Source organism: Sorangium sp. So ce385, assembly GCF_051474135.1.
Classification (GTDB): Bacteria; Myxococcota_A; Polyangia; order Polyangiales; family Polyangiaceae; genus Sorangium; species Sorangium cellulosum_D.
On record NZ_CP150337.1, the window covers coordinates 173,014 to 230,684 of the forward strand.

Here is a 57,671-nt window from a genome sequence, read left to right on the forward strand (position 1 = left end):
CGCCTTCGGCGTGATCGCCGGATCCTCCTCCGCGTAGTGCACCTGCAGCGGAAAGCGCACGCTCGTTACCTGGTCCAGCGGCGGCGCCTGCCCGTAGAAGACCGCGCCCGCCGCGAGCTCCACGCCCGCAACCGCGAGCTGTCCCACCAGCCCTCCGCCCAGCGAGAAGCCGACCGCGGCTATGCCCCCCGGACGCACGTCGAACCGCCCAGCCAGGTGCGCCGCCGCCGCCCTGGCGTCAGGCAGGTACGTCGACGTATCGCGGTCGCTGAACCAGGCGAACACCGCCTTCAGCCGCTCCTGCTCGTCCGCCGGCAGCCGCGCGACCACCTCGTCGCGGTCCGGAGCGCGCAACAGCCCGACGCCTCGGGCCACCTCCGCCTCGGTGAAGGTCCGGTGAACCGCGTCGTGCGAGTACAGGTTCGGCGCGAACGCGAGGTAACCCTCCTGCGCGAAGCGCCTCGCCAGCTCGACCGTGTGGGCGGTGAGCCCCAGCCCCTCGTGGAGGATCAGCACCGCCGGCGCCGGCGAGCGCCCGGCGGACGGCGGGCGGACCTGCACCGCCTCGACCGGCCCATGGGGACCCCGGAACGACGTCCTCTCCACGCCTGCGCTCGCGGCGGTCACGCCTGCACCTCCGCCTCGGGCGCCTTCTCCTTGCGGACGGCCTTCAGCTTGCTCGGGGGCCGCGTGCCGAACGGCTCGCCGGCCACGATCTCGGAGCGCACCCCGTCGACCCCGACCGGGATGTCCCCGGTCAGCGTCACGCGGTAGAGCACGCGCTCGACGTCGAGGTGCCCGAGGTCCTGCGGGCCGAGGTGCGCGGTGGCCCGGTTGTCCCAGAACGCGACGCTGCCGGGCTCCCACCGGAACCGCACGGTGTACGCCGGGCGGCTGATCTGCTCGAAGAGCAGGTCGAGGATCGCGCTGCTCTCGCGCGGCGACAGGCCGACGATATGGCTGGTGAACCCGGGGCTGACGAACAGCGCGCGCTCGCCCGTCTCGGGGTGGACGCGCACCACGGGGTGGATCGAGATGAGCGGGTTCTCCCGCACCTTGCGCAGGTACGGGCTGTCCTGGTCCTGCGGGGCGAACCTCAGCCCGAAGCGGTGCTCGGCGCGCAGGCCGTCGACGAGCGCGCGCAGCGGCGCGGACAGCCCCTCGTAGGCCGCCACGAGGTTGGTCCAGGTCGTGTCGCCGCCGTAGGGCGGCAGGATGTGCGCCCGCAGGATCGACGCCGCCGGCGGGTTCACGGCCGCGGTGACGTCGGTGTGCCAGCGGTTCTCGTAGCTGAAGCGCTTGCCGTAGCGGCGATCGTAGCGGCGGCTGTCGATGGCGAGGATCTCCGGGTGCTCGTCGAACGGCTCGTCCTCGTGCGGGTGCGCGTACGTCACCTCGCCGAATCGAGCGGCGAAGGCGATCTGCTCGGCGTGGCCGAGCGGCTGGTCCCGGAAGAAGACGACCTTCCACTTCAGCAGCGCCGCGCGGATGGCCGCCACGGACTCGTCAGGCAGCGGCCTGGAGATGTCGACGCCGTGGATCTCGGCGCCGATGTGCCCTGCGAGCGGCTTCACCTGGATGGATGAATCGGATGGTCTCTGGCTCATGGGTCTCCTCCGCGTGGTCCCCCCCGTCGCGGTTACGGGGGGCAGGTATGCGGGCGCCGTGCCAGGGAGCGATCCGCGGCGTGCGCGCCTGGAGACGGCGAGGCGAGGGCACACACCGAGCGCGCAGCGTGAACGTGTGGACGCGCGACGCGGATGGCGGCTCCGCGCAGGCCACGGCGCCTCCCGCTCGCGTCCTCACGCTGCGGAGACCGCCTCGCCCTCACCGTGCGCTGCGGCCCAACCTGGCGCGAAGACGATTCAAGTGAGCCTCATGATGCTGCAGGGCCGTGTGGCCAATCGATCGGAGATACTCCACGTAACTTCGCATTGCACCGGCGGATCGAGGGAGGTTGTCCAGCGCCTCATACACGATCCACCACCTCGCGCGGCGCCCCTTCCGAGCCTCATCCCTCCTCGCGGCGGCTATTGACACCGCGGCTCGTTCCGCGACCATCGCCGCATGGCGTGCACGGCTCCGGTCCCTAACATCCCCGCCATTCCGGGAATGAACCCCGGTGTCTTCATCATGGGCGGCGGCGCCTCCGGGAAAGGACGGGGACCCCGCCCATGAGCATCGCGATGCGCGACGATCTGCCCGGTTCACCCGTACGATGGAGCCTGGTTCGTCGGCTGGATCGAGAACACGTCTGTGCGCACGGGCATCTACGTGGACGAGACGGGCGGGGCGTGGGCCTCGTGGCAGGAGCCAGACGACGACGACGAGGTGCAAGTGCGCCTGGTGCGCACGAGCGTGGAGCGCTGGTTCGAACGTCAGACATCCCTTCTCGAGAACGGCTATGCGTTGGAGTCCACGTGCCGATCGGAGGAGGCGCTGCCGCCCGGGCTCAGCCTCCTCGAAGACCTCTCCGACGCCACTGCGCAGGTCTTCGCGGACGGGGATGCCGTGTGGCTCGTGGAGGAGTGCGGCCTTCAGCGAATGTCCCGCCGCGTGTCCAGCGTTTCGGACGTGCTCGGGATCGCAGGGGGCTTCGGGTCATGACATCGAAGCTCCCGTATTGTCGTGACGTCGCCCCGGCCCTTCTGCGAGGGCGTCCGTCGCCACACGGTCGGCCTGGTCCTCCGGCGGCAGCTTCGAGAAGACGCCCGACCGATGGTCGTGGTGCACCTGGAGCGCGTCCGCTCCGGCCTTCGTGAGCACGCCGCCTCGCTCCAAGCCTAGCGGACCCCCCGGACCGCCGGCGCCCACGACGCCCCCCTCGCACCTGGGTGCACGCGCCGCCACGAGCCGCGCCGAACCAGCCCGCCGCCGCGCCCCGCCGCCGCGGACCCGCCGCCACGCCCCCCGCCCGCGCCGCGCCCCCGCCGCCGCGGACCCGCCGCCACGCCCCCGCCCGCCCCGCCCCGGCGCACCCACCGCCCGCGGCGCGATCTCGACGCGCACCGCGATCGCGGCACGCCGCGCGACGGTGTCCGTCGAGTAAGCTGCGCCGCATGAAGGTACCCCGACTCACGGGCCGCGCGCTCACCGCAGCGCGCCTCGCGGCCGAGGCGCCCGGATCGTCCGCCGCGCTCCGGAAGGTGCTGAAGCGCACCCTGGGCATCGACCGCCTCGCGTCGCTCCCGGAAGCATGGCGCGACGAGATCCCCGCGCAGGCCCGGCCGATCCAGGCCGCGGCGCCGCGGCGCTGGGACGACGCCGCGCTCGGCGCGCTCCCGCGCCGCGACTGGCCCAGGACCTCGCTCGCCTACGCGGCGGCCTACCGCGCGGGCGCCGCCGACCCGCGCCGCGTCGTCGAGCGCGCCCTGTCCGAGATCGACGCGCTCGCCGCGCAGCGCCCGTGCATGAACATCGCCGTCGCCGCCGCGCGCGAGGCGACGCTCCGCGACGCCGACGCGGCGACCGCGCGCCACGCCGCCGGCCGGGCGCGCGGCCCGCTCGACGGCGTGCCCTTCCTCGTCAAGGACGAGTTCGACGTCGAGGGCCTCCCGACCACGCTCGGCTCGCGCTGCGGCCCGCTCGCGCCCGCGCCGGGCGACGCCGCCGTCGTCGCCCGGCTCCGCCAGGCGGGCGCCGTGCTCCTCTGCAAGACGGTGCTGACCGAGTGGGGGATGTCGCCGCTCGGCAACAACGTCCACCAGCGCATGCCCCACAACCCGCACCACAGCGAGCGCGCCGCCGGCGGCTCCTCCACCGGCTCCGCCGTGGGCGTCGCGCTCGGGCTCGCGCCGCTCGCCGCCGGCGGCGACGGCGGCGGCTCGATCCGGACGCCCGCTGCGCTGAACGGCGTCTTCGGCCTCAAGCCCACCTTCGGCCGCGTGAGCCGCGCCGGCGACGGCTTCAAGGGCTCCGTCGCCCACGCCGGCCCGATCGCCTGCAGCGCGGCCGACCTCGCCCTCTTCCTCGACGCCGTCGCGAGCGAGCCCGACCCCGACGACGACCTCACCGCGTGGGCGCCCCCGCCGCCCCCCGGCGGCTTCGGCGCGCTCCTCGGCGCCGGCGTGCGCGGCCTGCGCATCGGCGTGGACGAGGCGGAGTGGCGCGACGCCAGCGTCCCGATCGCGAGCGCGTGCCGGGGCGCGCTGCGCGCGCTCGAGCGCGAGGGCGCCGTCCTCGTGGACGTGAAGATCCCGATCGCCCGGTACGCGGCGCAGATCGGCTACCTCGTCATCGGCCCCGAGTCGCTCGAGGCCCACCAGCGCGCCTTTCGGGAGCAGCGCGACCTCATCAGCGAGGACCTGCGCGTCACCTTCAGCGTGCTCTCGGGCGTCACCGAGCGCGAGCGGCGCGACGCCGCGCGGCTGCGCGCGGGGATGCGGCGCGAGGTGGCGCGGGCCCTCGCCGGCGTCGACGTGCTCGCGCTCCCGACGACCGCGATCACCGCGCCCCGCTACCAGCAGGCCGAGGAGGGGCGCGCCTTCCTCGATCCCGCGGCCCTCGACGGGGTGTGCCGCTTCGCCTTCCTCGCCAACCTCACCGGCCTCCCCGCCGGCACCGCGCCCGTCGGCATCGACGCCGAGCGCCTGCCCATCGGCCTGCAGATCATCGGCGACGCCTGGGACGAGGCGGCGGTCCTCGCCGTCCTCGCCCACCTCGAGCGGTCCGAGCTCGCGGTCGCCCCGCGGCCCCCGGGAGGCATCGACCTGCTCGGGTAGCGGGACCGCTGACGCTGCTCGACCGTGATAGAGTGCCGCCTCGTTCTATCGAGTCCACGGAGATCTGGAATGGGTCAGAGCGCCGGAAGTCATCCCCCTGACGTCAAGAGTGCTCCGGCGCCGTGGACGCTGACCGGCGACGCCTACATCGCGATGCTCGAGCTCCCGGAGCGCCTGCTCCGGGAGCGGTGCTTCATCCCGGAGGCGCTCCGCCCGCGCTTCGACGGGCGTTATAGCCTGCTCATGGCGCTCGACTACACGTCCTCGAACGTGGGGCCTTATCGCGAGCTCCTGTTCATCCCCGGGCGCTACCGCACGCGCCGCGGCCTGCGCTGGTCCATCAGCAAGATCTACGTCAGCTCGTGGGAGAGCGTGGTGAGCGGCCAGGTCAACTGGGGTATCCCGAAGGAGCGCGCCGATCTCGATCTCGCGCGCGAGGCCGACGGCGCCGAGCGGCTCCGGGCGTCGCAGGGGGGCGACGTCTTCGCCGACGTGCGCTTCGCGGCCGCGGGCCCGAGCCTGCCCGCCTCGAGCGCGCTCGTGCCCGCGCGCCTCCGCGGGCTCGTGCACCACCGCGACGGGCGCGATTACTTCTGCACGCCGACCGCGCGCGGGCGCGTCCGCCGCGCGCGCCTGCTCGACGCGCGCGTCGATCCGGCGCGCATGCCGCCCATCGACGCCGGGCGGGTCGTGTTCGCCGTCCGGCTCTCCGGCTTCCGGGCCGAGTTCCCGGCGGCCGACGTCGAGCTCCCCGACGCTGCCTGAGCCCGAGGGCGCCGGTAGTGGTCAACTTCGAACATGAAGGCGGGAAGGCGGGAAGGAAACCTTGATGATCTTCCCGCCTTCCCGCCTTCATGTGGACTCTCTCTGTGGGCAACGTTGACCGCTACCAGGGCGCGCGGCGCGGCGCGCTCAGCGCCCCGGCGCGGCGCCCACCTCGGCGGGGCCGCCGGCGCTCGCGGCCGCGCTGCGCAGGAACTGCATGGCGAGGCGCGCGGCGTCGCGCTCGTAGAAGAGGGCGAAATGGCCGTCCTCCCCGCGCGTCGCGGCCACCTGCACGAAGGCCGCGGTGGCCTGTCCGCCCGCGATGTTGCCGCGGAGCGGGCCCCTCGTCTGCGCGGCGCGGAGGAACGGGAGCGCCCCCGCGTCCGCGCGGACCGGGCGGAGCGGCGTCGCGCCCAGCGCGATCGCCAGCGCCACGGCCGTCTCCGGCGGCGTGTACGTGTCGGGGAGCCCGCCGACATGGAGCACGTTCTGGGGCCTCCGGCCGGGCAGGGGCTCGCGGTACAGACGCGCGTAGCTCTGCGGATCGACGGGATCGACGAGGGTCTGCACGAGCGTCATGAACGGGTGAAGCTCGGTCAGCTCGCCCTTGCGGAGCTCCAGCGCGGCCTCGAGGAACGGCATGAACGGCAGATCGCCGCGCCGGAGGATGCCGAGGCGCGCGTCGCCGCCGCACCCCGAGAGGAGGACACCGCGAAACAGGGGATCCAGCGCCGCCTGCGCCGCCGCGGACTGGCTCCCTTGCGAGTGGCCGGCGAGGAGGACACGGCCCTTGTCGAAGCGGGGCACCGGCCGGCCGGGCAGCGCGGGCAGGAGGGGGCCGCCGCCCGGCCGCGTCGCCCTGGAGAAGTCCGTCTCGGCGATCACCCGCGCGAGCAGGCTCGCGTCGATGCCGGCCTGGCGCAGGTTGTCGCGGGTCGCCGCCGGGTTCACGGGGTTGTAGAAGGCGAGCGCCGCCCCGAGCTTCTGGCCGCGGAAGAGGCCCGCGGGGATGCCCGCCAGGGCGAGGACCCCGGCGTCGCGGCTGCCCGGGCGCGCGCCCAGCGCGTCGGCGCCGCCGTGCAGCGGCTGATCGGTGGCGACGGCGGCGATGCCCTGGCGGGCCGCCCATCCCGCGAAGTTGTCCTCGCCGAGGAAGGTCGTCGCGTCGCCGCCGGTGCCGTGGGCCGTGACCAGCAGCGGAAAGCCGCCGGCCGGCGGCCGCGTCCTCGGCACGGTCAGCACATAGCGGGCGCGGATGAGGCCGCCGCACGCGTCCGTGCGATAGCGCGATCCCGGCGGGATCTCGACCACGCGCGGCGCTCCCCCGCCGCCCCGCGCGAGGGCGCCGCCCCCCGAGAGGAAGGGGGCATTCGCGATCTGCGATTGAAAGTTCGGCGTGCAGTAGGTCCCGGTGATCGTCCCATAGGAGCGGTGTCCCGGCGAACCCCGCCGATCGGTCTGCCATGCTGCGCTCACGATCCTGGGGGCGAGCTGGGGCGGGAGGCGCGTCGCCGCGTCGAAGAGCCGCTCGGAGAGGGCGTGCGGCGCGCCCGTGCGGAAGAGCGCCACCGCGGCGATCTCGCCCCGCGCGACGCCGCGCGAAGCGAGGTCGTCGAGGGGCGCGGCGTGCAGGGCGCGGGCGCGCTCCTCGCTCGCGTCGCGGAGCGGGCCTGTCCATTTCGTCCGCTCGAGATCGAGCGTGGTGCCGAGCGGCTGCCCGCTCGGATCGCCGAGATCGCGCCGGACCACGGCCAGATAGAGCGTGTCCGGCCGGAGCACGAGCCCGGGCGCCGGCTTCGCGGCGAGCGTCCCCGCCGGGATGAAGCGGAGCGGCGCGCGGTGATACCGCAGCTCGAGCGGGACGAGCGCGCCGCGCTCGGGGCTCCGCGGGTCCACGTCGATGAGGAACACGGGGGATCGGAGCGACATCGTGTCGACCGGCCGATCCGGCAGACGGCGAGTGTCCGGCTCGGACGAGAAGTGGAAGTAGATCGACGGCGCCACCGAGAAGCCGCTTCCCTCGGCCTCGACCGCCGCGATGTACGTGGCGATGAGCGCCTTGTCGGCGCCGGGGAAGCTGCTCCACGACAGAGAGCCGTCCTCCCGCCGCAGGAGCTCGCTCGGCCACGGGAGGCTGTAGAAGTCCGGTAGACCGCGGCGCGGCAGCTGAAAGTCGACGCGGGAGGCGCCCGGGAGCGCGCTCACCGGCGCCTCTGTCGCCGCAGGCTCGCGCGTCGACATGAGGGCGGCGCCGCCGCCCGCCGGCGCGGGAGAGCAGGAGAGGAGCGAGGCAGCGAGCGCGATCGCGGCGAGGAGCGGAGACCCCGGGCCGGGGCGGGTGCGAAGGCGCATCGTACGGCGCCCGCACCGTAGCATCGCGCCGGGCCCCGCGCTGATGTGCCCGCCGGCCCCGGCAGCGAGACAGCCAACTCAAAACAGGATCTTGGAAGCAAGGAGGGGAATGTCCGCCTCGCCTCGCCTCTCCGTCACTCCGCGGCCGCCGTCACGACCCACACGGCGCTCCCCATGCGCACGCCCTCGGGGCCCGCGTGGGGCGCGATGGCCTCGCGCAGGTCGGCGCGCACGCGCTCGACGAGCTCCGGCGCGGCGTTCGCCTCGCGCAGCGCGGCGGACGCCGGACCCATCTTCAGGAGGAAGTCGACGGTCTCGTCGAGCGATCTCCCGCCTGCGACCGAGAGCTCCTGGTCGATCGGCTCGCAATGCACCCGGACGAACCCCGCGCGCGAGAGGACGTCGCCGACGCGCGCCGCGTCGGCGAGCGCGAACGGGCCGGGCGCGTGCGGGTCGGCCTGCGGCAGCGGGACGTGCCTGCCCGCGGTCTGGGTCGGCACCAGCAGCCAGGGGTTCTCCTGGAGCGAGCGCCAGCAGACGAACGCGAGCCGCGCGCCGCGCCGCAGCGCCTTCCGGAGGTTCGCGAAGGCCGCCGCGGGGTCGGCGAAGAACATCACCCCGAAGCGCGAGTAGAGGACATCGAACGGACCGGGCAGCGCCGCGGTCTGCGCGTCCGCGTCCTCGAACGCCACGTTCGCGGCGCCCGCAGCCTGCGCCGCCGCGCGCGCCCGGTCCAGCATCGGCGCCGAGACGTCCACGCCGACCACGGCGCCCGAAGGGCCGACGCGGCGGCCGAGCTCGATCGTCGTGTCGCCGATGCCGCAGCCGACGTCGAGGACGCGCTCTCCCGCGGCGATCCCGGCGCGATCCATGGCGAGGGCGCCGAGCGGCCGGAGCTGCGCCGAGATGACGTCGTGGAGGGACACCCACTTCGGTCCGCCGACCTCGTTCCAGTACTGGATCTGGTCGGCGTTCGGCCCGGAGATCGTGATCATCGCTCGAGCTCCTTTCGATGCGCGCGGCGGGCTCTGCCGGCGGCCCCCGAGAGGTACCCCCGATCTCGATCAGGTTCCACACCGCCGTCGTCGCGGCCTCCGTCGATGAGCGGCCGCGCTCCGGGCCAGGTGTGGCTGCATGAATGCAGGGATCAGCGCCGCGTACTTCGGCCCTGCGCGCCGATCAGCTGAGCGCGATCATCGCGGCCGTCGCCGCGTAATCGACGCGCTGCGCGCGGTACGGGTAGGTCGGCGGGAAGCGCTCGAGCGCCGTGCGCAGGCGCCGGCTCGACGCGCTGTCGAGCGGGTCGAAGCGCAGGCCCACCGCGCGGCCCGGGTCGCCCTCGCGCCGGCCGTGCAGGGTGCGCGCGATCGTCGCGGTCGCGTCGATCCAGACGTCCGTGTCCGGGAGCCGGAACGAGACGATCACCGGCTCGCCCGTGAGCGCGCGGGCGCTTGTCAGCACGAGCATGCCGTCGACGGACAGGTCGATCGCCCGGGTCCCGAGCAGCCGGAAGCCCCGCTCGCGCACGGCATGGCACTCCACGATCGCAGCGCGGCGCGTGACGCGGCGCTCGCTGGCGAGCAGCATTTCCATGGTCGTTCTCCTCGGCGCGGTACGCTACGGAGGAGCGCTACAGGTGGGCAAGAAAACTACATGAGAGGGCCCCGCGCCGCGGCGGGGCCCTCTCGCGGTCGCTAGCGGCCCGTGCGGCGCCGGCGCAGGGCGAGGCCGGCGAGGGCGGCGAGCATGGGCAGGAGCGCTCCCGCGCTCCGGGCGTTGCCCGCGGGCCCGGGGCGCGCGGTGCAGAGGCCGTTGCCCTCGGCGAAGATGCCGGTCGGATCGTTCGCCTCGGCGGGCCCGCAGGTGCCCGGCGCGCTGTCGGTCGAGCTGCACACCTCACCGGACGGGCAGCTGTTGCCGTCGGCGCCGCGGCAGCCGTCCACGCAGGCGTGATCCACGCAGATCGACCCGCTCGTCGGACCGCCGCAGTCGCTGTCCTGCCTGCACGCGTCGGACCGATCGTCGTCCCCGTCGTTGGGATCGGTCTCGCCCTCGTCGATGGCGCCGTTGTGGTTCGCGTCCTCGTCGCCGTCCGACACGCCGCCGTCGTCCGTGTCCGGATCGAGCGGGTTCGTGGTCGTCGTCGGATCGGCGTCCGGGATGCAGGTCTCCGCGGCCGGGTCGGTCGCCGCGTCGGCGCAGTCACGACCGAGCTCGGTCCCGTCGAACAGCCCGTCGCCGTCGCTGTCGGGGTCGAGCGCGTTGATCCGCCCGTCGCCGTCGTGGTCGTCGCTGAAGTTCGGCTCGTCGCCGTCGAGCACGCCGTCGTCGTCGCTGTCCGCGTCGTTCGGATCGGTGCCGATCTCCTCCTCGAGCGCGTCGCCCAGCCCGTCGCCGTCGGTGTCCGCCGGCATCCCGTCGTCGTCGCCGTTGTTGGGATCGGTCTCGCCCTCGTCGATGGCGCCGTTGAGGTTGACGTCCTCCTGGCCGTCGGGCACGCCGCCGTCGTCCGTGTCCGCGTCGAGCGGGTCGGTCTTGGTCGCGCCGTTGTCCGCGTCAGGGCGGCAGTGGCCCGCGTCCGCGTTCGTGTCCTCGCGGTCGCAGGGCAGGCCGAGCTCGGTCCCGTCGAACAGCCCGTCGTTGTCGCTGTCCACGTCGCGCGCGTTGATGAGCCCGTCGCCGTCGGTGTCCTCACCGGGGCTCGGCTCCTCACCGTCGAGCGCGCCGTCGTCGTCGCTGTCGGCGTCGTCCGGATCGCTCCCGATCATCTCCTCCACCGCGTCGGGCAGCCCGTCGCCGTCGCGATCGTCCGCCACGGCGTCGTCGTCGCCGTTGTTCGGATCGGTCTCGCCCTCGTCGATGGCGCCGTTGTGGTTCGCGTCCTCCACGCCGTCGGCCACGCCGCCGTCGTCCGTGTCCCGATCGAGCGGGTGCGTCCTCGTCGCCGGGTCGGCGTCCGCGATGCAGTTCTCCGCCTCGGCGTCCGTGGCCTCGAGGTCGCAGGGCAGGCCGAGCTCGGTGCCGTCGAAGAGCCCGTCGTCGTCGCTGTCCGGGTCGAGCGCGTTGATGAGGCCGTCGCCGTCGTGATCGTCGCGGAAGTTCGGCTCGTCGCCGTCGATCACGCCGTCGTCGTCGCTGTCTGCGTCGTTCGGGTCGGTGCCGATCTCGGTCTCGATCGCGTCGATCAGCCCGTCCCCGTCGGTGTCCTCCGGGGCCGAGTCGTCGCTGCCGTCGTTCGGATCGGTCTCGTCCCCGCCGATCGCGCCGTCGCGGTCGAGGTCCTCCTGGCCGTCGGGCACGCCGCCGTCGTCGGTGTCCGCGTCGATGGGCGAGGTCTTCGTCGCGCCCTCGTCCGCGTCGGCGATGCAGTGGCCCGCCTCCTCGTCGGTGGCCGGGTTGTCGCAGCCCAGCCCGAGCTCGGTGCCGTCGAAGAGCCCGTCGTCGTCGCTGTCGACGTCGAGCACGTTGATCAGCCCGTCGCCGTCGGTGTCGTCGGCGGGGTTCGGCTCCTGCCCGTCGAGCGCGCCGTCGTCGTCGCTGTCGGCGTCGTTCGGATCGCTCCCGATCGTCTCCTCCAGCTCGTCGCTCAGCCCGTCGCCGTCGGAGTCCACCGGCGGGGTCGCGTCGTCCTCGCCGTTGTTCGGATCGGTCTCGCCCTCGTCGATGACGCCGTCGAGGTCGACGTCCTCGTTCCCATCGGACACGCCGCCGTCGTCGCTGTCGGCGTCGAGCGGGTCGGTCTTCGTCGCCCCCTCGTCCCCGTCGGCGCGGCAGTGGCCAGCCGCCGCGTTGGTGGCCGGGTTGTCGCAGGGCAGGCCGAGCTCGGTGCCGTCGTAGAGCCCGTCGTTGTCGCTGTCCGGGTCGAGCGCGTTGATGAGGCCGTCGCCGTCGGTGTCCTCGCCGCGATCCGGCTCCTGCCCGTCGGGTACGCCGTCATCGTCGGTGTCGGCGTCGTTCGGGTCGGTGCCGCCCTCGAGCTCGTCGGGATCCTCGATCCCGTCGTTGTCCGAGTCGCAGCCGTTGTTGAACACGCCGTCGCAGTCGTTGTCGATCGCGTCGCCGCAGACCTCGGCGCCCGTGGGCTCGCAGATGCAGACGTTGCCCTCATCGCACGTCGGGGTGAGCGGCCCGCAGTGGGCGTCGGTGAGGCACTCGACGCACGTGTTGGGCGTCCCCGCCGTCTCGCAGTACGGCGTCGGCGCGGCGCACTGCGCGTTCGTCTCGCACTCGTCGACGACGCTCTCGGTCGGCGGCACGCCGTCGGTCGGCCCGTTGCCGTCGGTCGGCGTGTCCTCGGCCGGCGCGCCCAGCTGCCCGCCAGCGTTGACGATCGCCTGGTTGCGGATGAGGCCCGAGGCGCCGGCGTCGACCCTCACCTGGAAGGTGACCGTCGACGACGCGTTGGCGGACCCGCGGGCGCCGAGCGAGCCCCCCGTCGCGCCGTTCGCGCCGGCGCCGAGCCGCACGCGGACCGTGCGCGCCGCGGCGTCGTACTCGCCCTGGTCGTCGCCGGCCGCGTCCGTCTTCACGCCCATGTTGGCGCCCGCCGTGACCGAGAGCGTGCCCGGCTCGTACGTCACGCCCGCGGGCAGCAGATCGGTCAGCACGGTGTTGGCCGACGCGTCGTTGCCGGTGTTGACGACCTGGATCGTGTACTCGATCAGGTCGCCCGGGAGCAGCAGCCCGCCGTTCACGTCACGGGCCGACTTCGTGGAGGACGTGAAGTCCGGCTTGAAGGTCGAGATCGACGTGATGAAGCCGGCCAGGAAGTACAGGTCCCGGGTGCTCGACGCCCGGATGGGCGCCGAGGTCTGCCTCGGGGCCACCCTGGAGGTGATGTCGAAGACGTCGATGTCCATGCCGGCCATGGTCCCCGCGGTCCCGGCGAGCTGCGGCAGGTCCCCGTCGTTCGACACCGGCATGTTGAAGTACGACCGCGTGCCGTTGAAGAAGTTGTTGGCCGGATTCAGGTCGTCGCCGAGCGGGTTGGTCCCCGTCGGGTCGTTGAAGAAGAACTGGTCTCCATCGAAGGCCACGTCCCCTTCGAACGCGACCATGCCGATCTTCGCGTCGTAGCCCGCGTTGGGCACCAGGAACCCGTCCAGGGTGGCTTCCTGGGCGGTCCCGGTGGTCACCGTGTCGAAGCCGTCGAAGAGCGCGAGGTTGCGCGGCGGCTCGGAGGCGAGCTCGTAGAACACGACAAGCCACCACCCGGCGAAGTGGTTGTCGAAGTCGTTGTTCACGAAGCTCGCGCTGTTGACGCCGCTCACCCGGTACGCGCCGGACCCTTGCGCCTGGACGATCCCGGTGATGTCCGCGACCGACTGGTAATAGAGGCGATTCGAGCTGACCCTCTCGACGCTGTCATCGGCCGTCACCTCCTGGGAGAAGCCGCTCGCGCCGGGCCGCTCCAGGGTGATGGCGTTGTCCGCGGTCCCGGCGCCCGCGACGGGCCCGAGGTGCGCGGCCCAGTACAGGTACGCGTGGGTCACCGACGCGCCGGCCGGCAGCTGGAGCACCGCGGTGGTGCGCGCCTGGGCGGCGGTGATGGTGGAGTTCGCCTCCGCCTGCCCCTCCGCGGGCGAGTCGGCGCGCCAGTAGGTGTCGGGCGCGGTGTCGCCGGTGGAGCTCCCGCAGGGGCCTCGGTCGCCCACCACGGGCGGATCGATGCCGTCGATGCCGCACTCGTTGCCCAGCGTGTTCCCGATCAGGGCGAAGTCGCCCCGCTGATCGACCTGCACGCGCAGCTCGGGCGCGGCGTGCGCTGCGCCGTCCTGCCCGCCGACCACGGCGAGCCCGACAAGACCACCTATGACGTAACGTCTCTTCACGGCGCCTCCTGCTGCTGCTTCGGCTTCTTCTCGAGGATCTTGAACTGCACGCGGCGGTTCTTCTGGCGTCCCTCGTCGGTGTCGTTCTCCGCGATCGGGACGTCAGGCCCGTAGCCCTTCGACGCGAGCCGCTCGGCCTCGATGCCGCGCTGGACCAGCGCCTTCGTGACCGACTCGGCCCTCGCCTGGCTGAGCTTGATATTGTACGCGCGTCCGCCGCGCGGGTCTGTGTGCCCCTGCACCTCGATCTTGGTGATCTCCGGGTGCTCCTTCAGCACACCCGCGACCTCATCGAGGAGCTCGTCGCTCGCCTTCTTGATCGTCGCCTTGCCGGTGTCGAACTGCACCTGCTGCAGGATGACGATCTCCTGCTCGGTGACGCGCACCGCCACGGGGCAGCCGTTCTTCGCCGGATCCGGGTCGGGCTTGCCCTTCTCGTCGGGGCAGGCGTCCTTGTCGTCGCGCACCGTGTCGCCGTCGCGATCGCCGGGGCAGCCGTTCGTCGCCGGATCCGAGGTGCGGAGCCCGGGGATATCGGGGCAGGCGTCCTCCGCGTCGATCACGCCGTCGCCGTCCTTGTCGGGCGGCGGCGGGCAGCCGTGCTTCTTCGGGTCCTCGTTGCTCGGGCCGGCCTGGTCCGGGCACGCGTCGACGTCGTCGGTGATGCCGTCCTTGTCGCGGTCCCCGGGCGGCGGGCAGCCGTGCTTCTTCGGGTCGTCGTTCGCGATGCCGGCCGTGTCCGGGCACGCGTCGACGCGGTCGAGGATGCCGTCCTCGTCGCGATCCGACGGCGGGCAGCCGTTCTTCTTGGGATCGGGGTCGCCGACGCCGGGCACGTCCGGGCAGGCGTCCTTCTCGTTGGCGATGCCGTCCTTGTCGCGGTCGGGGTCCTCGCGCCGGACCTCGGGCGAGTACGCGAGCATCGCGACCGCGCGGAAGTCCGGGGTGCCGATGCCCGACGTGAAGCCCGGGCCGGCCGCGACGCCGATCTCGAAGTCGCGGACCGCCGGCGCGAAGCGGTAGCGCAGGCCGAGCAGCGCCTCGACGTTCGTGTTGCGCGCCTCCGGCTCCTCCAGCACGGTCGACACCGTCACCTCGGGCCCGATCTGGAGCTGCTCCTCGGGCAGCAGCAGCAGGCCGACGCCCGCGCCGCCGTTGAACATCAGGCCCTGCCGCACCTGCGCGAACGTCTGCGCCGGGCGCAGATCGACGCCGGCCGCGGCCGACCAGACGAAGCCCGGGATCCGGCCGCCGGCGATGAGCTGCGGCATGCCGCGCACCGAGTCCTCGCCCACGAACGAGCCTTCGCCGCCGCCGGTCGGGAACCAGACGAAGCCGCCGACGGCGAGCTGGAACGGGTCGAAGTAGTCGCCGAGCAGGCGGAGGCGCAGCCCGACCCGGAGGTCGCCGAGCTGCGCGCCGCTCGGCGAGGCGAACGAGAGCCCCTCGGCCGCCGGGCTATCGCCCTCCTGCAGCACGGCGAGCGGCACGTCGACGTTGATGTGCAGCCGGTCCCAGAGCGAGAGCGAGCCGTTCAGGTGCAGGAACAGCTGGTGCCCCACGATGGCGCCGAGGTGGTCCTCGGTGCCCACGCGCGTGAGCACGAGCGGGTTGTGGGCGTAGTCGCCGAGCAGGGCGAGGTGGAGCGTGGGGCTGCCGTCCTGGTGCGGCGAGGCCGCGTACGGCGACGACACGCTGAACATCCGGTCGCCGGCGGGCGCTGGGTTGAAGCGGTCGAGCGCGAGGCCGCGCGCCGGTCCCGCCTCCTGAGCGGACGCTGGCGCGGCCCACGCCGCCGCCGCTAGGGCGGCGGCGCCGCAGATCCATCGAGGGGGGAAATGGACTCTCATGCGCAGGATCACCTATGAGTGCATGGGGCGAGCGGCCGTCGACTGCACCGGCGCGCAGGCACGTTGGGGGAAACACCGCGTCCTCGCCGTGGAGGCAGCGGTCCGCTGCCGCGAATCCCGGGCCGTCTTATATTCTCCGCCGGACGCCGTCGGTGGACTTTTCGAGGGGCGGCCGGCCGAATTCGGTTCGGCCTCAACAGGTCGGCTCCTGCTGCGACCCGGGCTTCGCAGCGACGTCGCTGCCGGGCTTATGCAAGCGTTGTGCACGCCTCTCCGCGCGCGGCGCCGGCGAGCTCTGGCGACTTCGGGCCTCATGGCGGCTCCGCGGCAGGGCGATAGAGGTCTACAGACATCAGCGCTGCGGCCCACGCGCATCGGGGGGCGCCGTCTCGCGAGGCAGGCGTCGCCCGGCTCGCGTCCGCCGCAGCGCGCCGTGGACGCGGCGAGGCCGCCGTGGTGCCTTTGACGCCCCTGTCTGCATACGGGAATCGAGGCGGGCGCCTCGGGGCACATCGCGTGTCCCGGCTTCGAACACCATCGAGCGCTCGTCGTGCCGGCGCTGGCGCGCTTCTCTCACGGTCGCGGCCGCCCCCGTGCTACGCCGCTTTCGTGGAGCCGCACCCATTTCGCCGGCCGGCGGAGCGCCCCACGGCGCCTCCCGACGAGCCACGCCTCGGCAAGCTCCGCTCCCTGCACGCCGTGCACCGGCGCTATGCGCTGTTCCACGCGGGGCGCGGCGCGCTGCTCCTCTCGTTCACGAGCATCTTCGGCGCATTCGTCGCCGGCTGGCAAGGCTTTTTGCTGTCGCTCCCGTTCGGGCTGGCGGGCTCTTCCGTGCTCGCGGCCTCGGCGCTGCGCCACCGGGGCCTGCGGATCGCGCTTCACGACCACGGCATCGTGGTGGATCGCCGGCAGGGCCGTGAGGTCACGGTGTTTGACGGCGTGGACGAGGTGTGGCTCGACCTCGACCGGACCTCGACGCCGCTCGGGGCCGTCGTGTTCCTCCGGGGCATCCGGCTCGTGACCCATTCCGGAGAGCAGCGCTTCGTGCCCGTCGAGGTCACCGATGGCGAGGAGGTGGCGCGCTGGATCCTCCTGTGCTGCTCGCACCCCCTGATGGACGAGGCGCGGCGCGCGGTCCGCGACGGCGAGGTCCTGACCTTCGGACCCGTGCAGCTGGACCGGCAGGGCCTCGCGATCCGCGGCGCCCGCGTCGCGTGGGGCGAGCTCTCGCTCGTGCGCCTGCAATCGGGCCGCATCGCCTTGTTTCGAGGCCAGACCGTGTTCCCCTGGCGGACGGTGCGCCTCGACCGCGTCCCGCACCCGACCGTGTTTGCCAAGCTCGTGGTCGAGCGCGCCCCGCGCGTGGAGCGCGACGACGTCTGGGCGGCGTGGACCGGGTGAGGGGGCGACAGGCGGAAGGGATCGGCGTCGCGCGGGGGGGCTCGTTCGAAGTCGACGCTCGCGAGGATCGTCCAGTCCACTCACGTCGGCGTGACGTCTCGCATCGAGGCATAGGCGAGTATGCCTATGCCTCGCGCCAGAGCGCTCGGGTACGACGTCGTTGCGGTCACCCGCACCGGGTGATGCGGCGACGGACGGTGATCTCGGGACAGGGAGGCGAGGGCGAATGGAAACGCTTCGAAATTGGAGCGCGATCGCTCCAGGGATCGTCGCGCTCGCGGCGTTCGCGGCGCTGGCCTGCTCCAGCCAGGGAGAGGGCTCGACCGAGGCCGGCGGCAGCGCCGGAGGGCCCGCTGGGCCTGGCGCCAGCGGCTCCGGCGCCAGCGGCCCCGGCGCCACGAGTGGCTCGTCAGCGACGGGCGGCTCGCCGGCGACGGGTGGCTCGTCGGGGGTGACCGGTGGCGTCGGCGGCAGCGGCGGGCGCCCGGACTCGGGGGAGGCTGGCGCGGGCGGCATGGGCGCCGGCTCTGGCTCGGTCGGTTCCGGGGGCGAGACGCAGAGCGCGGGCTGCGGCAGCGCGACGGCGCCGATGAGCGGCCGCTTCAGCATCGATGTCGGGGGCACGACGCGCGAGTACATCCTCGCCGTACCGGACGGCTACGATTCGAGCCGTGCTTACCGGCTGATCTTCGCCTGGCACCCCCGCGGCGGCTCGGCCGAGCAGGTCGCGACGGGGTTCGGCGGCGGCTACTACGGCCTCCAGAGCCGCGCCGCCGGCTCGGCGATCTTCGTCTCGCCCGAGGGCATCGACCAGGGCTGGGCGAACACGGGGGGCCGCGACATCGCGTTCCTCCGTGCCATGCTCGACCGCCTCCGCGGCGAGCTCTGCATCGACGAGAGCAGGATCTTTTCGACGGGGTTCAGCTACGGCGGCATGATGTCCTACGCGATCGGCTGCGCGATGGGCGACGTCTTCCGTGCCATCGCCCCCATGTCCGGCGCGCTCTACAGCGGCTGCGACGACGGCGATCACCCTGTGGCGATGTGGGGCGCCCACGGCGACGCCGACAACGTGGTTCCGCTCGACAATGGTCGGACCGCTCGCGATGTCTTCCTCGAGCGAAACGGCTGCGGTTCGCAGACCACGCCGGTCGACCCGAGCCCCTGCGTCAGCTACGAGGGCTGCGACGCGGGCTATCCCGTCGTCTGGTGTGAGTTCAGCGGCGGCCACACCATGCCGAACAATTCCGGTGAGTCGATCTGGAAGTTCTTTTCGCAGTTCTGAATCAGAGCTCGCCCGAGCGACATGCCCTTGCCTGGACAGGTGGATCCGATGATGAAGATCGGGAATGATTCGATGAAGCTCTTGTTGATTGGAATCCTTGGCATCTGCTCTGGCGGGTGTGGTTCGTCCAGCGAGGATGGCAGCGCCGGAACGGCGAGCAGCGGCTCTGGCGGCGCGGCGCCGGGCGGTTCTGGTGGAACGACGGGCACCGGTGACGGCGCCGGCGCGGGCGGCGCGGGCGGCGGAGTCGCCGGGACCGGTGGGGCCATGGAGACCGCTGGCAGCGGCGGCACCGGCGGGACGGTCGGCGACGGCGGCGGCGGCAGCGGCGGCAACGGTGGAAGCGGCGGCGTCGGCGAGGCGACGATCGTCCCCGATCCCTCGTGGACCTGCGGAATGCCCGGCGGAATTCCGCTCCCCACGCGCGGCGAGCTCGTCTTTCGGGCGACGCTCCAGCTCGGCGAGACTCACGATGTCGGGACCACCCAGTTCGGGCGCCGCCGCCTCCTCGACGTGAAGGGGGGCACGCTCGAGGGCGACAAGATCCAGGCCACGTTCCTGACGGGCGGCATGGACCTCGAGCTCACGCTGTCGAACGGCTCCGTCGAGCTCGAGGAGATCAACATCCTGAAGGCGAGCGACGGCTCCCTCATCTATCTGCGGAGCTGCGGCGTCGCCGCGGCCGGCGATTCGGTCGTCCGGATCGTCCCGGATTTCGAGGTAGCGCAGTCGAGCTCGCTGGCCTGGCTCAACACCGGCAAGTTCGCGGGCACGCGCGTCGTCGACGCCGAGGCGGGCACGATCCAGCTCGACGTCTATGACATCGCCGACGTTGCCGCCGCGGAGCCGAAGGTCCAGCTCAAGGATCCCGAGGGCGTCCCCCACCAATCGTGGGAGTGCTCGACGGCGACCGGCGCGAAGGGCTCGAGCGTGTTCACCGAGACCGTCACGCTCGGCTCTTCCATCTCCGTCGGCGCGAGCAAGCGCGGCACGCGCAACATCATTCCGATCACCGGGGGCACCGTCACCGGTGGAATGCTGCTCAGCGGCCTCTCGGGCTCGGTGCTCCCCGGAGGCGCGGACTACCAGCTCATCGGATCGAGCACGGTCCTGGACGCCCGGTACGCGCTGTCGTCGAAGGAGGGCGAGGTCATCGTGGTGAGGAACTGTGGACCGTTCGGCGCGCTCGTGCCGGTCTTCGAGACGCGCGCGGACGGCCCTTACGCGATCCTCAACACGGGGTCGTATGTGAGCTCCGACCCGGGCGGGGCGGCGGGTGGGGTGAGCCTCACCTTCTACGAACGCCGATAGAACGGCAGGCCGGCAGCAACACAGGCGGCAGACCAACGTCGCGGACGGACAGCGCCCGCAGGTGCGCCGGCGACGCCCTCTCCGGCGCGGCGGGGCGCGGGTCGGCGGCCGGGTCGCGAAGGGCCTCGAGGACGCGGGCGACGCGTCTTCGAGCGCGCCATCCCCTCGCAACATCCCCTAGCATCGTCTCTCCGCGGGCGGCAGCTCCCGGCGGCTCTACACGACGGAGGTCCTGGCGATGAACTTGTTTCCGGACGAGATGCGGCGAGATCCCTACCCCCTGTACGAGCAGATGCGGGGCAGCTCTCCCTTGCTCTACATCGCCCCGTTCGATCTCTGGATGATCTTCGATTACGAGGGTGTGAAGCGGGCGCTGACCGACCACGACGCGTTCAGCTCCGCGGTGACGCCCCCGACCGGCAAGGCCCCGGAGTGGATCGTCTTCTCCGACCCGCCGCGCCACACGAAGCTCCGCGGGATCGTGCAGCGGGCCTTCACGCCGCGATCCGTGGCGGGCCTCGAGCCGCGCATCCGGGAGCTGTCGCGCGAGCTCCTGGATCAGCGGATCGAGCACGGGACGATGGACCTCGCGGCGGACTATGCGGGCCCGCTGCCCACGATCGTGATCGCCGAGATGATCGGCATTCCCGCCGAGGACCGGGCGCGCTTCATGCGCTGGAGCGAGGCGATCGTGAACCTCAGCCACACGCTTTCGGGGGGCGAGGAGGCGGCCAGGGTCGTGAGCGAGCACGCCGCGGTGAAGGAGGAGATGAAGGCCTATGTTGCGGACCTGCTCGAGGCGCGCCGGAGGGCGCCGGAGGACGACCTCTTGACCCGCCTCGTCGAGGCCGAGGTGGACGGCGAGCGGCTGAACGAGGACGAGCTCCTGAACTTCTTCCAGTTCCTCCTCGCGGCGGGCACCGAGACGACCACGAACCTGATCGACAACGCGATCCTGTGCTTGCTCGAGAGCCCGGCGGAGCTGGCCCGCGTCCGGGCTGCCCCCGATCTCGTGCCCTCGGCGATCGAGGAGGTCCTGCGCTATCGCTCGCCGCTCCAGATGGTCTTCCGCGAGACGAGGCGGGCGGTCGAGGTGCATGGCCAAACGATCCCGGCCGGGAAGCTGGTGCTGCCCGTGATCGGCTCCGCGAACCGGGATCCTCAGCAGTTCCACGACCCTGGCCGGTTCGACGTCGCGCGCGATCCCAACCCGCACGTCGGGTTCGGGCACGGCATCCACTTCTGCATCGGGGCGTCGCTGGCGCGCCTGGAGGCCCGGATCGCGCTGCCGGATCTCCTCACGCGGCTGAGGGGCCTAGAGCTGGCGAGCAAGGAGCCGTGGGAGCCGCGCAAGGCGCTCATCGTGCACGGCCCGGCGCGCCTGCCGGTCCGCTTCGAGCCGGGGAGGCGCGCAGGGGGGCGCGCGGCGGGGGCGCACGCGGCCAGTCCATGAGGGGGCCACGTCGACATGCGGGGAGGCGCTTCGGCGCGGCCGCGACGGCGTAGGCCGGCAGGGCTCAGCTCAGCCCGTCGAGCACCTCGGCGAGCGACGCGGCGACGATGGCCCGTTCATGCCACCGTTCCAGCGTCTCCGGATCCTTCTCGGCCAGGATGCGCTCCCGCGCGACGTCCGGCACAGCGATGCCGCGAACCCGGAGCGCGGTCAGAACGGCACGCGCCGCCTCCTCGGCACGCCCTTCGTTGCGCCCTTCCTTGCGGCCTTCGTTGAGGCCTTCCGTTCGCGCCTCGGCCCGAAGCTTCTGCTCGTACTCTTTGACCCACGCTCGGATCTCTGCGCTCACCTCGTCCTCCTCGTCGATCGCCGGCTCCTGGGTGCGCCGGCCGAGCTCAATGGCGGCGAGCAGCCGCAGCAGCGTCGTTCAGCTCAACCCGTCGACCACCTCGGCGAGCGACGCGGCGACGATGGCTCGTTCAAGCCACCGTTCCAGCGTCTCCGGATCCTTCTCGGCCAGGATGCGCTCCCGCACGACGTCCGGCACGGCGATGCCGCGAACCCGGAGCGCGGTCAGAACGGCACGCGCCGCCTCCTCGGCGCGCCCTTCGTTAAGGCCTTCCCTGTGGCCCTCCCTGTGGCCTTCCCTGTGGCCTTCCGTTCGCGCCTCGGCCCGAAGCTTCTGCTCGTACTCTTTGACCCACGCCCGGATTTCTGCGCTCACCTCGTCCTCCTCGTCGATCGCCGGCTCCTCGGTTCCGAGCCGGAAGTGTATCAGCAGCGGCGTGGCGATGCTCTTCTCCCAGGCATCGTCCGGCAGCGCCGCGAGATCGGCCAGCGCGTCGCGCAGAACGCGGCCTGAGCCGAGCAGGCGCAGCATCAGCGTCGCGCGCGTCCGGGGCAGCTCCGCGAGCACCACCACCCGCGTCACGAGGCCGGGCACGGCGTGGTAGACGCCTGGTTGCGCCGGCTCGCAGCGGTAGGCGTCAAGCACCGTCTCCGGACGGCCCGGGCTGATGACGACCAGCGCGGGGAACGCCACCGGCGGCTGCGTCGGCGCGTCGGCGTCCTCGTCCGGCACGACGGCGCCGGCAGCGGCGCGGGCGCGGCGTTCGAGCTCGTGATGCCACGTGAGCTGCTTGCGCAGACACCGCCGGACCTGACGGAGGCTCGGCGTGCCGCGGAACGGCTCGAACAGGCTCGGCTCCGCGGCGAGCTCTCCGAGCAGGCCCATCCTGGCGCGCTCGGCGTCGCGCGCTGGATCAGGCACGCTGTAGACATCGATCTTCTGGGTCGCCGCCAGGACCTCGACCTCGGTCTCCGCCGCCGAGACGAGGCTGAGCCCGTCGCGCAGCAAGCTCTTCGCGAACTGGTCAGAGCGGTTGTGCATCGGGGGACGACACTAATTCATCGTCGCGTCATGTGCCATCTCGAATCGACGAGAAGAGGCGGTTTGAGGCATCTTTGCGCCGTGTGCATCGAACGAAGAACGCTTCCCGGCATGGGGAGCCAGTCGTGTGGAAATCGTTGTCGGTCGCTTTTATAGCTGCGTGGTAAACGAGCGAGTCGCCAGATTGGGGGCAAGGCAGCGAGACTGCGGGGGTATGTGCGCCCGACCGCTGCCATGGACATCAACTACCGTGATGGGGTGGCGTTGCCATCGGTAAGAAGGTATCCGCAACGGCGGCGGCCGACCTTGGTCGGCGTCGCGCACGACCGGCGGCAGCGCCGGAGCGGTGTCAGCGGCGGAGCACGGAGGAGAAGCGCCCGGCGGGCGTGACGATGACGTGATCGACGAGGGGCACGCCGATGAGGTGCGCGGCGTGCTCGACGGCGTTGGTCAGCTCGACGTCCTCGTCGGTGGGCCTGGGGTCGCCGCTCGGATGGTTGTGGCAGAGGACGAACGAGGTGGCGGCCATCTCGAGGGCGGCGCGCAGCACGTCGGTCTGCTGGACGACGGTGGCGGTGAGGCCGCCGCGCGAGAGCATGCGGACGCCGCGCACGCCGCGGTGGACGTCGAGGGCGGCCATCCAGAGCTCCTCGTGGACGAGCGGTGCGAGCGTGGGCTCGAAGAAGCGGGCGATGTCGCGCGGCGAGCGCAGGCGCCTCGGGCGGCGGGAGCGCGCGGCGTGGACGCGCCGGCCGAGCTCGAGGGCGGCGAGCAGGCGCTGGGCGTCGTGGAGGCCGAGCTCGGTGCGCTGCGCGAGCGCGTGGGGCGCGAGGCGCCCGAGCTCGAGCAGGCCGTGCAGGCCGAGCAGGCGCGAGGCCGCGCCGGGGATGCCGAGCACCAGGTCGACGAGCGTGGCCTCCGGGGCGGTGTGCACGTCGACGAGCGGGGTGGCGGTGGGGAGGCTGTCGACCGCGTCGCTCATGGCGCCCCCGTGGCGGTGTCGATGGGCGGCGGCGCGAGCGCCGCGGGGATGTCGGCGAGCGCGGTCGTGGAGGCGCGCTGCGCGGCGCGGTTCATCGCGGCCACCTCCGGGAGCGGGTGAGGGCGCGGGCGAAGAGGCGGCGCGCGAGGCGGAGGCGGGTGGCGACCGTGGGGCGGGGGAGCGAGAGGGAGGCCGCGATCTCGTGCGACGTAGCGCCGGTGGCGGCGAGCGCCAGGATCTCGCGCAGCTCGGGGCGGAGACGGTGGAAGGCGCGCAGGAGGCCGCGCGCGACGAGGCGGGCCTCGGGAGAGGGGGCGGCGAGCGTGGAGAGGCGGTGAGGATCGAGCGGGGGCGCCTCGTGCCGGCGGTAGGCCTTGTCGCGGTAGTGCGATGCCTGTCGCGCGGCGACCCCGGCGAGCCAGGCGCGGAGGGCGTCGGCGGGAGCCGCGGAAGGGGAGGGGCGGAAGCGGCCGGCGCGCATGCTGCGCCAGGCGCCGAGGACCGTGTCCTGGGTGAGGTCGTCGAGATCGGCGGGGAGAACGCCGCGGGCGCGGAGGGTGCGGCGGATGAGCGGGCGCTGTTCGAGGAGCGCGGAGGGGTCGAGGTAGACGGCGGGGGAAGAGGGCTGGTGAGGGGACTTGGGCGGGCGGGCGAGGCGGCTGCGAGCAGCGGGGCGGGGGCGGCGAGAGGGCGGATCGATCTTTTGGCCTCGGTCGGGGCGTCGACGTGCGGTTTCCATGTCGGACCTCATACCCCTGAGCTCCGTTCAGAATAATGATCCGGCGGATCGGGTTTCCTTGAACTGCCAGTTCGTAGCGTCGCGAGATCACAAAAGCGCAGCCCGCGGGTGCTGGTAATACCCCGGGTGGCGTGACCGAACCCCGCGTCCAACCCCGACCAGTACGGCTGCTGATCGGCCGGTCCGTTGCAGGGCCACAACTCTCGCCAGGGTCGGCATCGAGGGCCCGCTCGCGCCCTCGTCCGGCGTGGAGCCCGCACGCTCCTCCGCTGACCGCCTTGACAGGACGGGGTAGCCATCACATACGCTAATTTTTCACAATGGGTGGGGGCGGCACGAGGGGCTGGGGTCGGTGTCTGCCTCGACCAGGTGGGTCGAGAAGCTGTGAGGAGGGTGTGGAACACAGTTCGCGGCCTGCTCGGGGAGCTGCGTAGACATGTGGTGCATGCTCGGCATTGCGACGTTCGAACGACCAGCACTCACGGTGACATGATGGACCAACTCCGAGTAGCATTGACGCAAACAGCGACGCGGTGTGCATCCTTGCTCCATGAGCGGAGGCGGAGGGGCGAATTTAAGTGCTTCGATCCCGCGAACCCAGAATCTATTCGTATCGCCAGTACGTGGACGGCTGGATTCTGTGCTTCCATTGGAGCCCTGGGCGGCGGTGGGGAGGCGACTATATTTCTTGATCATTTTTCCGGGCACCCTGAGCCGCACTTCTGGTTCGGCTTTGAGTGCCCTACGCGTGACCGTCTGCGTGAGTTGGCCTCACTTGCCCCGAAGGCTGGTTTTGTGGAACCCCCGTTGGTGCGGACTCAGCGCGACCTCGTAAGGAGCAGAGCCTTCCTTCGCTATCGTGACCCTCTGCGATACGAACATTTTGACCGGCTCGTCGAGGATCGGCCGAGTTCAGAATTTTTCCTCGGCGTGCACTATCCCCGGCCATGGCCTCTGTCTACCGATGCGCTTGATGACCTCACCTATCAGATCGTCAACTTTGTTACACGGTTCTCGTGTGCGCTTGACGACCAGTCCCAACGTGTAGCGGTTTCGCGCTGGGGACGCGCAAGCCCCGAGATCGAAAGAGCAGCGGTCGACTACGTCACCTCGTGGTTGAGCGCGAAGCGCTATCGTGTGCACACCCGTGAGCCCGAGCTTTGCGGATACGACCTGCTTGCAGTAAGCGATCTGCGAGAGCTTCATGTCGAAGTCAAGGGAAGTGCGGGTGAGCAGCGCTTCTTTTTGACGCGTAATGAGTGGGCGACGGCGCACTGTGATCCGCTCTGGCGACTATACCTGGTGATGAATGCCGTGACAATGCCTGAGATTAGAAGATACACATGTGAAGGCATGAAACGTCGCTTTATTATGGAGCCGACGCAGTGGTATGCGAGGCCGAGAGCCGATGGGCTATGATAGGGTTGCGGTCTCCGCTGGGCCGCGTTCGCTACTCGCTCAGCGGCGGCTTGCGCAGTCGCCATCGCGAGGATGAGCGGCATCATTCCTCCCCGTGGTGGCGGCCCATCCAGACGGTAAGCGCGCGCCGGGCCGGCACCGACGTCCCTATGCGCGGCGACCTGGAAGAGGAGACCCGGCTGCGGATCTCTCGCCCGGCAATATCGTCCGCTCCCGCCCCGGAGTTTTGGAGAGCGGGTGCCGAGGGACGGCGCGGCCGTCTCCCACGCCTCCGCGGTCGTCGCATCGAAGCTCCCCTGCGTAGCTCGACGTGCAAACGCCCGTGATGCGCCGACGGAAGCATTGCGCAACGGCGCAACCCGTTGCGGTGCATGGCAGAGCGTTGCGCTTCCCTCCTTGCCATCCTCATTCGTTGCACCGAGGCATGGGCGCATCTCACATCGGCACATCTGTTGCCGTCCCGCCACGCCGCAACGAAACCACGGCATGTCGCCACTGCGGCAGCCCAGATCCATATGCCATCACAGGAGGTTTTCCCCGTGAGTGAATCCCCGATGTTTTCAACCATGGTCCTCCCCCCGGATCTCGTCGCGGACGACGTGATCGGTCTCCGCGATCAGATAAGCGCGCGCATCGCGGCGGTGCTTCGGCCCAGGGGCGGCAAGCGCAAGGAGGCCGACGCGCCGCTGCCCAAGGGGCTCGAGCCCCTCGCGGCGCTGCCGCCGCACATCGACAGGCCGTGGAAGCGCTTCGACGCGGCCGCGACAGAGCTGCAGGGCTTCCGCGGCATGCGGGCGAGCGCGCAGGCCGATCAGCGCCATTCGGCGGCGAGCGAGGAGGAGCGGAGCGCGGCGAACTCCGACGTCGACGATCGGTGGCGCGCGTTCGAGCAGTGGAACGCGGGCGCCGCCGGGCTCTCCGACGATGGGCAGACGCCGGCGCCGTCCGAGGCGCGCTGGCTCTACGCGCAGCTCTTCCCGGCGCCCGAGGGGCTTCGCTTCATCACGCGCCGGCCCCGGGTCCAGTGGGCCGCGATGGTGCAGCGGATGAAGACGCTGGAGGAGGAGCGCGCGCAGGCGGTGATCGAGGGGTTCGGCGGGACCAGGCATCACCGGCAGCTCATCGCCGCCCACGCGCGCTTCGGCGAGGCGTACGGCTTCACGAACGTGGTCCTCGCCAAGGAGGGAACGCCGACCGATGGCCGGCCGCAGTGGAGCGCCGCCCGAGATGCGTTGCGGAGCCTGATCCAGAAGATCGAGAGCCACGCCGATCCGGAGATCCCGGGGAGCGAGGCGCTGGCCGCGTTCCTGCTGGCGCCCTACGTCGAGATGGTCGACGATCTCGCGAGGAACCGTCGAAGAGCCCCCGCCAGGAAGCCCGAAGCCGTCCCGGCGCCCCCGCCCGAGGCGGGCGGGACGCCGTGAACCCATCCGGGTGACCTGGCTCGTCCACGCGGGAGATGGGTGGCACCCGTCTCCCGGTGGACGTGCGTCCAACAAAAGACGGGTGGCACGCATCTCCGCGGTGGACGTGCCTCCAACAAAAGATGGGTGGCACCCGTCTCCCAGTGGACGTGCCTCTAGCAAAAGATGGGCGGCACCCGTCTCTGCGCTGGAGAGGCCTTCCTCCGACCCAGCGATCCCTGGTCAGCCGTCCTCGTGTCGGCGCCAGGGTGTCGTATCTGGACGAGATCCTGCCAGACCCTCGGGTCAGTCACCGTCGACCGGCCATGCGCCGGGCGGCCTGCATTGCTCGAACGCCGTGGCGATTCCACGGACGAGCCCGCTTTCGCCACGGAGTGCGTCAGGGCCTTACACTTGATCTGATCCTCCCAAGCCAATGACCCGCGAGACGCTCGCCTTCCGCCGCCGCGCCGCGGCGCGGAGCCTCTTCCCATGGCTGGACGCCCGGGTAATCTCGGACGCTCGGGAGGTGGGTCACGAACACGAACAGCGCATCGAGCCCGCGCGCGCGGGCGACGACCACGAAGTCCACGGCAGCCAGGAAGAGCAGCGCCGAGAAGCCGAAGAAGGCTGCCGCGCCCCGAAAGGCCGCCGCGACGAAGGAGAAGGCTCCTGCGAAGCCGAAGAGCACGGGGCGCAAGAAGGATGCGCCGCCCTCGCCGGTGCCGATGCTCCTCGGCGTCCTCGAGTCGCAGCGGCAGCTCGGCGGCGCGTCGTACCCGCCGACGCTCGAGCGGCTCGCGGAGCTGACCGGTGACACGCCCGCGGTGACGAGCAAGGCACTGAGCTCCAAGGAAGCGAAGGGGCGCGTGCTGCTGTCCCGCGCCGCGGGAGGCAAGAAGAAGCCAGCGCCCGGTACCGTGCTCGTGCTGCTCAAGGAGGACCTCCAGGCGGTCGCGCAGTCCGACCGGCTCCTGGAGCTGCAGCTCCAGTCGGCGCGCAAGCCCGACGCGCCCGCGGTCGATCTCGCGCAGCTTCCCAAGGGCCTCCTGCCTGACCTGGGCCGCGCGTTCAAGGCGGCGCTCGTGCAGCGCCTCGCCGAGCGCCGGCTTCCCCGGACCATCGGCGCCCTGACCGGCAAGAAGCCGCTCTTCTTCTTCCTCGCCGACGCCGTCCTCCCGGCCGCCGGCGCGCCGGCGCGCCCCACCATGACCACGGCCCCGACGGACGGCGCTTCCCGCCCCGCGGCCCCCGACGGCGCCCGCACAGCACCTGCCGACGCGGCGCCCACCGAAGCTCCCTCGAACGGCGCCCCCGCCGCCTCCCTTGCCGGCGCCCCCGCCGCCTCCCTTGCCGGCGCCCCCGCCGCCTCCCATGTCGGCGCCCCCGCCCCCTTCGCCGCCCGCTTCGACGCCGCCTTCACCGCCCTCGACCGCGACTCCGGCGGCAACAACTACGTCACCCTCCGCGCCCTCCGCGCCGCGCTCCCCGACGTCCCGCGCGCCACCTTCGACGCCGAGCTCGCCGCCCTCCGGCGCCAGCGCCGCTACTCGCTCGACCCCTCCGACGGCCGCCACCACCAGATGGCCGAGGCCGAGCGCGAGGCCGGCATCCTCGAAGCCGGCAACCTGCTCGTCTACGTCGCGCGGAGGCACGACGCATGAGCGCCGAGGAGCCCACGTTCGAGCGCTTCCTCCAGGCGCTCCGAGGCACCAACCCGTTCCGCAGCCACCGCATCACCGACGTCGGGGGCGGCGAGGCCACGGTCGAGTCGATCCACAAGAACGCCTTCACCAAGCTCACGCGCGTCGTGCAGGACGCCGCCAAGGAGCCCACCAGCATCGGCGCGCTGCTCATCGGCGCGCCCGGCGTCGGCAAGAGCCACCTGCTCGCGCGGCTCTTCCAGTGGGCCGGCGAAGACAAGGCCACCGTCGTCTACCTGCACAACATCCTCGCCTCGCCCGAGCGGATGCTCCGGTACGTGCTCAACGCGACCGTCAGCGACCTCGCGGGCCACCGCGGGAGCGACTACACGCAGTCGCGCCTCTACACCATCCTCAACCGCGCCCTCATCCGGACCGGCGCGTTCAAGGGCCGCAAGATGATGACCGGCCCCAAGGAGATCGAGGCGCGAAAAGAGGCGCTCGCCCGCCTCGGCGCCAAGATCGACCCCCAGAACGCCGTCATCCCCGTGCTCAACGCGTTCCTCACCGGGACGTCGCACGCGAGCCTCGGCGACCCGAGCGCCGAGAAGCGCGCCCAAGCCGCGGTGCTCTGGCTCTCCGGCGAGACGCTCGGGCCCGACGAGGCGCGCTTGCTCGACCAGGCGCGCCTGCTCGACCAAGCCGCCGGCGAGGAAGGCCTCTCCCTCCCCGACGACGCCGCGGTGGAGCGCGTCCTCCACGTCCTCTCCCACCTGTGCGCGCTCGCCGAGCTCCCGCTCGTGCTCTGCCTCGACCAGGTCGACAACCTCGATCCGGACGCCGTGCGCGCCCTCATGTCGTACGCCCACGCGCTGCTCGACCGGGCCAAGCACCTCGTCGTGATCGTCTCCGGCGTGAAGCAGTCCATGCTCTCCCTGCGCACCAGCGAGGTGATCCCGGCCGCCGCGTGGGACCGGATCGCCGAGCGGATCCTCGAGCTGCACATGATCTCGCCCGAGGAGGCCCGCGCCATCCTCGCGGGGCGGCTCGACGCCGCGCTCTCCGGCTTCGAGGAGAAGGAGATCGAGGAGGTCATCGCCGCCCGCAAGCGCGATCGGCTCTTCCCGCTCGGCAGCGAGTGGCTCGAGCGGCGCCTCGACGGCGTGCAGGAGCTCCGGCCGCGCGACGCGATCCTCTGGGCGCGCGACCGCTGGGAAGCGCAGCAAGACCGGCTCGCGGCCGTCGGCGGCAAGCGCTGGCTCAAGGAGTGGCCGGGCTCCGAGGACGGCGGAACGAAGCCGCCTCCGCCGAAGCTCGAGGACGTCATCGACGCCGAGGTGAGAAAGAAGCTCGAGGAGGGCAAGAACCGCCGCCGGCTGCAGCAAGCGTCGCTGCCGCCCGACGAGGACAACCTCGCGAGCCTGACGCACCGCCTGCTCTCCCGGTGCGCCGGCAAGGCGAACGCGACGCTCCTCGGCATCGAGCACCTCACCGCGAAGAAGCGGGGCAAGGCCCCGGCGTATCACCTCCTCGCCAAGGAGCGGCGCGCGGACGGCGTGATCGTGACCACGGGCGTGACGTTCCTCTGCGCGCCGAGCGGGCACGGCGCGCGGATGCCGCTCCAGCGCATGGCCGAGGACACGAAGCACACGGACAAGCGCATCCTGGTCACCGACGAGGAGCGCCGGCCGCTGCGGCTGGGCGGCGCCGGCAAGGCCGCGTACGACGCGCTCTGCAAGCTGGGCCGCCAGCGCTTCCTCCACCTCCACCTCGACTTCGCCGGGCACGCGGAGCTCGACTCGCTGGTGGGGCTCCTCGGCGCCGCGAGGAGCCAGGACCTCGAGATCGAGCACCCGCGCGGGCAGTACCGCAAGGTGACCGAGGACGAGGTGATCGCGTCCTTCCAGCGCCAGAGCCTGCTGCTCGCCCACCCGCTGCTGCGCGAGCTGCTCACCGAGGAGATCGTCAAGGGCGGCGGGGACTCGGTGCCGCCCCCGCCGTGGGATCCGCAGCAGACGCGCGAGCACGTCATGGCCGAGCTGTCGTGGCGCCTCGGCCTGATGGCCAAGGAGCTCGCGCAGATCTTCGCGAGCCGGAAGAAGGTCTCGGAGAAGCGCTTCCCGGAGGTCTGGTCGCACATCAAGAAGACGGCGCAGGCGCTCCATGACGAGGGGCTCGTCCACGCGACGGCCACCGACGACGACCTCTTCGTCCAGCTCCGGGGCAGGAAATGAGGCTCGTCCACGTCAACGTGACCCAGCTCCGCGTCGCGGCGACGTGCCCGAGGCTCCACTGGTTCGACACGCGCGCCACGGCCGAGCGGCAGGACGGGCGAAAGGTGGTGAGCCGCATCTGGCGCAGGGGCGGGGAGGCGCCCGGCTGCGGCGCGCTGTTCCACACCGCGGTGGAGCGCTTCAACGCCGCCGCCGCGAGCTCGGACGAGGTGCTGGCCGCGCTCGAGGGCGCCCGCGACGCCGCGGGCCTCCAGCAGGCGCTGATGCGCTGGTTCAACGCGAGCTGCATCGACCTGGACGCCTTCGCGGCGCGCCCGGTGCCGCTGCGGCTTGGCTTCATCGCCGCGGTCCAGGTCTACATGGAAGAGCTCGCGCGCCTCGCGGTGCACGCCAGGGCGGCCGGCCTGCCGGCCGCGGAGCTCAGGCGCCAGCTCTTCGGGGACTCGCGCAAGCGGGTCGACGTGACGTTCCACGTGGGGGAGGACGTCCACGTCCACGTGACCGGGGCGATCGACTACGTGTACTTCGATCCGCGGCTCGGGAAGCACCGGATCGTGGACTACAAGCTCACGCCGGCGACCTCTCCCAACAGCGATCTGTTCCAGGTCTTCACGTACGCGCTGATGCACCACCACCAGCACGGCACGAAGCCGGACGTGGCGGTGTTCTACCTCCACCCGACCCGCAGCGTGCGGGAGGCGCGCTGGGAGGAGGTCGAGGCGAAGCGCGGCAAGATCCACGAGCTCATCGCCAGCATGGTGGCGTGGTCCGACCACGCGCTGGGCGCCGGGGGGCTCCTGCCGCCGGGCGACCGCACGTACTGCGACGGCTGCAAGCACGAGCGGTCCGGGGCCTGCGTCGCAGAGCTCGGCCACAAGGACAGGGGCGCGTGGGACCGGCGCTGGGCCGCGCTCGAGGCCACCCGCGGCGAGGCGGCGGAGGCGCGCGCGCGCGTCGCGGCGGGCGCGCCGGCGGCGGCCGGAGAGCCGCTGGCAGACGAGGCGCCGGCGGATGAGCCGATGGTGGAGGACGACCCCGAGCTCGAGGAGGCGCTGGCGGTCGTGAAGCCGGCCGGCGAGCGCCAGAGGCCGGCGCCGGGCCGAGGGAACAAGGCGCCGGCGGAGGCGCCGCCGGGCGGCGCGCGCTCGACGCCGGCGGAGGCGCCGCCGAGCGGTGGGCCGAAGGCGCCGCCAGGCGGTGAGCGCTCGACGCCCGCGGCGCCCGACGCGGGAGCAGGGCCGCCGGCGGCGCGGACCGCGGACGTCACCGGCATGCTCCTCGGATTCGACGACGGCGGCTCGCCCGTCTGCATGGATCCTGCGGTGCTGCGGACGCACGTCTCGGTGGTCGGCGCGGCGGGCAGCGGCAAGACGTGGATGGCCAAGATCATCGCGGAGGAGGCGCTGCGGGCCGGCGTCCCCGTCCTCGCGATCGACCCGCAGGGCGATCTCGTCCAGATGATGGAAGCGCGCCCGCGCTCCGACGTGCCGCCGGCGCTGCTCCGCGCGTGGGAGGAGCTCCAGGAGCGCATGGAGCCGCGCATCCTCACCCCGGGGTCGTCGCACGGCCAGAGGCTCTGCCTCGACCCCCTGCGGCTCCCGAGCGCGAGCGAGCTGTCGCACATCGCGAACCCCGCGCTCCGCGCCGAGGAGGAAGAGGGACTGCTCGTGGCGGTGGCGGCCAACCTCGTCAGCCTGTGCGCGTGCGGCGGTGAGGAGGAGTCGCAGCGCACGTTCCTCTACCAGGTGCTGCAGCGCCTGCCGCGCGCGGCGCCGGTCCGGCTGAGGGACATCGTGGCCGCCGTCACCGCCCCCGAGGATCTGGGCATCGACGAGGTGGACAGCCTGATCCGCAAGTCCGAGCGCGAGCGGCTCGCGCGCCGGCTCAACACGTTCGTGCAGGGCCCGTCCGCGCGGCTGTTCTCGGGAGGGACGCGCCTCGACTTCACCGAGCTGCTCCGGCCCTCACGGCCGGGGCGCGTCCCGCTCAACATCGTTTACCTGAACGCGCTCAGCAACGACGACGAGAAGCACTTCTTCCTCGCGGCCCTCGCGACGGAGCTGTACCGGTGGATGATCACGACCGTGGACGCGACCTCCGGCGGCGTGAACCTGCTCTTTTACATCGACGAGGCGCGCGACTGGATCCCGGCCGGCGGCAGCAAGCCGCCCGCCAAGCAGCCGCTCATCCGGCTCTTCACCCAGGGCCGGAAGTACGGCGTCGGTTGTTTGCTATGCACCCAGAGCCCTCGCTCGGTGGATTACAACGTGTTCGGCAACACGAGCACGAAGCTCATCGGGCGGCTCGAGGCGGCCCAGGATGTGGAACGGGTGATCGACTGGTTCACGATCGAGGGCGGGGCCCCTCCCTGGGTCGCCGCGCGCAAGGGGGCGCCGAAGGGGAGCTTCGTCGCGCGCTGGCCCGACATGCCCGCGGCGCTCGCGGGCCGCGCGTTCAAGGGGCGAACGCTGTTCACGCGCCACGCCGGCGCGTGGTCGCCCGACCGCGTGGAGCGGGCCGTCACCGAGGCGGGGCTCCGCGGCCCGGGCAAGTGACGCGCCCGGCGCCTGCGGGGGCCTCGAGGCTGCTGGATCGAAATGGCTTCCCAGGGTGAGAAGTTCGCCGAGCTCGCCGAGCGAATCGAACGCGAGCTGAAGCGCATGAATGATGGCGCGGCCGCCGCTGCCCGGCTCGGCCCCGCGCGGGCACGGGAAACCGCGCCTTCTTGGCTCGCCCGCGTCCTTTCGAGGTTTCGACGTCGGAAGGATCCGCCGAACGCCGGGGATGAGGGAGCTCGCCGGTTCGACGAGGTGGAACGCCGCCTGGAATCCCTCGAGCAGTACGGCGCGGCGCTGGCGCGAGAGGCTGCACAGCATGCCGCGAACGCCGGTGAGTGGGAGCGACGCGCGGAGCTCGCGGTCCTGGCGGGCGATGATGATCTCGCGCGCGATGCGCTCTCGCGGCAGCGCGAGGCGCTCCAACGTGCATCGTCGCTCGAGCGGCAAGCCGCGACGATCTCGGCGGCGATGGCCGAGTACACGTCCGCTCTCGCCGCCATCAAGGCCTCCTCGCGTTGACGGGGTTGTGACGGACGCCGCGATCCGGGCCAGCCCTTCCCGCCTGCGCGATCTCCGGGCCCGCGGCGAGTAGCCCAGCGCCACCCGCGTTCGCGTCGTCGATCGTGGGAAGGCTGCTCTACGGCTGGACAGGTAAGGCGAGTGGTGGTTGGGTTGCTGAGCTTCTCTTGCGCTGGCATCGCGACCTCATGCGGCATCGCTGGCGCAGATCGGATGAACGACATGAACCAGGTTTCCTTGGGACTGCGGAGCTCTATTGCAGGGCTCGCGATGATGGTGGCGTTGAACGCGGCATGCACCCAGGAGCGTCCACCCGGGGATGGACCGGAGTCGGGCGGCGGGGCCGGCACGACGGCGGCGACCAGTGGAGATGCCTCCGGGAGCGGGGCAGGTGGCACGGGAGCGGGCGGAGGGTCAGTAGGCGCGGGCGAAGGCTCGGGGGGCAGCCCCGCTCCGGCGACCGGAACCGGCGGCGAGGCCGGGGTCGGTGGAGCCGGAGGCTCGGTGGGGACAGGTGGCGCCGGCGCCGGAGGAGGTGACGGCGGCGCCGGCGGAGGAGGTGACGGCGGCGCCGGCGGAGGCAGCGTCTGCATGAAGACGAGTAGCACCGCTGGAGACATCACTGGCGACGAGTGTGTCGACATGAAGGATTGGGACGTCTTGGTGGCCGAATTCGGCGTGACCGTCGAAGCCGGGGGCGATCCGTGCGCCGACTTGGATCACAGTGGCCGGATCGACGACCTGGACTACCTCGTGCTCGCGGAGAACTGGGGGAAGGGACCTGGTTGCAATGCCACTCCTTGACGCAGGAGGGCTTGTTGGGACGCGCTCCGTCGACCCTTCGTGAACGCAAAGGTACGCTGCTGCTCGTTCGTACGGCTCCCCACGGAGCTCGTTCGAGTTTGACATAGGCCCGCTCCGCTCCCATCGTCCCGCCCGAACGGCCCACTCCGCTCTCGTCCCATCGCTTCGGTCTTCGTCAACGATGGGGACTTGCAACGGGACCACGTTGACCTTGTGCGCCCCGACATCGGACAGATCCCCCTCGGGCCCGCGGCACGTGGCCCCGCGCCACCGGCGCTCGAGTCGTCGATCGTGGGAAGGCTGCTCTACGGCTGGACAGGTACGGCGAGCGGTGGTTGGGTTGCTGAGCTTCTCTTGCGCTGGCATCTCGCCTGATGCGGCATCGCTGGCGCAGATCGGATGAACGACATGAACCAGGTTTGCTTGAGGCTGCGGAGCTCTATCGCAGGGCTCGCGATGATGGTGGCGATGAACGCGGCATGCGCCCAGGTGCGTCTACCCGAGGACGGACCGGACTCGGGCGGCGAGGCCGGCATGGCCGAGGTCGATGGAGCCGGAAGCTCCGTGGGGACAGGTGGCGCCGGCGCCGGTGGAGGTGACGGCGGCGCCGGCGGTGGAGGTGACGGCGGCGCGGGCGGGGGCAGCGTCTGCATGAAGACGAGCCGCACCGCTGGAGACATCACTGGCGACCAGTGTGTCGACATGGAGGATTGGGACGTCTGGAACGCCGAATTCGGCGTGACCGTCGAGGCCGGGGGCGATCCGTGCGCCGACCTGAATCACGATGGCTGGATCGACGAGCTGGACTACGTCGTGCTCGCGGAGAACTGGGAGAAGGGACCTGGTTGCAGCGCCGCTCCTTGACGCAGGAGCGCTTGTTCGGACGCGCTCCGTCGACCCTTCATGAACGCGGGGAGCTCCCGCTCCCCTAAGCAACACCTTCTTGGGGTCGAATGCCTACGGCCTTGGATATCATCGCCATCAGACTCGTGCCGAAGGGTTCCCATCTGCGATCCGTCGATCCTACCCCCGCCCCAGCGGCGCAGGGCGCTGCGCCCCGCTCGAGTGGCGCCGCCGGCAAGAGCGTGCCGAAGCCGGGCAAGAGGCGGAAGCTCTCGGCGGCGGAGAAGCCTCCTCGTAGGACATGGGCGGCATGCTCGTGGGCAGTCGGCGAGCCAACATGGTCTTTCCGCTGCCCGGCGGGCCCATCATGATGAGGTTGTGTCCGCCGGCGGCCGCGATCTCGAGGGCGCGGCGCGCCCCGTGCTGGCCGCCGACCTCGGCGAAATCCACCGCCGCGGCGCCGGGCTCGGGGACGAGCGTGGCCACGGAGCCGGCGCCGGGACGGCTTTGTTGCCGCGGAGATGCGCGGCGACCTGGCCGAGGTGCTCGGCGATCGAGCACGATGCCGAGTTGCTGGAGCGCGGCGCGGACGCGCACGCGGCTCTCTCGGACGCTCGCCTCGGCGAGGCCCACCCTCGGGAAGAACGAGGGGCTGCGGCCCGAGTCGACCCCCACGCGGATGGGGGGGCGTCGAGCCCGAGCAGCGAGAACGTGAGCATCGCGGCCTGCATGTCCGAGCCCTTTCGCGAACGGCGTGCCAGGCGGGGACGCACGCAATTTCAGGGACTTACGGGCAGTCCGGGGGAGCGGATGCGGCGGAGGGGGTGGCGGCCGCCAGGGGCGCCGGGCCCGAGGCGCTCGCGGGCCCCCTCCCGGCACACCCACGTTGGGTTCGCGGCAGACCAACGCGGCCGCGCTCCGCTCTTCTTGCAGGTAGCTCTTGGCGCCTTCCGCACCTCATTGCGTGCGTCAGACCTCTTTAGTCAGCAATAGCAAGAAAGGCTCTCACGAATGCTCCGGACGGTGGACGGTCCTCAGACGAGCATCAATTTCGCGATCGGATGCCTCGCCAACGCTGCTCGCGGCGAGTAGAGAGGAGCGGATGCCGGGAACACCTCACGAGGTGCTCATCGTCGCGCTGCGGGACCGTCCAGCGCTGCTCGCCGACCTCTTCCGGCGGCTCACCGGTAGCTCGTTCGGCACGCCGGCCGAGGCGACCGATGCCACCGTGCGTTTCACCAGGGCCATCGAGGTTCGTCCGGACCTGCTCCTGCGCTCGCGGGGGCTAGGCTGGGTGATGGTCGAGATCCAGAACTCCATCGATGAGCGTAAGCGGAGGAGCTGGCCGCTGGCGGTCAGCGTGCTCGTCCATCAGGAGAAGGCGATGGGCGAGGTGATCGTGATCACGGCCAGCCGCCGCGTGGCCTCCTGGGCGAAGCGGGCCGCGCGCTTTCGGGGCGAGCTCGGCACGCGTTTCGAGCTGACGCCGCGGGTGCTGCTCCTTTCGGGTCGGCGCGTCGAGGCGCTGCTCGATCCAGCGCATCCGGAGCTGGCGCTCTTCGCCGCCTGGGCCGTGCACCACCGCCACGGGCCCGCTGCGCGCAGGATCGTGGTGCGCGCCCTGGAGCTCACCGAGCAGCACCTCACCGACGAGCCGTTGCGAGACGCGCAGGCACGTGCGATCCTGGCCGTGCTGAGCGACGCCATGCTCGCCTCGCTCAGGGAGCTGGCCATGGATCCGAGCAAAGTCCCTGAAACCCAAGCGTCTCGGCGTTTCCGGCTCTTCTTTGAAAAGCGCGGAAGAGCCGAGGGCAAGATCGAGGGCAAGCAGGAGGCCCTGCTCGCCGTGCTCGACGCGCGCGGCCTGTCGCTGACGGCGGAGGAGCGCGCTCACATCGAGGCCTGCACCATCCCGGCGGAGCTCGATCGATGGATCGCCCGCGCCGCAACGGCCGCCTCCATGAGCGAGGTGTTCGCGCCGGAACCGGTCAGGGCGGCACAGCGCTCGATCCCGGGGAATCGCTCGCGCGTCCCGGAGCGGAAGGGGCGTAAGTCGCCAGCCCCGCGGAAGCCGACGCGGGCGTCGTAACGAACGCGCCGGCTTCCCTGGCCGGCATCCGCGGGGCCCCCCCGATCGGCCCACGCCGCTCTCGTCGCCATCGCCTCCTTCGTCAGCGATGGACCTGGCAACGGGTGCCGCGCAGACGGTCGCGTTCGACGCGAAGCCTCAAGGCTGCTGCTGCTTCTTCTTCTTCCACTTCTTCTTCGGCTTCGGCGGCGGCTTCATCTTCTTCGGGTCCTTGGGCGCCCACGGCACGCGCGTGTCGATCGGCAGGATGTCCTCGTGCGGCAGCGCGCGCTCGCCCTCGCGCTTCACCGCGAACGACGCCGAGACCACGTTGATCCTGTGCGCCCCGACATCCGACAGATCCCCCTTGGCGCGGAGCCCGATAGGGATGCAGAAGAGCCGCTTTCTCTCTTCCTCATCCATGTCGGCCGCCGCCGCCGCCCCGCCGCCCAGGCCGCGCCGGTCGCCGATCATGTTCGGGTTCTCCACCGCTTGCTGGAGCTGCTCGAGCACCTCCTCGGCACACACGAGCTCCGGCTTGGGTTTCTTCTTGCTGCCGGACGGATACTGCACCTTGGACTGGACCTTGACCGTCACGGTCACCGGCTGCCGGTCGGGCCCCATCTGCAGCGCGCTCCCCGCGAGCGCGCCCTTGGCCGCGTCCACGATGCGATCCCACGTGGGGCCGTCTCCGGCCGTCGCGCTCACCAGCCGGACGCCGAGGACCTGGCCGTCGGCGCCGAGCTTGACCTCGAACGTCGCGCGCGCGTCCAGGGGCGCGGCCGAGGCGCGCACCGTGTCCGCCAGCGTGCTCGCCACCACGCCCGCGGCCGGGACGCTGATCCCCACGCTCTTGTCCTTGCCGTGCAGCGTCTCGTTCAGCACCTTGCCCGCGATCGCCGGATCCATGGGCTGCGCGCGCGGGGCGGCCGTCGGTGCCGCGCGCGGCGCGTCGGGGCCGGGGAGCAGGCCGGGCACGCTCCAGAGGGGCGTCCCGATCCCGGGCGCGAGCGCGACGCCCCCGCCCGCCGCGGGGGGCGGTCCGCCGTACTCGTCGCCGGGCGGCGCGGCCGCCGGCGGTCCCGGCGCCTCGGCCACGGGCCCAGGCGCCTCGGCGGGCGCCGGCGCCTCGGCCACGGCCCCGGGCGCCCCAGCCGCAGGCGCGGCGGCCTCGGCGGCGGGCGCCGCGGCCTCCGGCGCCGCGGTCTCCGGCGCCTCCTTCGGCTCGGCGGCGGGCGCCGCGGGCGCGGCCGGCACCGGCCTCGCGCGCTCCGTCGAGGCGACCTTGGCGGCCGCGGCGCCCGCCGCGGCCGCCTGCGTCTTCTCGGCCGGCGCGGCCTTGCCGACCTCGCCGGCCTCTTCCGGCTCGCTCGCGACCGCCTCGCCGCCCGCCGCCGCACCCCGGGGAGCCGGCGGCTCGAGCTCGATGTCGATGCCGTCGACGGCCGCCTGCGGTCCGGCCGGGGCCTCGGCGAGCCGCTCGGGCGTCGGCGCCGCCAGGATGGCGAGGTGCGCCGCGACCGCCATGGCCAGGGCCACGGCCTCGCGTCCCCGCAACGAGATGCTCACCGCCTCCTCGATGCAAGGCGACTACGCATCGATCGAGGCTAGCATGTCCCCCGGCGCGCGGACCGGACTCCCCGGGTGTCCCCCGCCCGCCGTCGCGAAAAGCACGATTGCGGCGGTGGCCACGCCGGAGGCTGCCGGCGACTGCAGGGACCGGCATTCGCCGGTGGCGATGTCATCGGCTGGATATGTAAAGCCTCTTACGAAGTCGCGCGCCCAGCCTTCAGCCCCTCACCGCGCCCTCTGCCCTCGACGGCCCTTCACCCCGAGGTACCGCTGCTGATCCTCCGCGCTCGCCATCATCGCGGCAGACGTCGTCTCGAGCGCGATCCGCCCGCCGACCATGACCGCGAGCCGGCGCGAGAGCGCCGCCGCCACGGCGAGCCGCTGCTCCACCACGAGCATCCCGATGCCCTCCTGCGACAGCGATCGCAGCGCCTCGACGAGCTGCTCCACCACGAGCGGCGCCAGCCCCTCCGAGATCTCGTCCAGAATAAGGAAGCGCGGCCCGATCATCAGCGCCCGCGCGATGGCGAGCGCCTGCTGCTCTCCCCCGGAGAGCGCGCCGGCGAGGACGCGCCGACGGTCGAGGAGCCGCGGAAACAGCGCGTGGACGCGCTCGCGCGTCCAGCCCGCGCCCGGCGTGCCGCCGCGCTCCGCCATCATCTGGAGGTGCTCCTCCACCGTGAGCGACGGGAAGATCCGCCGCCCCTGCGGGACATACCCGATCCCGAGGCGCGCGATCCGGTCAGGCCTCTCCCCGAGGATCTCCACCCCGTCGAACCGCACCTGCCCCTCCGCGCGCGGGACGAGCCCCATCAGCGTATTGCAGAGCGTCGTCTTCCCCATCCCGTTGCGGCCCACGAGCGAAAGCGGCTCCCGGCCGATCTCGAGATCCACCCCCATGAGCACGTGCGCCTGCCCGTGATACGCGTGCAGCCCCGAGATCGAGAGGAGCGCGTCACCCATGGACCGCTCCGAGGTAGAGCGCGTGCACCTCCTCGCTCGCCTGGATCTCCTCCGGGCTCCCCGTCACGACCGTCTGCCCCTGGTGCAGGATCGTCACCACGCTCGCGAACTCGAGCGCGATATCCATGTCGTGCTCGATGAGCAGGACCGTCATGTCCGGCTCGAGCTCCGACAGCAGCTCCAGGAGCCGGCCCCGCTCCCCTGGCGAGAGGCCGGCGGCCGGCTCGTCGAGGAGCAGCTGCCGCGGCCCGCCGGCGAGCGCCATCCCGATCTCGAGCTGCCGCTGCTGCCCGTGCGAGAGCGCCGCCGCGGGCGTGCCGCGCTCCGCGCTCAGCCCGACCCGCTCCGCCATCGCGTCGGCGCGCGCCCAGTCGGGCCGCTCGGCCAGCGCCGCGAAGAGGCTCGCCCGGCGCTGGCCGCTCCCGCGCGCGGCCAGGAAGAGGTGCTCGCGCACGGTCAGCTCGGCGAAGAGGTGGGCCGTCTGGTACGTCCGGCCGAGCCCCCGGCGCGCCCGCGCGTGCGGGGAGAGCCGCGTGACGTCCTCGCCGAACAGCAGGATCGCGCCCTCGGTGGGCTCGAGCTCCCCGGAGAGGAGGTTGAACAGCGTCGTCTTCCCGGCCCCGTTGGGCCCCAGGATCGCGCGGCGCTCGCCGCGCTCGACGCGGAGCGAGACGCCCCGCAGCGCGTGGAACCCCCCGAAGCGACGCCCGAGCCCCGCGACCTCCAGCGCCGGCGCGCGCTCACGGCCCGCGATCACGGCGGCCCCCGCGCTGGAGAAGTCGGTCCCCGAGGGGGCGAAGGCGCCGCCCGAGCGGGCGCGCGGCCCGGCGCACGACGCCCGCCAGCCCCTCGGGGAGGAACAGGGTGACCCCGAGGAAGATCAGCCCGATGAGCGTGTTGAAGCGGTCGGTGTACGAGCTGGCGAAGTTATTGACCAGCGTGAACAGGAGCGCTCCGAGGAACGCGCCCTCCAGGTGCGCGAGGCCGCCGGCGACGGCGATCACCACCATGGCCTCGGTCCGGGACATGTCGATCGACCCGGGAGAGATCGAGCCGTTGTACCAGACCCCGAGCACGCCCCCGACCGCCGCGACGAAGCCGGCCAGGGTGAACGCGGCCACCCGGTACGCGGCGACGTTGAAGCCGAGCGTCCGCATCCGGCGCGGGTTGTCGCGGATCCCCTGGAGCGTCAGGCCGAACGGCGTCCGGACGACGCGGCGAACGAGCCAGTACATCGCCGCGGCCGCGGCGAGGCTCACGCCATAGAACGCGCCCGGGCTCGACAGCGAGATCGCGCCGAACGACGGCGCCCGCACGCCGTTGATGCCCGTGTGGCCGTTGGCGAGGGCGTGATCCTGGTCGACGAACCGGTAGAGCAGCATCGCCTGGGCGAGCGTGATCATGAAGAAATAGATGCCCTGCGTCCGGCAGGCGACGAGCCCGAACACGAACGCCACCGCGCTCGCGATCGCGAGCGCCGCGATCACCCCGGCGTACCACGGCAATCGGTGCGTCGCGGTGAGGATCGCGACCGTGTAGCCGCTCACCCCGTAGATCGCGACCTGCGCCAGGGAGAACATCCCGGCGAACCTCGACAGGAACACCACGCTGAGCGCGACGGTCCCGAGGAACAGCGACTGCGCCCCGATCTGCACCACGAAGAAGTCGGGCAGCAGCAGCGGGCACGCCGCGAGCAGCGCGAGGATCGCGAGCGCCGCGGGGCCGCTCGGGCCGGCGGCGCTCCGGGGCTCCTCGGCCGTCGGCTCCTCGGCCGTCACCTGGCCCTCCCGAGGAGCCCCTGGGGGCGGAAGGCGAGGACGGCGATCATCAAGAGGTACGTGACGATCACCGAGTACGTCGGGAAGTACGCGAGGCCGACCTGCTCGATGAGCCCCACGAGGAGCGCGCCCAGCGCCGCGCCGCCGATGCTGCCGAGCCCCCCGACGATGACGACGACGAGCGAGGACAGGAGGTAGCTCCCGTCGTCGCCGGGGGAGATCGAGAGGTTGGTGCCGCCGATCGCGCCCGCGAGCCCCGCCAGGAAGGCCCCGAGCGCGAAGACGACCAGGAGGACGGCGTCGACGTCGATGCCGAGCGCGGCGACCATGTCCCGGTCGTCGATCCCCGCGCGGACGAGGCGCCCGAGCCGCGTCCGCTGGAGCACGAGCCAGAGCACCACCCCGACGACGACCGCGGCGCCCATCGTGGCGAGCCGGAGGGTCGGGTAGACGACGCCGGCGAGGCTCGTGCTGCCGTCGATCGCGGGCGGCGGGGTCACGTCGACGGTGTGGCCGCCGTACTGCGCGAGGAGCTGGTCGGCGATGACGATCCCGGCGCCGATCGTCACGAGCGCCTGGCGCATGTCCGAGCCCTTCGTCGGCCGGAGGAGCGTCCGCTCGAGGGCGAGCCCCGCGACGACGGTGACGAGCGGCGCGAGGAGCATCGCGAGCACCCAGCTCCCGGTCGCCTCGCGGATCGCGTAGGCGGCGTAAGCGCCGATCAGGCAGAGCGCGCCGTGGGCGAGGTTGACGAGCCGCATCACGCCGAAGACGAGCGTGAACCCGCTCGCGACGAGGAAAATGAGCGCGCCGCGGGTCAGCCCGTTCAGCGTGACGAGGATGAGCTGGGTCATCTCCCTGGCGTCCGGTCCGCCCGCCGCCGCGGCGCGCTTCGGCGCCCCACCGCGCGGCGGGGCGGCTCCCGCGTCACGGGCAGCTGGGATTGTCGCGGTTGAACGAGCCCAGCTTGAGGAACTCGTCCTCGGGCAGCTTCATGGTCTGGTTCACCTCGGGGACGACCTTGAGCAGGCGCTTGAACAGCGTCCCGTCCTCCTTCTTCTCGACCACGGTCAGGTACGAGTCGGCGACGGCGTTGCGGTTCTTGTCGAGCTTCACCTTGCCGCTCGGCGCCTCGAACTCGAGCTTGGCCAGGGCGTCCTTGAGCTTCTGCTGGCCGTTCGAGAGGTCGCCGCCGGCCTGCTTCAGGGCGAGCAGGGCCGCCTTCATGTTCGTGTAATACGAGTGGAGGGTGCCCGAGGGGAACTTGTAGGCGTCGGGGAACTTGGCCCGGTACGCCTTGACGAACGCCTGCCACGCCTCGCTCGGGTTGTCGTCCGCGATCGGCACCCCGGAGATGGTCCCGACGAGGTGCTCGGCGATATCCCCCTTCGAATCGAGGACCATCTGGTCGACCGTGCTCGAGCCGCCGATGAGGGGCGCCTTCCCGCCGAACTGCTTGTATTGCTTGAGGAACGTCAGGGCGTCGGCGCCGCCGAGCGCCACGTAGATGGCGTCGATGTCCTTCGGCAGCGACGAGATCACGGAGCTATAGTCCTTGGTCCCGAGCGGCACCCACAGCTTCTTCGGCACGCGCCCGCCCACGTGGCAGAACTCGGCCATGAACCCGCCGACCAGGGTGTACGGGTACGAGTAATCCTCGGCGAGGGTCGCGACCCGCTTGTAGCCCTTCTCCTTGAAGGCGTAGCTCCCGACGCCGGTCATCCACTGCGCGCCGTCCGGCGAGAACCGATAGAAGTTCGGCGCCTGGTCGCGGAGCGTGATGTCCTGCGCCGCGGCGCTGCCGTTGACGAACACCCGCTCCGGGTGGCTCTTCGCGAGATCGCGGACGGCGAGCCCCTCGTCCCCCGACAGCGGGCCCACGATGAAGTCGACCTTCTCCTGCTCGATGAGCTTGCGGGCGGCGTCCCGCGCGACGTTCGGGGTCGCGTCCGAGCTCTCCTTCACGAGGACGATCTTCTTGCCGGGGATCGCGCCGCCGAGCTCGTCGAACGCCAGGTCGACCCCCCGCATCGCCTCCTCGCCGAGCGAGGCCAGCGGGCCCGTCATCGTGGCGATCACGCCGATCTTGATGGTGTCGGTCTTCGCCGGATCGGCCTTGGCCTGGCCGTTCTTGGCCTGCTCGGCCGGCGGCGCGACATCGTTCTTCTGCGGACTCCCGTCGTCGCAGCCCCACAGGAGCCCTGTGCAGGCGAGCAGGGCCGCCGCCGTCGACATCCGCCCACGAGACCTCGTCAGGCTGCCAAGGAAGCGCATCGAACCCTCCGTCTCCCTCCCCAACGGTGATCCCGGCGAGCCGATCTCGACGAGCCGACTGGGAACCATCGGAAAAGACCCATAACACGGCACAGCGCGCCGGGGGTATCTGTTTGGAACGGACGGGTGCGGGCTGGTCGGAACGCCGCGGCGGTGGCGCCGGGAGGTTTGCCGTGTGCCGGTAATGCGATAAATGTTACAAATCGGATCGTGGCTTCAGAGCACCGGCGTGCCCGGCGCCGCGTCCTCGACCGTGATGGTGCGGACTCGCCCCTCGACCTCGGCGGTGAGCAGCATGCCCTCGGACACGAGCCCTTTGCCGAAGTCGCGCGGCGGCAGGTTGCAGAGGACGACGACCCGCGTGCCGACCAGCTCTTCCGGGGCGTAGCTCGCGGCGATGCCCGAGATGATGCGCCGGGGAACGCCGTCGCCGGTATCGACCCGCAGATCGAGCAATCGGTCCTTCTTCTTCACGCGCTCGGCGCTCGTGACCACGCCGATCCGGAGATCCAGCCGGGCGAAGTCGTCGAAGGGCACGGGGCCCTTGCCCTGGCGCGCCGGCTGGGCGGCCGCCCCGGCGCCGCCGTTCGCCTCGGGCGCGGCCTTGGCCTCCGGCGCGGCCTTGGCCTCGGGCGCGGCCTTGGCCTCGGGCGCGGCCTTGGCCTCCGGCGCGGCCTTGGCCGCCGGCGCGGCCTTGGTCGCCTCGGCGTCCGCCGGCGGCGGGGCGAACCGGGCGAGCAGCTCGGCCTCTTTCTCCTTCTCGAGGCGCGGGAAGATCGGTGAGCCCTTGCGGAGCTTCTCGCCGGGCGCTCGGGCAGCGGGGAGCTCCGGCCACTGGTCGTTGCCCGGCTCGGGCGTGATGGGCGGCAGCCCGAGCTGCTCGCGCATCCTGCTCGCCACGACGGGCATCACGGGCGAGATCATCACGCTGATCGCCCCGAGCTGCTCGATCAGCGTCGCGACGATCGTCCCGAGGCGCCTCGGATCGGTCTTCTTGGCCACCCACGGAGCGGCCTTGTCGACGTAGAGGTTCGCCGCCGCGACCGCCGTCCAGATCGCGTCGAGCGCGCGCGTCGGCTGGTGCCCGTCGAACGCCGCCGCCGCCGCCGCCGAGGCCTGCCGGTGCGCGCTGGCGAGCTCCTCCTCGAGCGGGCCGAGCTCCCCCTTCTCGGGGACCTCGTCGGCGAACGGGAGCACCCGGTTCAGCAGGTTGCCGAGCGCGTTGCCGAGCTCCGAGCCGTACCGGGCCAGGAGGTCCTGGATGCTGAAATCGCCGTCCTGACCGAACGAGATCGCGCGCATGAGGCAATAGCGCACCACGTCCACCCCGACGGGCGGCGCGCCGGCCGCGGCGCCCGCGCCGCCGGGGTGGGCCGCCGCCGCCGCCTCGGAGAGGGCCTCCGCCACCTCGACGGGGCTGATGGTGTTGCGCAGCGTCTTCGACATCTTCTGGCCGCTGTAGGTGAGGAACCCGTGGGCGAGCACCTGGCGCGGCAGCTCGGCCTCGCCGTAGCCGGCCGAGAGCAGGAACGCGGGCCAGTAGACGGCGTGGAAGCGGAGGATGTCCTTGCCCATGAGGTGCACGTCGGCCGGCCAGAAGCGCGTGTTGTCCTCCGGCTCCTTGAGCGCGGTGAGGTAGTTCGCCAGCGCGTCGAACCAGACGTACATGACGTGCTTCGGGTCGCCGGGGACGGGGATGCCCCACTGGAACGTGGTGCGGGAGACCGACAGATCCTGGAGCCCCTCGCGCACGAAGCTCGTCACCTCGTTCAGGCGGCTCGCCGGCTGCACGAAGGTGGGGTTGCGCCGGTAGTAGTCGAGCAGCGCGTCTCCATACTTGGAGAGGCGGAAGAAGTAGCTCTCTTCCTTGACGCTCTCGGCGGGCCGGTGGTGCAGCGGGCAGACGTTGCCGGGCTGCTTCAGGTCCTTCTCGGTATAATACGCCTCGCACCCGACGCAGTAGAGCCCCTCGTAGTGGCCGAGGTAGATGTCCCCGCGCGCCTGGATGCGGCGCCACAGCTCCTGCACGGCCTTCTTGTGGCGAGGCTCGCTCGTGCGGATGAAGTCGTCCGGAGCGCAGCCGAGCTTCGGCCACGTGGCGCGGAAGGCCGCGGAGATCTCGTCGGCGTGGACGCCCGGCGCGAGGCCGCGCGCCTCGGCGGCGCGCTGGATCTTGAGGCCGTGCTCGTCCGTGCCGGTGAGCATGCGGCTCTCGTGGCCGCGCACCCGGTGATAACGGCACAGCACGTCCGCGGCGATCGTCGTGTAGGCGGTGCCGAGGTGCGGGACGTCGTTGATGTAATAGATGGGCGTCGTGACGTAGAAGCGGCTCGCCATGGGAGCGCTCTCTTACCATGGGGCGCTCTCCCGCGGCGAGGCGGCGAGCGGCGCGCGGCGCGTGGCGCGCGGACGTCTGGGGCGCGCCGGCCCTCGAGGGAGCGGCGCGCCCGGCGGCCTCCGCGCCCGGGCGCGTTCGAGGAGCCAGCGGGCCCCTCTTCGAGGCGCGGGGGGCCCGTCGGCGGCCTGCGCCGCGGCGCGCCGCGCTCCCTGCGCGCGCGCGGGGCGCGTCTCAGATCAGCGCGTCTTCAGGGAGCTCCGCCTGGTGCAGGATGCCGTCGGTGAACACCTGGCCGTCGAGCTCATAGTACGAGCGAAACTGCACCTTGCGCGCGTCCGGCCGCGGCGACACCGACCCTGGCGTCGCCGTGGATCCCTGGAAGATCTTGCCGGTGAAGATATACTGCTGGACCGGGCCGAACCCGGCATAGGCCAGCGGGAGCGTCTCGGCGTGGATGAGCGCGTCGCCGCCGTCGAACACGTGGACATCGATCCACGCGTTGGCGCCCCACGCCGTGTGGCTGACCCACGCGACGAGGTTGAGGTGCGTCTGGATGTCCTTCCCGACGCTCGGCCCGTCGGCGGGCCTCGGGAACGCGTTGAGCTTCGAGACCTGGGCGGTCTGCACGTTCGTGATGTCGGCCCGCGCCTGCGCCCCCGCGCGGTAGACGACCGGCTGCGCCGGGCTCCGCGGCGGCGGGCCGCCGACGTCGAACCAGTAGTTCTCCCCGAAGCGGCTGTCCCACGCGTCGCAGCGACGGCTGGTCTGAGAGAAATGGTGAAACCACATCTCCACCCGCGTGGCGTCGTCGGGCACGGCGAGCTCCAGCGGCGCGGCCCGGTGCGCGACCACGGGCCCGGGCGGCCTGCCCTCGGCCCGCACCTCCTCGACGACGCTCCCCTGCACGATCTCGCCGCGGGGGTGGAAGCGGACGTAGGCGACGATGTCGCCGATCTTGGCGCCGCGCCAGGTCGTGAAGCAGCGCGATAGGCGGCTCATGTCGTATTCGATCCTGAGCGCTCCTCGGCGCTCGATCTCGCCCTGCTGCGCGTGGATCCAGTCGGGGAAGAACTGGAGAACAGCGGCCTTTGCCATGGGATCCTCCTCGGATGGAGAGGTACCGAGGACCGGGGCGCGGACGCAAGCGCGACGCCGTCATCGCGCGGTCATCGCGCGGTCATCGTATGGGCGTGGGCTCCGTCGGGTCGTTGCTCGTCATGCCCGCGGTCGCGCTCGGCGTCGCGAACACGCCGTGCACCTCGTCCGTCGGCGCCCACTGACCAGCGTTCATCAGCGCGCCCCCCGTGATCTCGGGCGGCGGTCCGGGGCGCGCCTGCACCTCGTCCGCGTGGACGCACACGTTGACGTGCACGCGCGGGTCCGCGTCCGGGCGCTGCGCCAGCGCCTCGTGGAGCGACGCGGCGGCGTCGAGCGCCATCCGCCGCGCCCGCCGCTCCTCGGCCGCGGTGGCCGGGAGGAGGCGCACCCCGAGCACCTCGTTGCTGGTGAGCGACGCCAGGATGAAGCCCGCGCGCGAGAGCCGCGCCTCCGCGAGGTCGAGCACCTGCCCGATATCGATGGCCAGCGCCTCGTCGAGCTCGTCCGCGCCGCCGCGCGTCCGCACCTCCAGGTAAACCGCCACCGCCGGGTGCGTCGGATCAGGGCCGCCCGGCGAGACCGACGCCGGCCCGCCGATGGCGTCCCGGAGCGCGCTCATGAGCTCTTCGACCGAGCTGTAGCGCCGCTCACGCATCTTCTCCATGCACCGCAGCACCACCGCGTCGAGCTCGGGAGGCAGCGGGACCCGCACGCTCGGGGGCAGCGGCGTCTCCTCCAGGTGCTTCCGCACCATCTCGTCCGTGTCGGTTGTGTGGAATGGTAATCGGCCCACCAGCATGCGATGGAGCAGCACCCCGAGCGCGTAGATATCGACCCGCGCATCGATGGGACCGCCCAGGATCTGCTCAGGCGCCATGATCGATGGCGTCCCGGGCATACGTCCGGCGGTGGTGAGCCAGGTCGAGCTCTCCTCGGGGGCCATCATCTTGGCGATGCCGAAGTCGAGCAGCTTCACGGTGCGCGGCTGGCCCGAGCAGATGAAGATGTTGCTCGCCTTGACATCCCGGTGGATGATCCCTGCAGCGTGCGCCGCCCCGAGCGCCGCGCATACCGGCTCCATCAGCTCCAGCACGTCGCGGAGCCCGAGCCGCCTCTCGGCCTTGATGAGCGCGTCGAGCGTCTGGCCCTCGAGGTGCTCCATCGCGTAGAAGGGCCGGTGATCGTCGATCTCGCCGACCTCGTAGATCTCGACGATGTTCGGGTGGGAGATCCTGCGCAGGGCCTCGATCTCCCGCGCGAACCGATCGAGCACGCGGGTGGAGTGGACCACCGCCTCGTTCAGCACCTTGACAGCGGCGCGCTTCCCCGTGTGGAGGTGCCGCGCCGAGAACACGGCGCCGCAGCCGCCCTTGGCGATGAACTCCTCGAGGACGTACTCGCCGGCCATCGTGCCCGGCGGGAGCTCGCTGTGGGCGATAAGCCTTTCAGCATACAGCAAGGTCCTGGTCTCGTCGTCTTCGTCGGTCATGTCGCCTCTTCGCCTGGTGTGTTCCCGTCGCACCACCTGCGCGCGTGTTGCGTACGCCGCGTACGCCGCGTACGCCGCGCGCGCCGAGTGAATCGTGTGAGTGGCGCGCGTTCAGCTGAGCGATAGTTTTTTGATCGGGTGAGAGTTTTTTATGAAGTTTTATCAAGGCATATACAGGAGCGTTTCCAAATGGTAACTTAAACTTTCCCATAGCTCGACCTCGTTTCGAAAACTCAGCGATGAAAGGGAGAGACCGTCATGGAACTTTACTGTACGCGTCTCGCAGCACTCCTCGTCGTACCTCTGGTCACCACCGCCTGCATCGGCGCCGAGCTCGATGCTGAATCGGACGCGCTGCTCGATGAGGCCGAGAGCGCGCTCGAGGCGGACAACGGCTATCTTCCGAACGCGCTGAGCCCGAACGCGCTGAGCCCGAACGCGCTGAGCCCGAACGCGCTGAGCCCGAACGCGCTGAGCCCGAACGCGCTGAGCCCGAACGCGCTGTCAGCCATCAAGAATCCGGGGGCGGGCGGCGCCCTGTCGAGGGAGCTCCTGCGCTACGTCGTCAGCTGTGCGCTGCGCCCCGACCAGACGTTCTCGTTCTCATGGACCGACGCCAACGGGGTCGTCCACCCGGAGGTCTACCGCGGCGAGCTCGGGTACGCGTCCTGGTGGACGACCACCCCCCTCGGCACCGCCAACTCCAACAACACCTATGTTCAGGGCCAGATCACGGCCTGCCTCGCCGCGCGGATGAACTGGTACGGTGTCTCGGTGAGGATCTCCCTGCGCAACAACGAGATGAACTCGACGCCGGAGGAGCGCGCGGCCTTTCCGGTGAGGGAGGGCGCGTTCTGGGGCAACGTGCTCTCCACGGCGGAGCCGCCCTTCCTGCGGGCCTGCTACTCACCAGCAGGCGTCGCGCGCGCGCGCCAGCTGCAACGTGAATGTGCGGCAGGTCACATCAACGTCGACCCGGTGACCGGGGCCACAACCGTTCAGCAGTGTGGTTCCATGCAGATCGTGGGATCCTGCGATACGGTGTGCAACGGGACGGACTACACGAGCGGCTTCTACAGGGGGTGTCTCTTGAATCCTTCGGTCTCGCCGTGGGTGCGCACGGACGTCGTGATGACCACGTTCTTGCCGCCTGCCCCCTCGCAGTAGGGGTCTGAATGCGCTCGGAAGCCCTGCGTGGCCAGGAGCCGGAACGCCCGCCCCACGAAGCGCGGCGCTGTCCGGCGTGCGGGCGCCGGAACCAGGGCGCGTGCCCCGAGTGCGCGCCGTCCGAGCGGCCGCCGCCCGGCCAGTCGAGCATCCCGCCGGACATCACGGAGGTCGTCCCCGTCTCCTTGCCTCGCTTCCCCGGCTACTGGACCCGGAGGACGCTGGGGCAGGGCGGCTTCGGCCTCGTCGTCGAGGCCGAGCCCGAGGGGGGCGGTCCGCGCGTGGCCATCAAGCTGGCGCGCGCGGACCGGCGCGACGCGGCCCAGCGCCTCCGGGCTGAAATCGAGGCGCTCTCGTCCGTCGGCGCCCCCCACGTGCCGGCCGTGCACGCGTGGGGGGCGCTGGACGACGGCTCGCCCTACGCGGTGATCGAGCACATCGCCGCGCCCACGCTCGCCGCCCGGCTCGCGGCGCGCCCCGCGCCGCCGCTCGAGGAGGCCGCCCGGCTCGGGCTCGCGACGCTCGCGACCCTCGAGGCCGTGCACGCCCGCGGCTACGTGCACTGCGACCTCAAGCCCGAGAACATCCTCGTCGATCAGCGCAAGGCGACCCTCATCGACTTCGGCATCGCCCGCGTCGTGGGGCGGCGCTACGACGGGCAGGGCGAGGACCTGGCCGTCGGCACGGCCGAGTACATGGCGCCGGAGCAGTCCGCCGGGTGGGCCGATCTCGACGCGCGCGCCGACATCTACGCGATGGGCGTCATCCTCTACGAGCTCTTCGCGGGCCGGCCCCCGTTCTGGGGGCCGCGCGCGGCGGTGCTGGAGGACCACCGGAGCCGCAGGCCGCCGCGCCTGTCGGCCAGCGCGGCCGTGCCGCGGGCGGTCGAGGAGGTGGTGCACCGCTGCCTGGCCAAGGAGCGGAGCGAGCGGTTCGCGAGCGCGACCGAGCTCCGCGTGGCGCTGGAGCGCGCGCTCCGGGACGAGCGCACGGCGGGCGAGCGCGAGGCGCCGCGCTCCGTGGCCGGCATCGAGCGCCGCGTGATGGGGCTCCTGTTCTTCGAGAGCGCGTCCGATCGCATCGCCGTGCAGCGCAGGCTCCGGGCGCTCGGCGGCGAGCTCGCGCACGCCTCGGGCGCGCGTTACGTGGGCGTCTTCGCCCAGGAGGGCGCGGCCAGCCCTGCCCGCCGCGCGCGGCGCGCGGCCGACGAGCTGCTGCGGCGCGGGGTGTGCGCGCGGGTGCTCATCGATCTCGCGCCGGTGTCGATCCAGGCGCGCGCGGACGGGACGCGGCGTCTCCTCAGCCCGCTCTTCTCGCGCGCCGAGCGGTGGCCCTCCGCCTCCGGGCCGACCGGGCCGTTCCTCACGCCCGAGGCGTCGGCCGCGCTCCCGGAGGCGCCGCACGCCCCGCCGGCCGACGAGCTGCCGCCGGGCATCGAGGACCAGTCGCGGGAGGCGACGCGGCCCGACGCGTTCGTCGGCCGCCGCGACATCCTCGAGCAGCTCCTGCAGAGCGCCGAGGAGGCGCTCCGCCTGAAGCAGCCCACGGTCGTCTCCCTGACGGGCGGGCCCGGCCACGGCAAGAGCAGCCTCTTCGCCGAGCTCGTCCGGCGGCTCCGGGAGCGCCTGCCGCACGCCCACATCATCGATCTCCGGGGGCACGAGCCGACGAGCGCCGCCTCGGACGCGACGCTGCACGAGCTCGTGCGCGAGGCGCTCGGCGTGCCCGAGGAGCCCCCGGAGAGCGGCGTCCGCGCGGCGCTCGCCGAGCGGCTCGGCCCCGCGGTCGGCGAGGAGCTCTGCTCGGGGCTCGCGATGGCGCTCGGGTGGGTGGACGAGCAGACGGGCGTCGAGATCTTCCCGGAGCTCGAGGCGCTCCGGGCCGCGCCCGGCGCGCTGCACTCGGCGCGCGTGCGGGCCGCGGGCGAGTGCCTGCGCCGGAGCGCGGCCGCGGCGCCCGTGCTCGTCGTCCTCGACGACGCGCACTACGCCCGCGACGCGACGCTCGCGGCGCTCGAGTACGCGGCGCTCGCGGACGAGGCCACGCCGCTGTGGATCTGCGCGGTGGGGCGCCCGGCGTTCGCCGAGGCGAACCCTTCCTGGGGCGCGCGCGCCGCCCGGCGCGAGGCGCTGCGGCTCGAGCCGCTGGACGACGAGAGCGCGCGGGCGCTGTGCCGGCGGCTGCTCCTGCCCGCGCGGGACGTGCCGGAGCCGGCGATCGATCGCCTGCTCGAGCGCTCCCAGCGGGTGCCGCTGATCCTCGTGGAGCTCGTGCACGGGCTCAAGCGCGAGGGGATCCTGCGCCGGCACCGGCGGGGCGACGCGTGGTACCTGGCGACCGACGAGCTCGACAGCCTGCCTGCCTTGCCCGAGCTCGATCCGCTGGCGCAGGCGGAGATCGAGGCGCTCGGGCCGGCGCTCGGGGCGCACGCGCGGCTCGTCTCGCTGCTGGGCGCCGAGGTGTCGATCGACGAGATCGCGGGCGTGCTGCGCCAGCTGGATCTCCGCGGCGACGGCGCGGCGTTCCCGCTCGACGCGCGCGTCGGGACCGAGCGGCTGCTCCGGGCGGGCGTGCTGGTCGACGAGCGGAAGGGCCGGCTGCGCTTCCGGCACGCGATGGTGCGGGAGGCCGTCGCGCAGGACGTCGCCGAGGCCGAGCGGCGGCGGATCCACCTGGCCGCGTACGAGCACCACCGCGAGGCGGCGCACGAGGGCCGGGACCAGCGGCGGCACAAGATCGCGCACCACGCGGCCGAGGCGGGGCTCGCGACGGTCGCGGAGGAGGTCTACCTGGAGCTCGCCGAGCGGGCGCGGGCGCGCCACGCCTACGTGGAGGCGGAGCTCTACTACAGCCGGGCGCTCGCCCAGCCGGTCGAGGAGCGCGGGGCGCGGCGGAGGGCGGCGTACCGGGGCCGCGGGCTCATGCGCTACCGGCTGGGCCGCTACCACGACGCGCTCGGGGATCTCGATCGCGCGCGCGCGATGGCGGTCGAGGAGGGCGACGTGACCGAGCAGATCGAGATCCTGCTCGACGAGGCCACGGCGCTCGACTGGATGGATGACTACGGGCGATCGAAGCAGCGGGTGGAGGAGGCGGGGGCGCTCGCTCCGGGCGATCTGCCTCCGGCGCTCGCGGCGCGCCTGTCGATGGCGGTGGCGCGCTCGCTCCACCGCGACAGCCGGGAGGAGGAGTCGGCGCAGCAGTTCGAGCGCGCGGCGGCGCAGGCCGAAGGGCTCGGCGACGAGGGGTACGAGACGCTGGTGGTGTCGTTGCTCCTCCTCGGCTTCATCTATCCGGGGCTGGGGAAGCTGGACGAGGCGGGCGCGGCGCTGGAGCGGGCGATCCGCATGTGCGAGGAGCGCGGCGATCTGCTGCACCTCGGGCCGGCGATCAACGGCCGGGCGCTGCTCAGGGCCTGCCAGGGGGACAGCGCGGCGATGATCGCGGACCTGTGCCGCCTGCTCACCATCGCGCGCCAGCTGGGCCTCGGGATGCTGGAGCTCGTGAGCGAGTTCAACCTGGGCGAGTACCTTTACCTGATGGGCGATCTGGACGCGGCCACGCCCCACGTGGAGCGGACCGTGGCGCTGGAGCGCCAGCAGCGCGGGGACGAGGCGCGGGCGGTGGTGCACCTCCTCCAGGCGAGGCTGCTCCTTTACCGCGGCGAGGAGGGCCGGGCGCGGGAGATCATCGAGGGGATCCAGGCGCAGCAGGCGAAGGCCGCGGCGGCGGGGCGCGAGGACGCGGCGATGGCGCCCGCGGAAGAGGTGCTCTGGTCGATGATCGACCTGGCGACGCGGGACGCGAGCGACGAGGCGTGGGACGAGCTCGAGGAGCGGTCGGCCCGCCACTCGGTGGGGCAGGAGCAGATCGAGGTCATCGAGGCGCGCGCGCGGGCGCGCTCGCGGCGCGGCCTCCACGAGCAGGCGAAGGCGGCGCTCGAGCGGGCGATCGAGGCGGCGGGGAGGATCCCCAACGTCATGCGGGAGCGGCTCGAGCGGCAGCGAGTGGCCTAGCTCCGCGCGCCAGACATCCCGTCAGGAAAACCGTCCCGCGCTCTCCTGCCGCGCTCTTCTGCCGCGCTCTCCTGCGAGAGCCGCGCCCAGATTCGCCCGCGCGCCGACCAGACAGCCCTCGCCGCAGGCGACGCGCGAGACGAGTTTGCGCGCGCACGCAAATTCTTGCTCGCCGACACGCCGCTTCCATCGCGACCCGAGGGCGCTCGGTCGCCTTTGGTGATCGCACCGTCGGCCGTGGAGAGACGGCCTCGCCCTGTTGGCGAGGGTGGCACGGCACCTGCACAAGTCGGTGCAGATGCGGCGCTCGACCAAGCGAGCGCGATAATCCGTAGGCCGATCAACGTGGACCGCACAGGGCGCCCGCCGGTGGTGATTTAGCCGGTGCGTGGAGATCTTGAGCGGTGAAGCCGACGGCCGGTGAAACCGCCGGCGTTCGACGGCGAGCGCAGCGATTGAACGGCTCATGAGTCCCGGAGAGATCGATATGATTGTGGTTGGAATTAGCAATAACGATCTGGCTGGCGCCTGCCTGGTCAGGGATAACAATATCGTCGCTGCGGTCAGCGAGGAGCGGTTTACTCGCAGGAAGGATGACAAGGTCTGGCCGGCGCGCTCGATCGCCTATGTGCTGGGCGCTGCCGGGCTGCGCCTGGAGCAGGTAGACTACATTGCATACGGCTGGAATGCCGGCTTCAACGCCGATAAGCACCTGCCGCTGTACTTCGACCGCATCGTCGAAGAGGCCACCCAGAATCCGGCCGGGTTGGTGCATGTCCGCAGGCGCATCACCGACGAGATCCACAACGACAAGGCCAAGCGCCTGGAGTTCGACACCTTCTTGGCCGAGCGCGGCTTGCGCGACAAGGCGATCTACCTCGACCATCACGAGTGCCATGCTCTGGGCGCCTTTGTGTGCTCACCGTTCGAGCGGGCGCTCGTGCTCACCTGCGACGGTCGTGGCGATTACCAGTCGCTGACCGTCAGCCGCTACGGCCCAAACGGCAGTACGGTGCTACAGCGTGAAACCAGCATTGACAGCCTGGGTTACTTCTATGGCCGAATCACCCGGCTGCTCGGCTACACGCCGAACCGCCACGAGGGCAAGATCACCGGCCTGGCCGCCCACGGCGACCCGGAGAAACTGCTGCCATTGATGCAACAGATGATCGCCTTCACAGACGGCAGGATCCGCGCCCGCTGCGGCGAATTGTACCAGCCATCCTACGACGGTTATAGCGACCGGCTCAGAGCGCTGCTGGCCCAGGAAAAGCCGGAGGACATCGCGGCTGCGGCGCAGCGCCATACCGAAAACCTGCTGGTCGATACGGTTCGCCATCACCTCAATCGCGACGGGGATGAAAACCTGTGCCTCGCTGGCGGAGTGTTTGGCAATGTGAAGATCAATCAGCGCCTGCGTGAGATTCGCGGAATTGATAATGTCTACGTGCTGCCGTGCATGGGTGATGGCGGCCTGGCGCTGGCGGCCGCGGTCGGCGCTGCCTACCTCAAGCGCGGTAGCCGATTCTCCACCCCGTCGATGGCGCTGGGCCCCGATTCCGGCGACACGCGAGCCACCCTGGCTCTGCTGTCGGGCGATTATCCGGAGCTGAGCTATCACCGGCCCGACAACATCATCTCCAGCCTCGTCGAGGCGCTGGCCCATGACCAGGTGCTCGGCATGGTCAAGGGGCGGATGGAGTTCGGGCCGCGCGCGCTCTGCAACCGGAGTATCATCTATCACGCCGCCGACAAGAGTGTGAACGACTGGCTGAACGCTCGGATGCATCGCACCGAGTTCATGCCGTTCGCACCGGTCAGCGCCGTCGAGCATGCCGCCCAAAGCTATATCGGCTGGAAGCCCGACCAGGTAGCGGCCGACTTCATGACGATGACCTACGAGTGTCACCCTGAGTTCAGCCGAGCCTGCCCGGCAGCGGTGCACATCGACGGCACCGCCCGTCCGCAAATCGTGTACCCGCAGAGCGACCCGTTCATGCACCGGCTGCTCACCGCCTGGCATGCCCGTACGGCCCAGATGGCGCTGATCAACACCTCGTTCAACAAGCATGAGGAGCCGATTATCAGCAGCGCTCGCGACGCGTTTGATGCGCTGCGAGCTGGCATGGTTGACTTCGTGGTGATAAACGAGCAGATACTGGTGTGGAAGAGAGGCCGCAACCGCTTCGCCAGGCAGTATTTTGAATAGGCCCTCCGCGGCGCGGGCGGATCCCACCGCACATCCGTCCGCCCGCCATCGACCCCACCCGATGTACCGGATCTACCTGTACTACTTCGCGGCAGAAGGCATTCTCTATCCTTTCTGGCCGACGTGGCTCAGGTCGCTCGGTTATCGCAACAGCGATATCGGTCTGTTCATCGCCGCCGCCTACTGGCCCCAGGTCCTGGTCGGCTTCTTGCTCGCCTACCTCGCCGACTGGCGCTTTGGCCAGATGCGTCTCGCGGCGGCAGCGGCGCTGCTGGCGACGCTGTGCATGCTGCTATTTTACCTGCCGCACCATGTCGGCCTATATCTGCTGCTCACCATCCTTTACGGGGGACTGTGGACAGCGGTGCTGCCGCTGGGTGAATCATATCTGCTGGAGCTCGACAAGCAGGCGCTTCACGACTACGGCCTTATCCGCGCCGCGGGCTCGCTGGCATTCGTGCTGGCGTCCATCGGTGTAGGCAGCTTGCTCGAGCGCTTTGGCCAAGGCCTGGTGCCCGGCCTGGTGGCGGCCTGCATGCTGCTGACCGCGCAGACCTGTTTCAGCATAGCCGCACAACGCCGCGTGAGTGGGTCGGTGTGTCCGGTCGCCAAGCGGCCAGCCCCTGACTGGCGGCAGCTGCGCAACGCGCCGCTGCTGCTAACCTTGGCCGCCGCAGGCCTGATCCAGCTCAGTCACTGCCTGTACTTCTCGACAGCGTCCAATATGTGGAGCGCCGCTGGCTACTCCCCGCCGCTGATCGGCGCGTTCTGGGCAGTGGCAGTGATAGCCGAAATTAGCTACTTCGCCCTGTCGGCGCGGGTGATGCGGAGCATCGCCCCGCTGCAAGTGATCGTGTTGTCCGGGCTGTGCGCCGTGCTGCGCTGGCTGCTCGCCGCGCTGGGCGGCGGACTGGTGTCAATCCTGTCGGGTCAGCTGCTTCACGCCGCCAGCTTTGCCGCTTATCACGCTGCGCTGATGCGCTATCTTCGCGACCACTCTCCCGAGGGCGTGCGCACGCTAATTCAAGGCCTCTACTACTCTCTAGCAGTGGCGCTGCCAATGGGCATCGTAACCCCGCTCGCCGGCTGGCTGTTCGACGTCAGCCCGAGCCGGGCCTATCTATGTATGGCGCTGATCGCCCTCGGCGGCACCGTCACAGCCTATTTGGCCAACCAACGAACAGGAGCAAAGG

General features: G+C 71.7%; 42 protein-coding genes (2 of these 42 only partly in view). 20 read left to right on the forward strand and 22 right to left on the reverse strand.

Annotated elements, in window-relative coordinates:
• Both WME83_RS00625 and WME83_RS00630 read right to left on the reverse strand, forming a co-directional pair.
• A protein-coding gene (locus WME83_RS00625; RefSeq protein ID WP_437317313.1) for a dienelactone hydrolase family protein crosses the window boundary here: on the reverse strand, window positions 1–627 show its 5' portion. 231 nt of this gene lie to the left of the window's left edge; 627 of the gene's 858 nt are visible here — the first part of the coding sequence; its start codon is at window positions 625–627; its stop codon lies off the left edge, out of view.
• Window positions 624–1,607: a TauD/TfdA dioxygenase family protein gene (locus tag WME83_RS00630; protein ID WP_437317314.1), complete on the reverse strand. Its 984-nt coding sequence runs from the start codon at window positions 1,605–1,607 to the stop codon at window positions 624–626. The genes WME83_RS00625 and WME83_RS00630 overlap by 4 nt, the downstream gene beginning before the upstream one ends.
• A 649-nt stretch (window positions 1,608–2,256) precedes the next feature.
• Between WME83_RS00630 and WME83_RS00635 the strand changes: the two genes are divergently transcribed.
• The 3 genes from WME83_RS00635 to WME83_RS00645 all read left to right on the forward strand — a co-directional run bounded on the left by WME83_RS00635 (window position 2,257) and on the right by WME83_RS00645 (window position 5,486).
• A complete protein-coding gene (locus tag WME83_RS00635; RefSeq protein ID WP_437317315.1) occupies window positions 2,257–2,607 on the forward strand; it encodes a hypothetical protein in 351 nt (116 codons plus the stop codon).
• 452 nt (window positions 2,608–3,059) lie between these two features.
• The gene (locus WME83_RS00640; RefSeq protein WP_437317316.1) at window positions 3,060–4,721 is read left to right on the forward strand and encodes an amidase; all 1,662 of its coding nucleotides are present in this window, start codon (window positions 3,060–3,062) and stop codon (window positions 4,719–4,721) included.
• Window positions 4,722–4,790: 69 nt separating this feature from the next.
• Entirely contained in the window at window positions 4,791–5,486 is a 696-nt protein-coding gene (locus WME83_RS00645; protein WP_437317317.1) for an acetoacetate decarboxylase family protein, read from the forward strand.
• 147 nt (window positions 5,487–5,633) lie between these two features.
• Here the strand turns inward: WME83_RS00645 and WME83_RS00650 are convergent, their stop codons facing one another.
• The 5 genes from WME83_RS00650 to WME83_RS00670 all read right to left on the reverse strand — a co-directional run bounded on the left by WME83_RS00650 (window position 5,634) and on the right by WME83_RS00670 (window position 15,519).
• Window positions 5,634–7,838 carry a hypothetical protein gene (locus tag WME83_RS00650; RefSeq protein WP_437317318.1) on the reverse strand — a complete coding sequence of 735 codons (2,205 nt, stop codon included), beginning with the start codon at window positions 7,836–7,838 and terminating at the stop codon, window positions 5,634–5,636.
• Between the two features lie 134 nt (window positions 7,839–7,972).
• A complete protein-coding gene (locus WME83_RS00655) occupies window positions 7,973–8,833 on the reverse strand; it encodes a class I SAM-dependent methyltransferase (protein ID WP_437317319.1) in 861 nt (286 codons plus the stop codon).
• A gap of 184 nt (window positions 8,834–9,017) precedes the next feature.
• Complete coding sequence (locus WME83_RS00660) at window positions 9,018–9,431, reverse strand: PilZ domain-containing protein (protein ID WP_437317320.1); 414 nt, start codon at window positions 9,429–9,431, stop codon at window positions 9,018–9,020.
• Between the two features lie 101 nt (window positions 9,432–9,532).
• A complete protein-coding gene (locus tag WME83_RS00665; protein WP_437317321.1) occupies window positions 9,533–13,669 on the reverse strand; it encodes a DUF3344 domain-containing protein in 4,137 nt (1,378 codons plus the stop codon).
• Window positions 13,666–15,519, reverse strand: coding sequence for an OmpA family protein (locus WME83_RS00670; RefSeq protein WP_437317322.1), 1,854 nt, complete (start codon window positions 15,517–15,519; stop codon window positions 13,666–13,668). Before WME83_RS00670 ends, WME83_RS00665 begins: the two co-directional genes overlap by 4 nt.
• Window positions 15,520–16,128: 609 nt before the next feature.
• On the opposite strand from WME83_RS00670, the gene WME83_RS00675 reads away from it, so the two are divergent.
• From WME83_RS00675 to WME83_RS00690, 4 genes are all read left to right on the forward strand, one after another.
• Window positions 16,129–16,923 (forward strand): DUF6585 family protein, encoded by a 795-nt coding sequence (locus WME83_RS00675; protein ID WP_437317323.1) that lies wholly within the window; start codon window positions 16,129–16,131, stop codon window positions 16,921–16,923.
• Window positions 16,924–17,149: 226 nt separating this feature from the next.
• Window positions 17,150–18,208, forward strand: a complete 1,059-nt coding sequence (locus WME83_RS00680) for an alpha/beta hydrolase family esterase (protein WP_437317324.1) — start codon at window positions 17,150–17,152, stop codon at window positions 18,206–18,208.
• 72 nt (window positions 18,209–18,280) lie between these two features.
• Complete coding sequence (locus WME83_RS00685; RefSeq protein ID WP_437317325.1) at window positions 18,281–19,519, forward strand: DUF3237 domain-containing protein; 1,239 nt, start codon at window positions 18,281–18,283, stop codon at window positions 19,517–19,519.
• A 238-nt stretch (window positions 19,520–19,757) separates the two neighbouring features.
• Entirely contained in the window at window positions 19,758–20,972 is a 1,215-nt protein-coding gene (locus WME83_RS00690) for a cytochrome P450 (protein WP_437317326.1), read from the forward strand.
• Window positions 20,973–21,036: 64 nt separating this feature from the next.
• Here the strand turns inward: WME83_RS00690 and WME83_RS00695 are convergent, their stop codons facing one another.
• From WME83_RS00695 to WME83_RS00710, 4 genes are all read right to left on the reverse strand, one after another.
• Entirely contained in the window at window positions 21,037–21,321 is a 285-nt protein-coding gene (locus WME83_RS00695; protein WP_437317327.1) for a hypothetical protein, read from the reverse strand.
• Window positions 21,322–21,399: 78 nt separating this feature from the next.
• Window positions 21,400–22,362 carry a hypothetical protein gene (locus WME83_RS00700; RefSeq protein ID WP_437317328.1) on the reverse strand — a complete coding sequence of 321 codons (963 nt, stop codon included), beginning with the start codon at window positions 22,360–22,362 and terminating at the stop codon, window positions 21,400–21,402.
• 349 nt (window positions 22,363–22,711) lie between these two features.
• Window positions 22,712–23,344 carry a JAB domain-containing protein gene (locus tag WME83_RS00705; RefSeq protein WP_437317329.1) on the reverse strand — a complete coding sequence of 211 codons (633 nt, stop codon included), beginning with the start codon at window positions 23,342–23,344 and terminating at the stop codon, window positions 22,712–22,714.
• Window positions 23,345–23,435: 91 nt separating this feature from the next.
• A complete protein-coding gene (locus WME83_RS00710) occupies window positions 23,436–24,083 on the reverse strand; it encodes an RNA polymerase sigma factor (RefSeq protein ID WP_437317330.1) in 648 nt (215 codons plus the stop codon).
• Between the two features lie 795 nt (window positions 24,084–24,878).
• On the opposite strand from WME83_RS00710, the gene WME83_RS00715 reads away from it, so the two are divergent.
• A complete protein-coding gene (locus WME83_RS00715) occupies window positions 24,879–25,502 on the forward strand; it encodes a DUF3883 domain-containing protein (RefSeq protein WP_437317331.1) in 624 nt (207 codons plus the stop codon).
• Between the two features lie 566 nt (window positions 25,503–26,068).
• On the forward strand, window positions 26,069–26,926 hold the full coding sequence (locus WME83_RS00720) for a hypothetical protein (protein WP_437317332.1): 858 nt from the start codon (window positions 26,069–26,071) through the stop codon (window positions 26,924–26,926).
• A 379-nt stretch (window positions 26,927–27,305) separates the two neighbouring features.
• Here WME83_RS00720 and WME83_RS00725 read toward each other — a convergent pair whose 3' ends face one another.
• Window positions 27,306–27,596 (reverse strand): hypothetical protein, encoded by a 291-nt coding sequence (locus tag WME83_RS00725; RefSeq protein WP_437317333.1) that lies wholly within the window; start codon window positions 27,594–27,596, stop codon window positions 27,306–27,308.
• A gap of 31 nt (window positions 27,597–27,627) precedes the next feature.
• Here WME83_RS00725 and WME83_RS00730 point away from each other — a divergent pair, with 31 nt between their 5' ends.
• From WME83_RS00730 to WME83_RS00755, 6 genes are all read left to right on the forward strand, one after another.
• Entirely contained in the window at window positions 27,628–28,569 is a 942-nt protein-coding gene (locus tag WME83_RS00730) for a hypothetical protein (protein ID WP_437317334.1), read from the forward strand.
• Entirely contained in the window at window positions 28,566–30,782 is a 2,217-nt protein-coding gene (locus WME83_RS00735; RefSeq protein ID WP_437317335.1) for an ATP-binding protein, read from the forward strand. Before WME83_RS00730 ends, WME83_RS00735 begins: the two co-directional genes overlap by 4 nt.
• A complete protein-coding gene (locus WME83_RS00740) occupies window positions 30,779–33,337 on the forward strand; it encodes a helicase HerA-like domain-containing protein (RefSeq protein ID WP_437317336.1) in 2,559 nt (852 codons plus the stop codon). Before WME83_RS00735 ends, WME83_RS00740 begins: the two co-directional genes overlap by 4 nt.
• Window positions 33,338–33,379: 42 nt before the next feature.
• Window positions 33,380–33,859 (forward strand): PspA/IM30 family protein, encoded by a 480-nt coding sequence (locus tag WME83_RS00745; RefSeq protein ID WP_437317337.1) that lies wholly within the window; start codon window positions 33,380–33,382, stop codon window positions 33,857–33,859.
• A gap of 642 nt (window positions 33,860–34,501) precedes the next feature.
• Window positions 34,502–34,663, forward strand: coding sequence for a hypothetical protein (locus tag WME83_RS00750; RefSeq protein WP_437317338.1), 162 nt, complete (start codon window positions 34,502–34,504; stop codon window positions 34,661–34,663).
• 468 nt (window positions 34,664–35,131) lie between these two features.
• A complete protein-coding gene (locus WME83_RS00755) occupies window positions 35,132–35,527 on the forward strand; it encodes a hypothetical protein (RefSeq protein WP_437317339.1) in 396 nt (131 codons plus the stop codon).
• A 159-nt stretch (window positions 35,528–35,686) separates the two neighbouring features.
• Here the strand turns inward: WME83_RS00755 and WME83_RS00760 are convergent, their stop codons facing one another.
• Window positions 35,687–36,391: an ATP-binding protein gene (locus WME83_RS00760; RefSeq protein ID WP_437317340.1), complete on the reverse strand. Its 705-nt coding sequence runs from the start codon at window positions 36,389–36,391 to the stop codon at window positions 35,687–35,689.
• Window positions 36,392–36,470: 79 nt separating this feature from the next.
• Here WME83_RS00760 and WME83_RS00765 point away from each other — a divergent pair, with 79 nt between their 5' ends.
• Window positions 36,471–37,595 (forward strand): hypothetical protein, encoded by a 1,125-nt coding sequence (locus tag WME83_RS00765; RefSeq protein ID WP_437317341.1) that lies wholly within the window; start codon window positions 36,471–36,473, stop codon window positions 37,593–37,595.
• Between the two features lie 138 nt (window positions 37,596–37,733).
• On the opposite strand, the gene WME83_RS00770 is transcribed toward WME83_RS00765, so the two are convergent.
• The 9 genes from WME83_RS00770 to WME83_RS00810 form a co-directional block, all read right to left on the reverse strand.
• Window positions 37,734–39,143 (reverse strand): hypothetical protein, encoded by a 1,410-nt coding sequence (locus WME83_RS00770; RefSeq protein ID WP_437317342.1) that lies wholly within the window; start codon window positions 39,141–39,143, stop codon window positions 37,734–37,736.
• 228 nt (window positions 39,144–39,371) lie between these two features.
• Entirely contained in the window at window positions 39,372–40,109 is a 738-nt protein-coding gene (locus WME83_RS00775) for an ABC transporter ATP-binding protein (protein ID WP_437317343.1), read from the reverse strand.
• Window positions 40,102–40,866: an ABC transporter ATP-binding protein gene (locus tag WME83_RS00780; RefSeq protein ID WP_437317344.1), complete on the reverse strand. Its 765-nt coding sequence runs from the start codon at window positions 40,864–40,866 to the stop codon at window positions 40,102–40,104. The genes WME83_RS00775 and WME83_RS00780 overlap by 8 nt, the downstream gene beginning before the upstream one ends.
• The gene (locus tag WME83_RS00785) at window positions 40,850–41,887 is read right to left on the reverse strand and encodes a branched-chain amino acid ABC transporter permease (protein WP_437317345.1); all 1,038 of its coding nucleotides are present in this window, start codon (window positions 41,885–41,887) and stop codon (window positions 40,850–40,852) included. Before WME83_RS00785 ends, WME83_RS00780 begins: the two co-directional genes overlap by 17 nt.
• On the reverse strand, window positions 41,884–42,741 hold the full coding sequence (locus tag WME83_RS00790) for a branched-chain amino acid ABC transporter permease (protein ID WP_437317346.1): 858 nt from the start codon (window positions 42,739–42,741) through the stop codon (window positions 41,884–41,886). Before WME83_RS00790 ends, WME83_RS00785 begins: the two co-directional genes overlap by 4 nt.
• A 73-nt stretch (window positions 42,742–42,814) precedes the next feature.
• A complete protein-coding gene (locus tag WME83_RS00795; protein ID WP_437317347.1) occupies window positions 42,815–44,122 on the reverse strand; it encodes an ABC transporter substrate-binding protein in 1,308 nt (435 codons plus the stop codon).
• A gap of 255 nt (window positions 44,123–44,377) precedes the next feature.
• A complete protein-coding gene (gene metG, locus WME83_RS00800; protein ID WP_437317348.1) occupies window positions 44,378–46,498 on the reverse strand; it encodes a methionine--tRNA ligase in 2,121 nt (706 codons plus the stop codon).
• A 232-nt stretch (window positions 46,499–46,730) separates the two neighbouring features.
• Entirely contained in the window at window positions 46,731–47,594 is an 864-nt protein-coding gene (locus WME83_RS00805; protein ID WP_437317349.1) for a DUF6209 family protein, read from the reverse strand.
• Between the two features lie 82 nt (window positions 47,595–47,676).
• A complete protein-coding gene (locus WME83_RS00810) occupies window positions 47,677–49,086 on the reverse strand; it encodes a serine/threonine protein kinase (protein WP_437317350.1) in 1,410 nt (469 codons plus the stop codon).
• Window positions 49,087–49,344: 258 nt separating this feature from the next.
• On the opposite strand from WME83_RS00810, the gene WME83_RS00815 reads away from it, so the two are divergent.
• The 4 genes from WME83_RS00815 to WME83_RS00830 form a co-directional block, all read left to right on the forward strand.
• On the forward strand, window positions 49,345–50,253 hold the full coding sequence (locus WME83_RS00815; RefSeq protein WP_437317351.1) for a hypothetical protein: 909 nt from the start codon (window positions 49,345–49,347) through the stop codon (window positions 50,251–50,253).
• A gap of 8 nt (window positions 50,254–50,261) precedes the next feature.
• Window positions 50,262–54,269, forward strand: a complete 4,008-nt coding sequence (locus WME83_RS00820; RefSeq protein ID WP_437317352.1) for a serine/threonine-protein kinase — start codon at window positions 50,262–50,264, stop codon at window positions 54,267–54,269.
• A gap of 487 nt (window positions 54,270–54,756) precedes the next feature.
• Window positions 54,757–56,478, forward strand: coding sequence for a carbamoyltransferase family protein (locus tag WME83_RS00825; RefSeq protein WP_437322143.1), 1,722 nt, complete (start codon window positions 54,757–54,759; stop codon window positions 56,476–56,478).
• 61 nt (window positions 56,479–56,539) lie between these two features.
• Window positions 56,540–57,671 carry the 5' portion of an MFS transporter gene (locus WME83_RS00830; protein ID WP_437317353.1) on the forward strand. The gene runs 35 nt beyond the window's last position, so only the first 1,132 of its 1,167 coding nucleotides appear in the window; it begins with the start codon at window positions 56,540–56,542; its stop codon lies off the right edge, out of view.

Excerpts from the sequence above, each read along its gene's own strand:
- WME83_RS00825 (WP_437322143.1), top strand. The coding sequence starts at position 54,757 with ATGATTGTGGTTGGAATTAGCAATAACGATCTGGCTGGCGCCTGCCTG.
- WME83_RS00740 (WP_437317336.1), top strand. The coding sequence starts at position 30,779 with ATGAGGCTCGTCCACGTCAACGTGACCCAGCTCCGCGTCGCGGCGACG.
- WME83_RS00680 (WP_437317324.1), top strand. The coding sequence starts at position 17,150 with ATGGAAACGCTTCGAAATTGGAGCGCGATCGCTCCAGGGATCGTCGCG.
- WME83_RS00735 (WP_437317335.1), top strand. The coding sequence starts at position 28,566 with ATGAGCGCCGAGGAGCCCACGTTCGAGCGCTTCCTCCAGGCGCTCCGA.
- WME83_RS00655 (WP_437317319.1), bottom strand. The coding sequence starts at position 8,833 with ATGATCACGATCTCCGGGCCGAACGCCGACCAGATCCAGTACTGGAAC.
- WME83_RS00705 (WP_437317329.1), bottom strand. The coding sequence starts at position 23,344 with ATGAGCGACGCGGTCGACAGCCTCCCCACCGCCACCCCGCTCGTCGAC.
- WME83_RS00700 (WP_437317328.1), bottom strand. The coding sequence starts at position 22,362 with ATGCACAACCGCTCTGACCAGTTCGCGAAGAGCTTGCTGCGCGACGGG.
- metG (WP_437317348.1), bottom strand. The coding sequence starts at position 46,498 with ATGGCGAGCCGCTTCTACGTCACGACGCCCATCTATTACATCAACGAC.
- WME83_RS00805 (WP_437317349.1), bottom strand. The coding sequence starts at position 47,594 with ATGGCAAAGGCCGCTGTTCTCCAGTTCTTCCCCGACTGGATCCACGCG.
- WME83_RS00820 (WP_437317352.1), top strand. The coding sequence starts at position 50,262 with ATGCGCTCGGAAGCCCTGCGTGGCCAGGAGCCGGAACGCCCGCCCCAC.
- WME83_RS00645 (WP_437317317.1), top strand. The coding sequence starts at position 4,791 with ATGGGTCAGAGCGCCGGAAGTCATCCCCCTGACGTCAAGAGTGCTCCG.
- WME83_RS00650 (WP_437317318.1), bottom strand. The coding sequence starts at position 7,838 with ATGCGCCTTCGCACCCGCCCCGGCCCGGGGTCTCCGCTCCTCGCCGCG.
- WME83_RS00755 (WP_437317339.1), top strand. The coding sequence starts at position 35,132 with ATGAACGCGGCATGCGCCCAGGTGCGTCTACCCGAGGACGGACCGGAC.
- WME83_RS00790 (WP_437317346.1), bottom strand. The coding sequence starts at position 42,741 with ATGACCCAGCTCATCCTCGTCACGCTGAACGGGCTGACCCGCGGCGCG.
- WME83_RS00710 (WP_437317330.1), bottom strand. The coding sequence starts at position 24,083 with ATGGAAACCGCACGTCGACGCCCCGACCGAGGCCAAAAGATCGATCCG.
- WME83_RS00720 (WP_437317332.1), top strand. The coding sequence starts at position 26,069 with ATGGTCCTCCCCCCGGATCTCGTCGCGGACGACGTGATCGGTCTCCGC.
- WME83_RS00750 (WP_437317338.1), top strand. The coding sequence starts at position 34,502 with ATGAAGGATTGGGACGTCTTGGTGGCCGAATTCGGCGTGACCGTCGAA.
- WME83_RS00630 (WP_437317314.1), bottom strand. The coding sequence starts at position 1,607 with ATGAGCCAGAGACCATCCGATTCATCCATCCAGGTGAAGCCGCTCGCA.
- WME83_RS00670 (WP_437317322.1), bottom strand. The coding sequence starts at position 15,519 with ATGAGAGTCCATTTCCCCCCTCGATGGATCTGCGGCGCCGCCGCCCTA.
- WME83_RS00815 (WP_437317351.1), top strand. The coding sequence starts at position 49,345 with ATGGAACTTTACTGTACGCGTCTCGCAGCACTCCTCGTCGTACCTCTG.
- WME83_RS00660 (WP_437317320.1), bottom strand. The coding sequence starts at position 9,431 with ATGGAAATGCTGCTCGCCAGCGAGCGCCGCGTCACGCGCCGCGCTGCG.
- WME83_RS00685 (WP_437317325.1), top strand. The coding sequence starts at position 18,281 with ATGAAGCTCTTGTTGATTGGAATCCTTGGCATCTGCTCTGGCGGGTGT.
- WME83_RS00745 (WP_437317337.1), top strand. The coding sequence starts at position 33,380 with ATGGCTTCCCAGGGTGAGAAGTTCGCCGAGCTCGCCGAGCGAATCGAA.
- WME83_RS00795 (WP_437317347.1), bottom strand. The coding sequence starts at position 44,122 with ATGTCGACGGCGGCGGCCCTGCTCGCCTGCACAGGGCTCCTGTGGGGC.
- WME83_RS00690 (WP_437317326.1), top strand. The coding sequence starts at position 19,758 with ATGAACTTGTTTCCGGACGAGATGCGGCGAGATCCCTACCCCCTGTAC.
- WME83_RS00775 (WP_437317343.1), bottom strand. The coding sequence starts at position 40,109 with ATGGGTGACGCGCTCCTCTCGATCTCGGGGCTGCACGCGTATCACGGG.
- WME83_RS00810 (WP_437317350.1), bottom strand. The coding sequence starts at position 49,086 with ATGACCGACGAAGACGACGAGACCAGGACCTTGCTGTATGCTGAAAGG.
- WME83_RS00640 (WP_437317316.1), top strand. The coding sequence starts at position 3,060 with ATGAAGGTACCCCGACTCACGGGCCGCGCGCTCACCGCAGCGCGCCTC.